Here is a 55,527-nt window from a genome sequence, read left to right as displayed (position 1 = left end):
CCGCTCCATGGGCGCGGAGCTGATCATCAACCGCTCCGAGGAGAACTACAAGTTCTGGAACGAAGAGGGCACCAAGCAGGACCCCAAGGAGTGGAAGCGCCTCGGCTCCAAGATCCGCGAGCTCACCGGCGGCGAAGACATCGACATCGTCTTCGAGCACCCGGGCCGTGAGACCTTCGGCGCCTCGGTCTTCGTCACCCGCAAGGGCGGGGTGATCACCACCTGCGCCTCCACCTCGGGCTACATGCACGAGTACGACAACCGCTACCTGTGGATGAACCTCAAGCGCATCATCTCCAGCCACTTCGCCAACTACCGCGAGTCGTGGGAGGCCAACCGCCTCATCGCCCAGGGCAAGATCCACCCGACACTGTCGAAGACCTACTCCCTCGACGAGGTCGGCCAGGCTTCCCTCGACGTCCACAAGAACGCCCACCAGGGCAAGGTCGGCGTGCTCTGCCTCGCTCCCGAGGAGGGCCAGGGCGTGCGCAACCAGGAGATGCGCGCCGAACACCTCGAAGCGCTCAACCGCTTCCGCGGAGTCTGATCAAGCCTCCTGCGGCACCGTTCCACCTCGCACACCCCGCACCGCCCAACTTCGTGGTCCCAAGTTGGCGATGCGGGGTGTGTTTGTTTTTCCCATCAGTCACACTTGACGAAGAGCCGGAACGATCCCACCGATGAATCCTGAAAGGGTGTCCTCATACATGAGCCGCGACGAGGGCCTGTCCATCTTTGACGCTGAACCGGAGGCTTCCAACGACTCCGTGGAGACCCAGCGGGTGAAGGTCAAACCCTCTTCCGCCGAGTCCGAGAATGCCCCCACCCGAGCCATCCCCACAGTGACCCGAGCCACTCCTGCGGCCAACCCGGTCAAGGTCGCCACGACTCGCCCGGCGGCCGCCGCTGCCCAGCCCGCACGTCCCGTGACGCCGACCCCGGCCACCGGTGCGCCGGCCACGTCAGGTCCCGCTGTCCCGTCGCTTCCGCTCGTACGACGAGGCGGCTACGACAAGGACGCCGTCGACAGGTTCCTGCAGTCCAACAGCGCGGCCATCGCCGACCTGAACGCCCGTGTGCAGCAGGCCCTCGCCAGGACAACTGCGCTCGAGACCGAGCTCGAGCAGACGCGCGCGTCCCTCGACGAGTCCGAGAAGCCGACGTACGCGGGCCTGGGCGGTCGGGCAGCCTCCATGCTCCGGCTGGCCGAGGACGAGGCCGCTGACGTGCGGGCCGCCGCGGTGCGCGAGGCCGAGGAGATCCGGGAGCAGGCGCAGCGCGACGCCCGGGCCATCCGGGCCGAGGCATCCCGCGAGGCCGAGGACATGCGGGTCGTGCAGCTGAAGGAGCTCGAGGACTCCCGCGTACGAGTCCTGGCCGACGCCGAGCAGGAGCGAGCGCTGGCCGTCTCCGAGGCCGAGGACCTGCGCGCATCGGCCAAGCGGGAGGCGGAGCAGCTCCGTCTGGCCGCACAGCAGGAGACCCAGGACCTGCGCACCACCGCCACCCGGGAAGCCGAGCAGTCCCGCGCTGCGGCCGATCGCGAGGTCCAGGAGGCCCGTCGCACCCTGGCCGTGGAGAAGGAGCGTCTGGCTCGCGAGGCCTCGGAGCACCACAGCAACGCCACTGCGGAGACTGCACGTCTGGTCAAGGAGGCCGAGGAGCGCGCCACCGCCGCCGAGACCCGAGCCCGTGAAGCGATGACCCAGGCCGCCGCCAAGCGTCAGCAGGCCCAGACGGAGGCCGAGGCGCTCGTGGTGCGCGCCCGTCGCGAGGCCCAGCAGATCGTGACGTCGGCGAAGACCCAGGCTGAGGCCATCGCCGCCAGCGGTCACGCGGACGCCGAGCGCGAGCTCGCTGCCCTGCGTTCAGAGGTCGATCGCATGGGCAAGCGTCGTGACGCGATCACCGCGCAGTTGGGTGCCCTGCGCGACGTGGTCGCAGGGTTCAGCGAGGACGACGACCAGAGCTGAGGAACTGCTCCAGCACCTGGACGAAGACGTCCGGGCGCTCGGAGTGCACCCAGTGCCCGGCCTCCTTGACGGTGACCCGCCGCACCCTCGGAAAGAGCGCCTCCATCGCCGGCGCGTACTCGTCCTGCACGTAGGCCGAGTTCGCGCCGGCGATCCACCACGTGGGCCCGTCGTACGGCTCACTGTCCTGGGTCCACTCCTCGTGCCAGCCGCCGATGTCGTCGAGGGCAGCACGGAGCACGGGCAGATTCAGTTGCCAGCGCCACCCCTCATCGCTCCGTCGCAGGTTCTGGAGCAGAAAACTGCGCACCATGGGGATCGGCACTGCCTGCCGCAGCCGGGCGTCAGCGTCCGACCTCCGCTCGATCGCGTCCAGGTCGAGAGCGGTCATCGCGTCGATGTACCCCGCGAACTCGTCTTTGCTGTCGTAGGTCACCGGGGAGATGTCCACGATCGCGAGGCGCTCGACCAGGTCCGGATGACGCAAGGCCGTCAACATCGCCACCTTGCCGCCCATGGAGTGCCCCACCAACGCGACCGGGCCCAGTGGCCTGATCAGTTCGGCAAGGCGGTCGGCGTCGTCCACAAGATCCACGGACTCCGTCCACGGTGACTGGCCGTGGTTGGGCAGGTCGACCAGGAGGACCCGGTGATCGTCTGCCAATTCCTTCCCGATCTGGGTCCAGTTGCGTCCCTGACCGAAGAGTCCGTGGCAGAAGACGACCGGTGGACCGGAGTCCCCCAGGCTGACCGTGTGCAGGGGTTCAGTGGATGGGCCGCTCACAGGTCGAAACCGTCGAAGAGGTCTCCGAGACCACCGAAGGCGTCCCCCATGCCCTCACCGATACCGCCGATCGCGTCCCCGATGCCCTCGCCGATGCCACCCACGGCGTCGCCGAAACCGTCCAGGCCACCGCTGAAGAGCACTCCCATGAACATCCACTGCATGGGCCCGAAACCCCCGTAGTATCCGGCGGCGTACGGCTGGTACGCCCGCCCGCCCTGCCAGTAGGGAACCCGTTGCGACCCCACCATGACCTTGCGGATGTCGGGCTCGGCCCCGGCGCGGACCCGTTCGATGTCCAGCGCACAGGCCGGGACGTCGCGGGGCGCGCCGCCCGGCGGGGTCCATGACACGTCAGCGACGGAGAGCCCGTGCCGGGGATCGAAGAAGCAGGGTGGCCTGCGTGACGGGAGCGCATCGCCAACCACTCGCGCCCGTACGCACGCCATGGCGTAGCGACCGTCCTCGAGGATCTCGGTCACGTTCCTGACCTGCTCTGGGGCCGTCAGCTGGGCTGCGGCGACCTTGGCGGCCTCGTACGCGTCCAGGGCTCGTTGGTAGTCGGAGTGGGCGCCGGCATCGAGGCTGTGACCGGCCACGTCGATGTCCAGGTCCTGCAGCTCGACGCCGAGGGCAGTGATGTCCTCCTCGACCAGTCGGCGTACCGGAGCCAACTCCGCCTCTGCCCGCTCGAGGGCTCGGGCCTTGGACTTGTTCGAGGCCCGGACGACGGCCCACAGGGCCCCACCCACGATGAGCGCCACCACCAGGAGTTCAACCATGTCTCCAGCCTAGGTCAGGCACGAAGGGGCCGGCAGTGAGGAGTCGGGGGAACTGGCTGAAATGGCCGATCCCGCCCACGTCGAGCGCGTGGGCGGGATCGCAGAGACATCAGCGGTAGTCGTGGAAGCCGTGCTTGGTCTTGCGACCGAGGCGGCCCTGGGCGACGACCTCCTCCAGCATCGGGGCGGGAGCGAAGCCGTCGTGCTTGAACTCGGTGTGCAACTCCTTCTGGATGGCGAGCGACACGTCGTTGCCGACGACGTCGAGCAGTTCGAAGGGGCCCAGGGGCAGCTTGACCTGCTCCTTCACCTCGGCGTCGATCTGGCTCATCTCCGCGCGGCCCGACTCCAGCATCTTGACGGCGTCGTTGAGGTAGGGGAAAAGCAGGGCGTTGACGATGAAGCCGGCGCGGTCCCCACAGGAGACCGCCACCTTGCCCAGCGTCGAGCACAGTGCCCTGACGGTCTCGTCCACGGCCAGATCGGTCTGCTCGGTGGTGACGACCTCGACCAGCTTCATCACGGGAGCCGGGTTGAAGAAGTGCATCCCGATGACCCATTCGGGGCGTGACGTGGCACGGGCCAGCGTCGTGATCGGGAGCGAGGAGGTCGTCGTGGCCAGGATGGCACCCTGCTTGGTGATCCGGTCGAGGTCGGCGAAGAGCTCGTTCTTGATCTGCAGGTCTTCGGCGATCGCCTCGACCACGAGGTCCACGTCCGCGAGGTCCTCGCGGCTGGTCGCGCCCGTCAGCCGGTCGAGCACCTCGGTCTTGCCGTCCTCGGTGAGCTTGCCGCGAGAGATCGCCTTGTCGAGCGAGCGGGTGATCCCGGAGACCACGCCGTCCAACTTCTCCTGGCTGCGCCCGACGTAGACGACGTCGAATCCACCCTTGGCGAAGACCTCGACAATGCCGGCGGCCATCGTGCCGGTGCCGACCACCCCGACCTTGCGAATCTCGTGGCGCAACTCGGGGGCGGCTGCCTCGTCGCTCGCACCCGGGACCGAGAGTGTCGTGGCACCATCGCTGACCAGCTTCTCCAGCAGGGCGGCGGGCTTGTGCAGCTCGTCACCGGTGACCGCGTACTGGGCAGCGAGCAGGTCGCGGACCTCTGCCAGGCCGATCTGCTCCGTGGCGGTCAGCGGACCGACCGGGTATCCGCAACCAAAACGCATCGCGGCATCGATGTCCGCGTGGGAGGCGTACCCCTCGGCGTACATACGGATGGCATGGTTCAGGTAGGGCATGATCAGGTCGTTGGTGATCTCGGTGCCAGGAGCGCTCTCAGTCATGGGAGGCACTATGCCTTTCTTACCCAGTGGTAACAAGAGGCAATCGCAGAGTCCCCGCGAGATGCACACCACACGCCGGGCGCAGGCACGGTGCACCGCTGCGGCGCCCACCCGGTAGATTGCCTGCCCGTGAGACTTGTCGTTGCCACCTGCCAGGTCGACTACGCCGGCCGACTGACCGCCCACCTCCCCCTGGCCACCCGCGTCCTGATGATCAAGGCCGACGGATCCGTGCTGGTACACAGTGACGGCGGCTCGTACAAGCCGCTCAACTGGATGTCCCCACCGTGCACCGTGCGCGAGGGCCTCGACGAGGACGGACACCCCGAATGGGTCGTCACGTCCAAAGCGGGAGACACACTGCGGATCCTGCTGACGGAGATCCACCACGACTCCCGTCACGAGCTCGGGGTCGACCCCGGACTGCAGAAGGACGGAGTCGAGAAGCATCTACAGGAGTTGCTGGCGGAGCATCCGCAGACGATCAACGACGGTCTGACCCTGGTACGACGTGAGTTCCCCACCGCCATCGGTCCGGTCGACCTGATGTGTCGTGACTCCACCGGGCTCTCAGTCGCCGTCGAGATCAAGCGCCGGGGAGAGATCGACGGTGTCGAGCAGCTGACTCGCTACCTGGAGCTGCTCAACCGCGATCCGCTGTTGACCGCCAAGGGGCCGGTGCGCGGCGTCTTCGCGGCGCAACTGATCAAGCCCCAGGCTCGCGTGCTGGCCGAAGACCGGGGAATCACCTGCGCTGTCATCGACTACGACGCCCTGCGCGGAATGGACGACTCGGAGCACCGCCTCTTCTGACCGTGGCCCCGGGCGGGCGCCGACGAAGGTCAGGCGGCCTTCTTCTTCTTCTTCTTCGAGGCAGCCGGCACTTCGCCGACCTTCATCAACTTGCGCTTGTGAACGGTGTAACCCGCGGGCAGGGTGCCCTCCTTCAGCATGCGCAGGGGGCAGCGTCCGCAGCGAGACTTCGACTCACAGCACTTCTTCTTGGGGAGTTTGGCGACGGCCGACTTCCCCTGCTTTCCCTTGCCCATGGGACGACCCTAGCACGGAGTAAGGCATGCCTTACCTTCAAACCGGACTCCGGAACAGCCCCACAGGGCCTCGTCCACCTGCGTGGACGGGGCCCTGTGGACAGCCAGTTCGTGCTCAGGCCAGGCCGTTGGCCCGACGAATGACGTCGACGATGCCGTCCATGATCTCGGTGAGCCCGAAGTCCTTCGGCGTGTAGACCGCAGCCACACCCTGCGCCTCCAGGGCCCGACCGTCCGACTCCGGGATGATGCCGCCCACGATGACGGGCAGGTCCTCCAACCCGGCCTCACGGAGACCGTCGAGCACGGCAGGGACCAGTTCCATGTGCGACCCGGAGAGGATCGAGAGCCCGACGCAGTGCACGTCCTCGGCCACCGCAGCGGAAACGATCTGCTCCGGGGTGAGGCGAATCCCCTGGTAGATGACCTCGAAACCGGCGTCCCGGGCCCGTACGGCGACCTGCTCGGCCCCGTTGCTGTGCCCGTCGAGGCCCGGCTTGCCCACCAGAAGGCGCAGACGCCCGCCCAGCTCATCACCGGTGGCGGTGACCCGCTGGCGTACGGAGGTCAGGTCCGCACCAGCCTCGGCCACGCCCACCGCACCGGAGACGCCGGTGGGCGCACGGAACTCACCGAACACCTCGCGCAGGGTCCCGGCCCACTCCCCCGTGGTCGCACCGGCACGGGCGGCAGCCAAGGTGGCGTCCATCAGGTTGACGTCGGTCTTGGCATCGGCAGCCAGGCGACTCAAGGCCTCCTGCACGGCTGATTCGTCACGCGCGTCCTTCCAGGCCGCGACGCTGTCCAGGGCGGCCTGCTCGGCCGCCGGGTCGCCCTTCTGGATTGCTCCGTCGAGGTCGGCGGTGAGGGGCGAGGGCTCAGTCGTCTCGAACTTGTTGACGCCGACGATGATCTCGTCACCGTTCTCGATCCGCGAGCGGCGCGCAGCGTGGGCAGAGACCAGCTCGGACTTCATGTAACCCGACTCGACGGCTGCGATCGCACCACCCATGGCCTGGACCTTGTCCATCTCGGCCCGGGCACCGGCGACGAGGTCGGCCACCTTGGCCTCGATGACGTGGCTGCCGTCGAAGATGTCCTCGTACTCGAGGAGGTCGGACTCGAAGGCAAGCACCTGCTGCAGGCGCAGGGACCACTGCTGGTCCCAAGGACGCGGAAGGCCGAGGGCCTCGTTCCAGGCCGGCAGCTGGACCGCGCGGGCCCGCGCGTTCTTGCTCAGCGTGACTCCGAGCATCTCGAGCACGATGCGCTGGACGTTGTTCTCCGGCTGCGCCTCGGTCAGACCCAGGGAGTTGACCTGGACCCCGTAACGGAAGCGGCGCATCTTGGGGTCCTGGACGCCGTAGCGCTCAACGGTGATCTCTTCCCACAACTGCACGAAAGCGCGCATCTTGCAGGTCTCCTCGATGAAACGGACGCCGGCGTTCACGAAGAAGGAGATGCGACCGACGACCTTCTCGAAGTCGGCGTCGGAGACCTGACCGGTCTCCTTGACGCGGTCGAGCACCGCGATGGCCGTGCAGAGCGCGTAGGCGAGCTCCTGGGTGGGGGTGGCTCCGGCCTCCTGCAGGTGGTAACTGCAGATGTTGATCGGGTTCCACTTGGGGATCAGGTTGACCGTGTACGCGATCATGTCGGCGGTGAGGCGCAGCGAGTGCTCCGGACCGAAGACGTACGTGCCGCGGGACAGGTACTCCTTGATGATGTCGTTCTGGGTGGTGCCGGCGAGCTGAGCCGCGACCTCGGTGGGGTCCAGGTCCGGGTTCTGCTCCTCCGCGGCGACCTGGTAGAGCGCCAGCATCCACATCGCCGGGGCGTTGATGGTCATCGAGGTGTTCATCGCAGTGAGCGGGATGTCCTCGAACAAGCGGCGCATCTCGCCCAGGTGGGGCACCGGGACGCCGACCTTTCCGACCTCTCCGCGGCTGAGCGGCGAATCAGGGTCGTATCCGGTCTGGGTGGGCAGGTCGAACGCGACGGACAGACCTGTCTGGCCCTTGGCCAGGTTGGTCCGGTACAGCGCGTTGGACGCGGCAGCCGTCGAGTGGCCGGCGTAGGTGCGCATGACCCACGGGCGGTCCTTGGCGTGCTGGGGCTCAGTCATGCCCGAATGTTAAACCCCACGGACACACGCCGGAACGAGTCTCGCAGTGGGAAATACCACTCAGCGGTCAGCCGACCGCGGCGGCCTCACGCGATTGCGCGTTCGCGTTCGACCTCGACGGCGCGGATCAGCCGAGAGATGTGCAGCATGCGCCGCACCGACGGACCGCATCCGCGCAGGGTCAGGTGGGCGCCGCGGCGGGTCGCATGACGTGTCGCCATGGCGAGGACCCGCAGAGCGGTCACGTCGACCACCTCGACGCCCGAGAGGTCCACGACCACCGAATCACTGCCGGCAAAACTGCTGTAGATGGCGTCTCGCACGACGCCGGTGCTGCGTACGTCGAAATCCCCTACGAGGTACAACGTGGCCCCACTGGTGACAATCTGCATGTCTCCACCCCTTCCGACGCCCGAATCGCCGGCCCCAGGAAGGTCTGTGACATCCCCGGTCGGATCCATCACCTCACCCCGTTGTGCGGCGATCTGGATCTCGTGATCCATTGGTAACCCACAGGACCCTGATGCTCCAAGCACCTCTGCGTCGTGGCGGACGCGAACGTCCGATTATCGACCCCCCGGACCGGTGACCCCCCGGTAGGTGCCGCAAGTGACGTGAAGACACACGTGAGGCTGGAGTGCTGTCGTGGCCAGTCACAAGGGCCGACCAGCCGCGCCGCTACCCTCGATGCATGGTCAACCTCACCCGCATCTACACCCGCACCGGCGATGCCGGCACGACCCGCCTCGGCGACATGAGCGAGACGTCCAAGACCGACCTCCGACTGGCCGCCTACGCCGATGTGGACGAGGCGAACGCCTCCATCGGCGTCGCGCTGGCCACCGGCGGCCTCGAGGCGAACGTCGTCCGGGTCCTCACCCGGATCCAGAACGACCTCTTCGACGTCGGTGCGGACTTCTGCACCCCGGTCGTCGAGAGCCCGGAGTACCCGCCGCTGCGGATCACCCAGGACTACGTCGACCGTCTGGAGGGCTGGTGCGACGAGTTCAACGAGGAGTTGCCCAACCTGCGCTCGTTCATCCTCAATGGCGGCACACCGTCAGCGGCCAGCCTCCACGTGGCCCGCACGGTCACTCGGCGCGCTGAACGCTCCGGCTGGGCAGCCTGGGCCGAGCACGAGGCGACGATGAACCTGCTGGCCATCAAGTACCTCAACCGGCTCTCTGACCTGTTGTTCATCCTCGCGCGCCACGCGAACCGCGAGAACGGTGACGTCCTGTGGGTGCCCGGGGGCGAGAGGGACTGACTGTCCCGAAGGTCGCGGCTCCGGCGACCTGCAAGCGGGCGCGCGGTCAGCGCAGTGGCTTGCTGTCCCAGTTGGTGCCGGGCGGTCCGGACTCGATCCACGCCTGGAAGCCCATGAGCGACGAGCGACTCATGGCCAGCTCCACGGGCCCGGCAGGAGTGCGACAGGCGACCACGACGTGGTCGGCGTACAACGCACCGGCCTCAGTGGGTGCTGGGTCCCGCACCCCTTCGTAGGCGACCTCGGAACGGGAGAAGACGCGCTTGGGACGGGGCGACAACGAGAAGATGCGAAACCACTCCAAGGTCTCTCCGGTGTAACGGCCCAGACCTAGCACCCACCCGCGCCCGGGTTGGGTGTCACGCACGCGGTGGCTGAGTTCGAACGTCGCGCCTGGCTTGGAGATGGCACGGCGACGCACGACCAAGGCAATGCCCAGACACACCACGAGGAGCAGCAGGACGCCGAGCGCGTCCAGCACTCCGAGCCAACCGTCGTGCATGCAACCTCCTCGACACCTGTGAACCGTGACCGGTCCGTGCGGACACCCGCCCGACAAATGCAGCAGGGTGAGCACACGTCAACCGTGTGCTCACCCTACGTGTGCCTGTGTGCCGACCGTCAGGAAGCCCGCTCGACAGCGCGCACGCGTGCCTCGGCACGACGTACGGCTTCGTTGGCTTCGTCGTCGTTCTCGCCTGCGGCCCGGAGACGCTCAAGGTCCTTGCGGGCCTTCTCCAGGTCGATCTCGTGCGACATCTCAGCCCGCTCGGAGAGGATCGAGACTCGGTCGTTGGAGACCGACAGGAAGCCAGCGTCAACCGCTGCGACCCACGTCTCGCCCTGCGGCGTCTGGATGTCGACGACACCCTCGATGATCACCGACAGCACCGGAGCGTGACCGGGCAGGACGCCCATGTCACCCTCGGTGGTGCGCGCGATGACCATCTTCGCCTCGCCCGACCACACGAGGCGGTCGGCCGAGACGAGTTCCACCTGCAGCAGTGAGCCAGCCATCAGGTGTTCTTCTGGATCTCGGCCCACTTGGCCTCGACGTCGTCGAGTCCACCGCACATGAAGAAGGCCTGCTCGGCGACGTGGTCGTACTCGCCCTCAGCGATCTTGTTGAACGCCTCGATGGTGTCCTCGATGGAGACCGTCGAGCCCTCGATGCCGGTGAACTGCTTGGCGACGTAGGTGTTCTGCGACAGGAAGCGCTGGATCCGACGTGCACGGTGTACGACGATCTTGTCCTCTTCGGACAGTTCGTCGACACCGAGGATGGCGATGATGTCCTGCAGCTCCTTGTTCTTCTGCAGGATCTGCTTCACGCGGATGGCGCAGTCGTAGTGCGCCTGGCCGATGTACTGCGGGTCCAGGATGCGCGACGTCGAGGTGAGCGGGTCCACGGCCGGGTAGATGCCCAGCGAGGCGATGTCACGCGAGAGCTCCGTGGTGGCGTCCAGGTGGGCGAACGTCGTGGCGGGAGCCGGGTCGGTGTAGTCGTCGGCGGGGACGTAGATCGCCTGCATCGACGTGATCGAGTGACCACGCGTCGAGGTGATCCGCTCCTGCAGCTGACCCATCTCGTCGGCCAGGTTGGGCTGGTAACCCACGGCGGACGGCATGCGGCCGAGCAGCGTGGAGACCTCTGAACCTGCCTGGGTGAAGCGGAAGATGTTGTCGATGAAGAGCAGCACGTCCTGCTTCTGCACGTCGCGGAAGTACTCCGCCATCGTCAGGGCCGACAGGGCGACGCGAAGACGCGTGCCCGGCGGCTCGTCCATCTGACCGAAGACCAGGGCGACCTTGTCGAAGACGCCGGCCTCCTGCATCTCCTCGATCAGGTCGTTGCCCTCACGGGTGCGCTCACCGACACCGGCGAACACGGACACGCCGGCGTGGTTCTTGGCCACACGGGCGATCATCTCCTGGATCAGCACGGTCTTGCCGACACCGGCACCACCGAACAGACCGATCTTTCCACCCGTGACGTACGGGGTCAGGAGGTCGATGACCTTGATCCCGGTCTCGAACATCTGAGTCTTGGACTCGAGCTGGTCGAAGGCCGGAGCCTTGCGGTGGATGCCCCACCGCTCCTTGACGTCGAGCGTCTCACCCTCTTCGAGGTTGAGGCACTCACCGGTCGTGTTGAACACGCGACCGAGGGTCACGTCACCGACGGGAACCGAGATCGGCTCGCCGGTGTCCCGCACGGTCGTACCGCGGACCAGTCCGTCGGTCGAGCGCATCGAGATGGCACGGACCATGCCGTGACCGATGTGCTGGGCGACCTCGAGGGTGATGGTCTCGGTGACGCCGTCGAGGGTCAGGTCGACCTTCAGGGCGTTGTAGATCGACGGCATTGCGTCGGTCGGGAACTCGATGTCCACGACCGCGCCGATCACGCGCGAAATGCGGCCGACGCCACCAGCAGCGCTAGCGGCCTGGGTCTCTTCGACAGTGGCAGTCATATTTCTCACTCATTCCCGGCGTTCGAGTCGGCAAGCGCATTGACGCCTCCGACGATCTCGCTGATTTCCTGGGTAATGCCAGCCTGGCGGGCCTGGTTGGCAATTCGCTTGTACTTCTTGATGAGTTCGTCGGCGTTGTCCGTCGCGGACTTCATTGCCTTCTGGCGGGCAGCGAGCTCGGAGGCTGCGGCCTGCAGGAGAGCGAAGAAGATCCGGCTCTGGACGTACTTCGGGAGCAACGCGTCAAGGACCTCGCTTGCGGAGGGCTCGAACTCGTAGAGCGGGAGCAACTCGCCCTGCTCAGGCGCCTCGGTGCCCTCCACGACCTCCAGAGGGAGCAGACGGATGGCCGTCGGCTCCTGGACCATCATCGACTTGAAGCGCGTGTAGACCACGTGCACCTCGTCGACACCGGTCTCGTCATCAGCCAGGAAGGCGTCGATGAGGGTGCCGCCGATCTCAGCTGCCACGTCGTACGTGGGCTGGTCGGAGAAGCCGATCCAGGACTGGACCACGGCACGCTCACGGAACTTGAAGTAGGCCTGGCCCTTGCGGCCGGTCGTGTAGAGGTCTACTTCCTTGCCCTCTCCCTTCAACTTCTCAATCAGGCGCTCGGCCTCCTTGAGAACGTTCGAGGAGTAGGCCCCTGCCAGACCGCGGTCACTGGTGACGACCAGGACCAGGGCCCGGCGGGAGTCCGCCGGCTCGGTGGTGAGGGGGTGGTCCACGTTCGAGAACGTGGCCACCGCCGACACCGCACGCGTCAGTTCGCGGGCGTACGGCGCTGCCGCCTTGGCCCGTCCCTGCGCCTTGATGATGCGAGACGCAGCGATGAGCTCCATGGCGCGCGTGATCTTCTTCATCGACTCGGTCGACTTGATCCGCGCGCGGTACTCACGCAGCGATACGGCCATCGTCAGCCCCGCTTCTGCTTGACGATCTGCTCCTGCTCGACGTCCTCGTCATCCAGGGCGACGTGCTCTTCCTTGCCGACCTTGATCGAGTGACCGTCAGAGGTCTCGAACTGGTCGAGGAACGCGTCGTACGCCTTGGTCAACTCGACCTCGGTGGAGTCTTCGAACTTGGCGGTCTCGCGGATCGCGGACAGGATCCCGGAGTGCGAGCGGCGCAGGAAGTCGAGGAACTCGCCCTCGAAGCGCAGCACGTCCTCGGCCGGCACCTTGTCCAGGCGACCGGAGGTACCGGTCCACAGCGACGCCGTCATCTCCTCGACCGGGTACGGCGAGTACTGCGGCTGCTTGAGCAGCGCCATCAGGCGCTGACCGCGGTCCAGCTGCTGACGCGACGCGGCGTCGAGGTCGGAGGCGAACATGGCGAACGCCTCCATGGCACGGAACTGCGCCAGGTCGACCTTGAGCGAACCGGTGACGGCCTTCATGGCCTTCGTCATCGCGGCACCACCGACTCGCGAGACCGAGACACCCACGTCGATGGCGGGGCGCTGGTTGGCCGCGAACAGGTCGGACTGGAGGAAGATCTGTCCGTCGGTGATCGAGATGACGTTGGTCGGGATGAACGCCGAGACGTCGTTGGCCTTGGTCTCGATGATCGGCAGGCCGGTCATCGAGCCCTTGCCCATGTCGTCGGAGAGCTTCGCGCAACGCTCCAGCAGACGGGAGTGCAGGTAGAAGACGTCACCCGGGTAGGCCTCACGGCCCGGCGGACGACGCAGCAGCAGCGACACGGAGCGGTAAGCCTCGGCCTGCTTGGTCAGGTCGTCGAAGACGATCAGGACGTGCTTGCCGTCGTACATCCAGTGCTGGCCGATGGCCGAGCCGGTGTACGGGGCGAGGTACTTGAAGCCGGCCGAGTCGGACGCCGGGGAGGCCACGATGGTGGTGTACTCCAGCGCGCCGGCCTCGGCGAGGGCGCCACGCACGGAGGCGATGGTCGAACCCTTCTGGCCGATGGCGACGTAGATGCAGCGGACCTGCTTGTCCGGGTCCCCGGACTCCCAGTTCTGCTTCTGGTTGATGATCGTGTCGATCGCGATGGTGGTCTTGCCCGTGGCGCGGTCACCGATGATCAGCTGGCGCTGTCCACGACCGATCGGGGTCAGGGCGTCGATCGCCTTGATACCGGTCGAGAGGGGCTCGTGCACCGACTTGCGCTGCATCACGTCAGGCGCCTGGAGCTCCAGCGCGCGGCGACCGGTCGTCGCGACCTCACCGAGGCCGTCGATCGGGGTGCCGAGCGGGTCCACCACGCGACCCAGGTAGCCGTCGCCGACGGGGACCGAGAGGATCTCGCCGGTACGACGAACGTCCTGGCCCTCTTCGATCTTGTCGAAGTCACCAAGGACAACGACGCCGATCTCGCGAGTGTCGAGGTTCAGGGCGATGCCCAGCGTGCCGTCCTCGAACTCGAGCAGCTCGTTGGCCATGACGGACGGGAGTCCGGTGACCCGGGCGATGCCGTCCGCAGCCTCGGAAACCGTGCCGACCTCTTCGCGGCTCGCAGTTTCGGGCTTGTAGTCCGCCACGAAGCGCTGCAGCGCGTCCCGGATCTCGTCCGGACGGATCGAAAGCTCCGTCATTTGCTCATCCTTACTTTCGTGTGCTCGAAGTTCTGGTGGAGTTGACCCTGCTGAGCCGAGGCTCAGACGGCCAGCTTGCGGCGGGCGTCGTCCAGGCGGTTGACGACGGTGCCGTCGATGACGTCGTCACCGATCTCGACACGGACGCCACCGATGACGTTCGGGTCAACTACGACGTTGAGTTGGATCTCGCGGTCGTACTGGCGCTGCAGGGCCGCCGCGAGGCGGGCCTGGTCGGTCGCGTTCAGTTCCTGGGCCACCGTGACGGTGGCGACCTTCTGACCGTGTGCCTGGGCAGCGAGCTGCTGGTAGGCGGAGATCGCGTCAGACATGGTCCGGTGACTACCGGCCAGGGCCTGGTCGGCCAGGGTGATGGTGGAGGTCAGGACCTTGCCCTCGAGCAGGCCCCTGATCAGGGCCCGCTTGTCCTGCACCGAGCGAGCGGGGTCGGACAGTGCCGAGCGCAGGTCGGGGTTGGTATCGAGGAGCTGGTCCAGGTCGTGGAGCTCGGAGGCCAACTGCTCCGACTCCGACCCGGCGGACTCGACCGTCGCGACCACGCTGAGCTCTTCGAGCGCCAGCGCCAGGTCCCGAGGTTGGGTCCACCGCTGGGCCACGGCCTCAGCCAGCAACTCGCCGGCGGTCGGAGACAGCTTGCCGGCGAAGAGTCCGTTGACGAGGCCGACCTTCGCCGTCGCGTCGACCGACACGTCGGTCGCGACACGGCGAAGCGTCGGCTGCCCACGGAGCACTTCGGCCACCGAGAACAGGTCGGTGCCGACCTGTGCGGCGTCGGCGCCACCGCTCAGGGCTCCCTTGAGGGAGCCGGTCAGAGCGGCGTACGCGTCGGCCGAAGCACCACGGAAAGACATCAGTTGGCGCCTTCCAGCTCGGCGAGGAAACGCTCGACGACGCGGCTCGAACGAGCCTCGTCATCCAGGCTCTCGCCGACGATGCGTCCTGCCAGGCCGGTGGCCAGGCTGCCGACCTCGGCACGCAACGAGATGACCGCCTGCTGGCGCTCCGCCTCGATCTGTGCCTTGCCGGCGTCGACGATGCGGGTTGCCTCGGCCTGAGCCTGCTCACGCAACTCCGCAATGATCGTGGCTCCCTGCTCGCGCGCCTCCTCACGGATGCGCGCAGCTTCGTGCCGCGCCTCGGAGAGCTGCTGGTCGAGCGCAGCCAGCTTGGCGTCGGCCTCGGCCTGCTTCGTCTCGGCGGCCGCCAGTCCACCTTCGATGGCGGCGGTGCGCTCGGCGTACGCCTGCTCGAAGGCAGGCACGACGAACTTCTTCATCAGCACGACGAGTGTGACGAAGAAGATCACTGCGAGGACGAACTCGACGGGGTGGGGGAAGAGGAAGTTGGGCTCCCCACCCGCTGCCCGGATGACCTCAGTCTGCATGTGCAGGTCCTTCTGTTGGATTCAGACGACAGGTATCAGCCGAAGTCTTCGTCAGATGACGAAGGCGAGGGCGATACCGATGATGGCGAGCGCCTCAGCCAGGGCGAAGCCCAGGATGGCGATCGGCTGGAGACGACCCTGCGACTCGGGCTGGCGAGCCACCCCGTTGATGTATGCGGCGAAGATCAGACCCACGGCGAGGCCGGGGCCGATCGTCGCGATGCCGTACCCGAGCATGTTGAGAGAGCCTTCCACGGCTTCTTCCTTTCGTAGTCCCCAGATTTTGGGAGTGTGTGGTGTTCGGTGATTCAGGAGAGTCCGACGGTGTCGGGCTCAGGGATGGAGATCAGTGCTCGTCCGCGAGCGCGCCGCCGATGTACATGGCGGTGAGGAGGACGAAGACGTAGGCCTGGAGGAACATGACCAGCATCTCGAGGACGCAGATGAGCATGAACATCACGAAGGACATCAGGCCGGCGCCGATGTAGGCCCCACCCATCGTCAGGAGGTGTTCACCACCCAGAGCGAAGAGCATCAGCAGGATGTGGCCGGCGAACATGTTGGCCAGGAGTCGCAGTGCCAGGGTGACCGGGCGCACCACGATGTTGGAGAAGAACTCCAACGGGATGAGCAGCAGCAGGACGGGGCCCTTGATGCCGCTCGGAAGAGTCTGGTGCTTGAGGTATCCGAAGAAGCCGTGCTTCTGCACGCCCACCGAGTTGTAGACCAGCCAGGCGATGAGTGCCAGGGCGTAGGCCACACCGGCCCGCGATGCGGTCGGGAACTGGATGCCCGGGAACAGGCCGAAGTAGTTGTTCACCAGGATGAAGAAGAACAACGACACCAGGAACGGCACGAAGCGCATGAAGTGCTCGCTGCCGACGTTGTCCCGGACGATGCTGTTGCGCACCATGCCGTAGCCGGCCTCGCCGATGTACTGCAGCTTGCCGGGCACCAGCGCTCGCTTGCGCGAGGCGTAGTAGAAGAAGACGAAGACCAGGATGGCCGAGAGGGCCAGCTGCAGCATCGGCTTCGTGACCCCGGCGAAGAAGGCGTACCCCATGAAATCGAACGTGGGAGCGGTGTCCTTGGTGTGCCCCAACGGGGGGAGGTTGAAGTCGGCCGGGCCCGGCGGGATGAATCCCTCTGCCCGAATCGCGCTCATCGCGATCACACTCACAATGTCTCCTGTGTCTGCCGCACTACTGATTCAAGAACTTGTCGTTGTCCGTGGGATCCGGTGGCGTGAACGCCTTCCAGGTCAGGTAGATGCCCAGAGCGGCTCCCACGACGATGCCGATGGCCACCATGAAGTCGGTGCCCCACCACTGGTCGAGACCCCACCCGGCGAATCCGTAGACCGCTACACCGGAGACAACGTAGGCAAAAGCCCGCCAAGGATCCTGGCTCGGTGTCTCCACATGCGGTTCCGCGGCGTGACCGTTGGATGGGTTCTCTTGAGTCATCGCGGTGGCGACGATAGCAGTCGAAGATGTCCATCACGCACCCGGCTCCTGCGTCTGGGACGCTCCGGAGACCGGAAGGTCATACATCGGGACGCGTGCCCGTGCACTCAACCAGATCTGGCTCGCGCTCCAGGTCAGGCTCGCCACGACGACACCCACGACGAGCCACGTGCCGTCGATCGTCGTGCCCAGCGCGCCTGACCTCTGCAGGGCCAGGAAGAAGGCCCCGGTCATGACGATCTGCAGGGCGTAGGTCATCAACGCGATGAGGAGCGAGAGGCTCGGCATCGCCGCTGCCACGGAGTGCACGACGAAGGTGCCGAACGACATCACGACGGCCAACGAGAAGGATCCGGCTGCCGCTCCCCCGACCGCTCCCTCACCGCCCGCAGCCCACGCCACGAGGGTGACCAGAGCGGCCATCGCGAAGGCCCCAACGGTCGTCAGGCCGAGGACTCGCAGGCCCGGGTCACCGGGGCGGCGGTTCATCTCGGTCGTCATGACGGCGGCCGTTCTGTGGGGAACAAGAGTCTCGCACCGCGGTGCTCTGCGGGCTAGTGAAAGTTATCACAAGGTCCTGGACGGGCGGAAAACGCCCCGTCCGAATCACTCGTGGACGGAGTGCTCCGCCGGCTTCAGTTGGGGGGTGGGCATCCGCGGCAACAGGAACGTCAAGGTGATCACGGCTACCCCCGCGGCCAACAGCGCCCAGGTCAGCGCGGGCCCGCTGTAGAGGCTGATCAGGACGGCACCGAAACTGATCAGCGCGGCCCACAACCACATGATGAAGACGGCCCGGCGCTGCGAGTGGCCGATCTCCAGCAGTCGGTGGTGGAGGTGCTCCTTGTCCGGCGCGAAGGGTGAGCGGCCCTGACGCGTCCGGCGTACGACGGCCAGCACCATGTCGGCCATCGGCACGACGAGCAGCGAGACGGGGAGGAGCAACGGCAGCAGGACCGCCCATCCCGGGTTGGCCCCCTCCCGACCGAACGCGATCTCCGAACCGTCGAACTGTCCGGTCAGGGTCAACGCGCTCGCCGAGAGGACCAGACCGATCAACATCGAACCCGAGTCCCCCATGAAGAGTCTGGCGGGGTGGAAGTTGTGCGGCAGGAAGCCCGCGCAGGCGCCGGCCAGCGCAGCGCTCAGGAGCGCGCCCGTGGTGGCCAGGGTGACTCCGTTGATGTCGGAGAGCTGGTAGCAGAACAGGAAACAGGCGGCGGCACCGATGCCCACGACGCCGGAGGCCAGTCCGTCGAGCCCGTCGACCATGTTGACCGCATTGACCGTCGACACGACGAGGAGCACGGTCAACAGCGCTCCCTCCGAGCTGGAGAGCGCGAACTGTTCCCCCTGACCATTGGGGAAGAAGTAGAACTTCACCCCGAACGCGACCAGGAGCCCGGCGGCCAACACCTGCCCACCGAACTTCGTCAGGGCATCGATGTCGAAGACGTCGTCCAGCACGCCGACCGCACAGATCAGCGACCCTGCGATCAACACTGCGGCGGCGTCGCGGAAGACGAAGGGGTCACTGCCCGAGAGGAAGGGCAACTCCCGGGCCACGAACCAGGCCGCCCACAGCCCTCCCAGCATCGCCAGGCCCCCGAGGTAGGGGATCGGCTCCGCGTGGACGTCACGGTCGCGGACCTGGGCGACGGCGCCCGTACGGATCGCGATGTCGCGCGCGATGACCGTGAGGAGGTACGTCGAGGCTGCTGCGACGGTGAAGACCAGGAGGAACTCGCGCATCAGGCCTTCTCGGTGTCCTCTTGAGCAGGCGCGACCTCGGCATCGGGATCGTCCGCGGACTCGGGGTCCGTCTGGGCGGCGTACGGGGCCTCGGCCGGGGTCTCGGGCACCACGCCCTCACCGACGAGCATGACGGCGAGCGGATCGAGGACCTCGCGCAGGGCAGCCACTCCCACCGCGCCCACGCGCAGCACGCGACAGCTCTTGCCGGTGACGTCAACGATGGTGGAGGGGTCCGCGCCCGGCGTACGACCTGCGTCGACGACCACCGCAACGGATTCGCCCAGCATGGCGGTCGCCTCGTCGGCGTCGCGGGCCGCAGGCTCTCCGCTCAGGTTGGCAGAGCTGACTGCCAGGGGGCCGGTCCGCTCCAGGATGCCGAGCGCAATCTCGTGATCGGGCATGCGTACCGCGACCGTGCCGCGGGTCTCCCCCAGGTCCCACTTCAACGACGCCTGTTGGCGGCAGACCAGCGTGAGCGGGCCCGGCCAGAACGCCGAGACCAGGGCGCGCGCGTACTCCGGCACCTCGGTCGCGAGGGCGTCCAGGGTGGTGGCGCTGCTGACCAGCACCGGAGGCGGCATGTCGCGTCCGCGCCCCTTCGCCGCGAGCAGCGCCGTGACCGCGCTCGCGTCGAACGCATCGGCACCAATGCCGTAGACGGTGTCGGTGGGGATCACGACCAGTTCGCCCCGACGGACTGCCTGGGTCGCAGCCTCCATGGCCTCGTCGCGTTCGGTCTCGGTTCCGGTGCTCAGTTGCATGGTGCTCATCGTGCCAGTCGGGCCGTGAGGAAGCGCGCACGACCGGCAAGATCTCGATGGTCGTGCACCTCGCTCCACCTTCCGGCGGTCACGAAGATGCCGGGGGCACTCGCCCCCTGGACATCGGCGTGCTCAGCTCCCACCACTCCCCCGGGCCGGAGCAGCAGAGCGGCCCGACGCTCCAGGACCCGCAGCGCGTCCAGGCCGTCCTGGCCCGAGAAGAGAGCCAGGTGCGGGTCGTGGTCACGGGCTTCGCTCGCCACCGACTCCCAGGCCTCGAGGGGGATGTAGGGCGGATTGCAGACCACGACGTCGACCGTCCCGTCCAGCTCGGGAAAGGCATCCGCCATGTCTCCTTGGCGCAGGTCGACGCCGGTGCTGCGGAGATTGCGCTCCGCCCACCCGTACGCAGGCTCGTCCAGTTCGACGGCGTGCACGCGTGCGCTCGGCACCTCGTGGGCCACCGCCTTGGCGATCGCCCCCGAGCCGGTGCAGAGGTCGACGACCACCGGGGCCTCGAGGCCCTGGCAGGCCTCGATTGCCCAGCCGGCAAGGAGCTCGGTCTCGGGTCGCGGCACGAAGACTCCCGGCCCCACCTCGAGCTCGACGTGTCGGAAGTAGGCGCGCCCCGTGAGGTGCTGGAGTGGGATTCGGGTGGCACGCCGATGGACGAGCTCGTCCATCTGCACGACCTGGCCTGCAGTGAGCTCATCGAGCAGTGTCAGGTTTCCCAGGCTGCGCCCGGTCACGTGGGAGAGCAACAGGTTGACGTCGAACTCTGGGGACTCGACTCCGCCTGCGGCGAGGAGGTCAGCCCATGCACGTCGCTGGGCAGCGAGGGCTGCGCGCCGAGGCGACATCGCTGTCAGTCCTCGAGCGCCGCGAGGCGGGTCGTCAGGTCGGCCTTCACGCACGACTCGATGACGGGCTCGAGCGCGCCGTCGAGCACCTGGTCCAGGTTGTAGGACTTGTAGCCGGTGCGGTGGTCCGAGATCCGGTTCTCCGGGTAGTTGTAGGTGCGGATCCGCTCCGACCTGTCCACCGTACGCACCTGGGAGCGCCGCGCATCCGAGGCCTCCGCGTCAGCCGCGTCCTGGGCAACCTGCATCATCCGGGCCCGCAGGATGCGCATGGCCTGCTCCTTGTTCTGGAGCTGGCTCTTCTCGTTCTGGCAACTGGCCACGATGCCGGTCGGGACGTGGGTGATCCGGACCGCCGAGTCGGTCGTGTTGACACTCTGGCCGCCGGGGCCCGAGCTGCGGTAGACGTCGATGCGCAGGTCGTTCTCGTCGATCGAGAACTCGACCTGCTCGGTCTCCGGCATCACCAGAACGCCGGCCGCCGAGGTGTGGACACGACCTTGGGACTCGGTCACCGGCACTCGCTGGACGCGATGCACTCCGCCCTCGAACTTGAGCAGGGCGTAGGGGGCACGACCGGGCTCGGAGACTCCCCGGGCCTTGACCGCCACGGTGACCGACTTGTAGCCACCAAGGTCGGAGTGGGCCGCGTCGATGATCTCGACGCCCCACCCACAGGTCTCCGCATAGCGGGTGTACATGCGCAGCAGGTCACCGGCGAAGAGCGCCGACTCCTCACCCCCCTCCCCCGACTTGATCTCGAGCAGCGCGTCCTTGGAGTCGGTGGGGTCCCGCGGCACCAACAGGTGGCGGAGTCGTTCCTCGGCAACCGGCAGACGAGCGGTGAGCGACTCTGCTTCCAGGGCGAAGTCGGCGTCGTCACCAGCGAGCTCGGTGGCAGCCGCAAGGTCGTCGATGATGCCGTTCATCTCGCGCCAGGCGGCGATCACGGCGGAGAGCTCGGCATAGCGCTGGTTCAACTGCTTGGCCAGGCGTTGGTCGGCGTGGGTCTCCGGCGCCCCGAGGCGCTGCTCGATGTCAGCGTGCTCAGCGAGCAGACCGTCGATGGCCTCGAACACTGGTTCTCCTTGGCACGGTGGTGCGGACTCCCGACCGGACCGTCAGGAGAAATGAACGGACGCCGGCCCCCACCTCAGTGGGAACCGGCGTCCGGACAGAACTACTTCTTGCCGTAGCGGGCCTCGAAGCGGGCCACGCGGCCGCCGGTGTCGAGGATCTTCTGCTTACCGGTGTAGAACGGGTGGCACTGCGAGCAGACGTCGGCGCGGAGCGTGCCGGAAGTCGCGGTGCTGCGGGTGGTGAAGGTCGCGCCGCAGGTGCAGGTGACCTCGGTCGTGACGTACTCCGGGTGGATGTCCTTCTTCATGTCATTCCTCTCGAGGTCGCCGGGTCGTGCCGCCTGATGCAGCACGTGAACCGGTACCGAGGGTCAATTCTGCCACTGGGTGCCACACCCGACCCAATCCGGGGCCGGGCACGCCGCTCAGCGGTTGAGAAGAGCCTCGACCCGGGCCGCCAACTCCCTCGGACTGAAGGGCTTGGTGATGTAGTCGTCGGCGCCTGAGTCGAACCCCGTCTCGCGGTCGGACTCCTGGGCGCGAGCAGTCAGCAGGATCACCGGAAGGTCCGCCAGAGCAGGGTCGTTGCGGATCACCCGGACGGCCTCAAGACCGGACATGCCGGGCATCATCACGTCGAGGACGGCCAGGTCCGGACGGCGACGCTGTACCTCTTCCACCGCGGAAGCGCCGTCAGCCACAGCGACGACTTCGTGACCCATGGTCGACAGCTTGAACTCGACCAACTCCCGGATGTCCACGTCGTCATCTGCAACGAGGATGTGTGCCATGTTCAGTTCGACCCTTCGCAAATGATGGTGAGAGCAGCCTAAGAGGGATCGGCCCTGTGCGGGGCAATATCCGGGAGCGAGAGCGATCACCTCCCTCCGCTTACCGGATATTCGGTATGCGAAGGGAGGTGGCGGCTCACTGGTTCAGCGCTTGGCCAGTTCCGAGACGTCGGCCTGCTGGACCTTGGACAGGAATTCGACGTTGTTCCTGGTGCGCGACATCCGCCCCAGCACCGACTCCAGAGCAGGCAGCGCGTCGACGTCCATCAAGGCCGTACGCAACTTGAGCAGGATGGCCTGTTCCTCCTCGCCGAGGAGGTGCTCCTCGCGCCGGGTCGACGAACCGACCACGTCGACGGGCGGGAAGAGCCGACGCGCGGCAAGCTCTCCGCGCAGCACCAGCTCCATGTTGGCCGTGCCGGCGAACTCCTCGAAGATGGCGTCGTCCGCGGAGGACCCCGTCTCGACGATCGCGGTGGCGAGGATGGTCAGTGAGCCACCGTCCTCCACGTTGCGCGCCGCACCGAAGAGCTGTTTGGCGGGATGCAGTGCGGCGGAGTCGACACCGCCGTGCAGCACCTTTCCGGTCGCCGGGACCACGGTGCTGTAGGCCCGACCCAGACTCGTCAGGGAGTCCATCAGGACGACGACGTCGTGGCCCAGCTCGACCAGCCGCTTCGCCCGCTCCACGGCGAGCTCGGCGATCAGGATGTGGTCACTGGCCGGGCGGTCGAACGTCGAGGCGATGACTTCGCCGCGGATCGAGCGCTGGTAGTCGGTGACCTCCTCAGGGCGCTCGTCGATCAGCACCACCATCAGGTGGCACTCCGGGTTGTTGGCACTGATCGAACTGGCGATCGCCCCCATGACCTCGGTCTTGCCCGAGCGTGGCGGCGCCACGACAAGTCCGCGTTGTCCCTTGCCGATCGGGGCCGCGATGTCGATCACCCGACCGAGGGTGTTGGAGCTGTCGGTCTCCAGACGAAGCCGCTCAGCGGGGTGGATCGGCGTGAAGTCGGCAAACTCGGGGCGCTCCTGGGCAGCGTCCGGCTCGACGCCGTTGACCGTGTCGATACGGACCATCGGGTTGAACTTCTCCCGACGCTCCCCCTCACGCGGATGACGCACCTGCCCGACGAGCGCGTCCCCGCGGCGCAGGCCGTACTTGCGGACCATCGACAGCGAGAGGTAGACGTCGTCGGCTCCCGGCAGGTAGCCACTGGTGCGGACGAAGGCGTAGTTGTCGAGGACGTCGAGGATCCCTGCAGCGGGCACGAGGACGTCGTCCTCGAGGATGGTGGTGTCGGGCTCGTTGCGGGCGCCCGTTCGACCGCCAGTACGTTCGCGACCGCGGCGGCGGCGATTGCGGCGACTGCCACCCTCGTCGTCGAAGTCATCGTCGTCCTGCTGGCGTGCCTGGTCCTGACGCCCCTGGTCCTGCTGGCGGTTCTGGTCCTGGCGGTTCTGGTCCTGTCGGTTCTGGTCCTGTCGGTTCTGCTTGCCCTGCTGATCCTGCTTGCCCTGGCCGGACTGCTCCTGCTGATCCTGCTTGCCCTGACCGGACTGCTCCTGCTTGGCCTGCTTGTTGCCCTGGCCGGACTGCTCCTGCTTGGCCTGCTTGTTGCCCTGACCCTGCTTGTTGCCCTGACCCTGCTTGCCCTGGCCGGACTGCTCCTGCTTGCCCTGGCCGGACGACTCCTGCTTGTCCTGTCGAGCGGACCTGGCGGACTTGGCGCCCTGCTCCTGACCGGATGACCCTGCGCCGTCTGAACGCTCCGCTGCCTGGGCCTCGCCTTCCTGTGGTGCGCGCACCGGACGCTGACGGGTGCGTTGCGTCGTACGGACCCGGGGCTTGTCCCCGGCGCTCGAGTCGCCGCCACCGTCGGCGGCGGCGGACTCCTGCGCCCCGTCAGCGGGAGCAGTCTTCTCCCCCTCGGATGTCGGGGCCTTCCTGGCCTGCTCCACCTTCGCTGCCGCACGCTGGGGCGCGCCGGCGGCATGGCTGTCCTGATGGGCCTTGATGGCCTCGATCAGCTGTGCCTTCTTCATGGACCCGGCCCCGGCGATGCCGATACCGCCAGCCACCGCCTTGAGATCGGCGAGGAGCATGCTGTTGATGCTTGCGGCCCGCTTCTTGGCGGGCGGCGGGGTGGTGGATCCGGTGGTGGTTTCGCTCACGAGAGCCCTTCCCACGTTCAGTGCCGACGGTGGAGGTCGGCTCACGTCAAGTCTCTGCTCCGGAACCGCTCACCACGGGTGGTGCCCGCGTGCGGCGGAAGGAAAGAGGTCACCCGCGATGAGGACATCAGAATCGGGTGGGTACGCCGAGTGGCGCGCGCTCACGCTACCACCGCTCACGCCCAGGGCGCTGGGCCGTCCCGGGCATGTCATCGCCGGGTCATTCCACCCGGGCGCCGTCCTGGTCGATCAACAGGTGACGCGTCGCCCATCCCGCAGGACTGCGTTGGATCAACTCGTCCACCGACCCCAGGTCGGTCAACGCCAACACCGTCGGTCCGGCGCCCGAGACGACGGCCGGGAACCCGTCGGCACGCAACTGCCGGATGAGCGCCAGGGACTCCGGCATCGCCGGCTCGCGGTAATCCTGGTGCAGCTTGTCCTCGGTCGCGGTGAGCAGCCAGTCCGGCCGACTCGAGAGCGCGGCCACCAGCAGAGCCGCACGTCCAGCGTTGGCCGCGGCCGCCGCGTGGGGAACACTGCTCGGGAGCAACCCGCGAGCCACCTTCGTCGCCACCGGCTCGGTGGGCACGAAGGTCACGGTGGTGACGCGCGGGTCGACCGGCATCTTCAGCGCGAACCATCGCCCGTTGTCGTCACCCGCGATCGTGAATCCGCCGTACATCGCCGGGGCGACGTTGTCGGGGTGTCCCTCCAGGCCTGCCGCAAGCCGGAAGATGGCGTCGTCGTCGAGGAGCAGCTGGCCACCAGCGACCATGGCGCGGGCCAGCACCAGACCGCCCACGATCGCGGCGGAGGAGGAGCCCATGCCACGGGTGTGCGGGATGACGTTCTTGCACTCGAGGGTGAAACCCTGGGGCTCCGTGCCCATCGCACGGAAGCCCATCCGCATGGCGCGTACGACGAGGTGGGACTCGTCGCGCGGCACGTCCTCGGCGCCGCACCCGCGTACGTCGACCTCGATGCCCCCTGCGGTCACCTCGGCGGTGAGCTCGTCACGCGAGGAGAGGGCGAGGCCGAGCGCGTCGAACCCCGGTCCGAGGTTGGCGGAGGTGGCCGGCACGCTGACGGTGACCGGCCCCTCGACGAACGGCGCCACGCCTCAGGCCAGTCCGGCCGCAGCAGCTGCCGCGTCGACGTCGGCGTCGACGACCACGTCGACCAGAGGACCGAAGCCCTCCAGCGCGGTGGCGGTGTCCTTGAGCCCGTTGCCGGTCACGGTGATCACGATGCGCTTGCCGGAGAAGTCCTCGCCGGCAGCGACAGCCTTGAGCAGGCCCGCCACACCGATGGCCGATGCCGGCTCGACGAAGACACCGTCGTGGGCGGCGAGGTCGCGCTGGGCAGCCAGGATGTCGTCGTCGCTGATCGCCGCGAAGCTTCCTCCCGACTCCTCCTTGGCGGTGACCGCAAGGTCCCACGAAGCCGGGTTGCCGATGCGGATCGCCGTCGCCTTGGTCTCGGGGTCGGCGACCGGCGCACCGTGGACGAGAGGGGCAGCACCTTCGGCCTGGAAACCGCGCATCACCGGCCGGCGGGTGGACCTGCCGGCCTTCTCGTACTCGCTGTAGCCCATCCAGTACGCGGCGATGTTGCCGGCATTGCCCACCGGGAGGAAGTGCAGGTCCGGGGCGTCGCCCAGGAAGTCGATGATCTCGAAGGCGGCGGTCTTCTGCCCCTGGAGGCGGGCCGGGTTGACCGAGTTGACCAGCGCCACCGGGTACTTCTCGCTCAACTCCCGCGCCATCGTGAGGCAGTCGTCGAAGTTGCCGCGGACCATGATGATCTGACCACCGTGCACGATCGCCTGGGCCATCTTGCCGGCCGCGATCTTGCCCTCGGGCACGAGGACCAGCGGCTTGAGGCCAGCCTTGGCTGCGTACGCGGCCATCGAGGCCGATGTGTTGCCCGTGGAGGCGCAGACGACGGCCTTGGCCCCCTCGTGGACCGCCACCGAGATCGCGGTGGTCATGCCGCGGTCCTTGAAGGACCCGGTCGGGTTGTTGCCCTCGACCTTGAGCCAGACCTCGGCGCCGGTGAGCTCGGAGAGCCAGCCGGAGTCGACGATCGGGGTGCCGCCCTCACGCAGGGTGATGGCCTTCATGCCTGCGGGGATGTCCAGGAGGTCCCGGTACTCCTCGATGACGCCCAACCACTGGTGCACTGTCATTCCGACTCTCCTTCGACGCGCATCACCGAGGTGACCTCGCGAACGATCTCCATGCCCCGCAACTGTTCGACGGTGGCACTCAACTGGGCGTCCGTGGCCTGGTGGGAGACCACGACGAGCTGTGCTTCGTCACCGCGGCCCTCCTGTCGGACGATCTGGATCGAGACGTCGTTGTCTGCGAAGGCCTGGGCAACCGCGGCGAGCACGCCCGCGCGGTCCTGCACGTCGATGGCGACGTGGTAGCGCGTGACGGTCTGACCCATCGGGAGGATCTCGCGCTCGGCGTAGGCCGACTCGCCCACGCCGGTGGTGTCGTGGAGCCGGTTGCGTGCCACCGTGACGAGGTCTCCCAGCACGGCTGAAGCGGTGGGAGAACCACCCGCACCCGGGCCGTAGAACATCAACTGGCCGGCAGCCTCGGACTCGACGAAGACTGCGTTGTACGCCTCACGGACGCTCGCCAGTGGGTGCGAGCGCGGGATCATCGCCGGGTGCACGCGCACGGCCACCTGGTCGTCGCGCAGCTCGGCGATGGCCAGCAGCTTGACCACGGCGTCCATGTCGCGGGCCGAGGCGATGTCCGCAGCCGTGACCTCCGAGATGCCTTCGCGGTGCACGTCGCCGACGGTGACCCGCGTGTGGAAGGCCAGGCTCGCCAGGATGGCGGCCTTGGCAGCCGCGTCGAACCCCTCGACGTCGGCGGTGGGATCAGCCTCCGCGAAGCCCAGCTCCTGGGCCTCCTCGAGGGCATCGGTGAACCCCGCGCCCGAGGTGTCCATCTTGTCGAGGATGAAGTTGGTGGTGCCGTTGACGATCCCCAGGACACGGGTGACCCGGTCACCGGCCAGCGACTCGCGCAACGGACGCAGGATCGGAATGGCACCCGCCACCGCGGCCTCGTAGTAGAGGTCCCGCTCGGCCTTGGCGGCAGCCTCGAAGAGCGTCGGACCGTCCTCGGCCAGGAGCGCCTTGTTGGCGGTGACCACGGACGCCCCGTTGGCCAGGGCCGCGAGGATCAGGGTGCGGGCGGGCTCGATGCCGCCGATGACCTCGACCACGACGTCCACGTCGGCGCGGGAGACCAGGGCCTCGGCATCGGTGGTGAGCAGCTCTGGCGCCACCTCCACCTCGCGCGGCGCGTCGAGTCGGCGTACGGCCACGCCGACCAACTCCACCGGGGCACCCACCCGCGCCTCGAGGTCGCCGGCCTGCTCCGTCAGGAGCCGAACCACCTGGGACCCCACCGAGCCACAGCCCAGCAACGCCACCTTCAACGACTTCTTGCTCATGCTCCACCCACGTCGGTTGCCAACAGATCTTCCTCAGTCTCACGGCGCACGACCACGCGTGTCGCCCCGTCCCGCACGGCGATCACAGGGGGTCGCAGCGCATGGTTGTAGTTGGATGCCATCGAACGGCAGTAGGCACCGGTCGCCGGGACCGCCACCAGGTCGCCCGCGGTCACGTCGCCGGGCAGGAACTCGTCCTTGACCACGATGTCACCTGCCTCGCAGTGCTTGCCGACCACCCGTGTCAGGCGTGGCTCGGCGTCGGAGGCGCGGTTGGCCACGGTGCAGGAGTAGTCCGCGTCGTACAACGCGGTCCGGATGTTGTCACTCATCCCGCCGTCGACGCTGACGTAGAGGCGGCTTGCTCCCCCGTCGAGCGCGACGTCCTTGACCGTGCCGACGGTGTAGACGGTGCACATCGACGGACCCACGATGGCGCGGCCGGGCTCGATCGAGAGTCGCGGCGCCTCGATGCCCAGCCCGCGACACTCGTGGGCGACGATCTCGCTCATCTCACCGGCCAGGTTCTCCGGGGTCGAGGGGTCGTCCTGCGTCGTGTAGGCGATGCCGAAGCCACCGCCCAGGTCCATCTCGGGCATGACGACGCCCAGATCGTTGACCACGCGGGCGTGCAGTGCGAGGACCCGACGAGCGGCGACCTCGAACCCGGACGAGTCGAAGATCTGACTGCCGATGTGCGAGTGCAGGCCGAGCAGGTGCACCCCCGGTGCGGCGCTCAGGCGGCTGACCCCTTCGAAGGCGTCGCCCGAGGTGATCGAGAAACCGAACTTCTGGTCCTCGTGGGCAGTGGCGATGTACTCGTGGGTGTGCGCCTCGACGCCAGCAGTGACCCGCACCATGACCCGTACAGGGCTGGCCTGTTGCTCCTCGACCGGGCGGGCGGTCGCAAGGGCCACGACGCGCTCGATCTCGTCGAAGGAGTCGACGATGATGCGGCCGACACCGAGCTCGACGGCACGGGCCAACTCGGCGACCGTCTTGTTGTTGCCGTGGTAGCCGACGCGGGCCATGTCGAAGCCTGCCCGCTGGGCCACGAGGAGCTCGCCGGCGCTGCAGACGTCGAGGCAGAGGCCTTCCTCGGCGATCCACCGAGCGGTGGTCGTGCTCAGGAAGGCCTTGCCTGCGTAGTAGACGTCGTAGTCGGCGAAGGCGTCGCGGAAGGCCGCAGCGCGGCCTCGGAAGTCGACCTCGTCGAGGACGTACGCCGGAGAGCCGTGCTCGGCAACCAGGTCGGTCAGCGCGACGCCACCGATCTCCAGGACACCGTCGACCTTGCGTGCCGTGCTGGACCACAGCGGAGTGACGAGGGCATTGGGGTCGGCGGGCTCGCGCAGCCAGGAAGGTCCGCGCAGCGCCCCGGACGCGTGGGCCCACCCGGCCTCGTGGGTGGCGCTCACATCCGCTCCGGGGCGGAGACGCCGAGGAGGTCGAGACCGTTGGCCAGGACCGTACGGGTGGCAGCCACCAGCAGCAGGCGGGCTCGGTGCAGGTCGCCCGGCTCCTCGTCGCCCATCGGCAGTACGCGACACGAGTCGTAGAACCGGTGGTAGGTGCCGGCGAGGTCCTCGAGGTAACGCGCGACCCGGTGCGGTTCGCGCAGCTCGGCCGCGCTCGCGATGACCCGCGGGAATTCGGCGAGGGCGCGGATCAGCTCGCCCTCCTTCTCGTGGGAGAGCAGCGTGGGGTCGAAGTCGTCCCCGGCCGGCGCCAGACCCAGGTCCGCGCCGTTGCGCAGCAGCGAAGCCACTCGGGCGTGCGCGTACTGGACGTAGTAGACGGGGTTGTCGTTGCCGGCCTTGGCCCACAGGTCCAGGTCCAGGTCGATGTTGGAGTCCGAGCTGTAGCGGGCCAGGGCGTAACGGGCCGCGTCGACCCCGATGGCGCTCACCAGGTCGTCGATCGTGACCACGGTGCCGGCCCTCTTGGACATCCGCATCGGCTGGCCGTCGCGAAGCAGGTTGACCATCTGGCCGATCAGGATCTCCAGGTTGGTGCCAGGAGTGTCACCGAACGCGGCGCACATCGCCATCATCCGACCCACGTAGCCGTGGTGGTCGGCGCCCAACATGATGAAGCAACGGTCGAAGCCGCGTTCACGCTTGTCGAGGTAGTAGGCCAGGTCCCCGGAGAGGTAGGCGCCTTGACCGTCGGACTTGATGATCACGCGGTCCTTGTCGTCACCGAACTTCTCGGTGGCCAGCCAGATCGCGCCGTCCTTCTCGTAGGTGTTGCCGAGCTCGCCGAGCTTGGCGACCGCACGGTCGACGGCGCCGGACCTGTGCAGCGTGTCCTCGTGGAAGTAGACGTCGAAGTCGACGCCGAAGTCGTGAAGGCTCTGACGGATCTCGGCGAACATCATCTCGACGCCCACGGCTCGGAAGATCTCCTGCGCGGTCTCGGAGTCCTGCTCCAGCGCGTCGGGGCGCTGGGCCAGGACTGCTCCCGCGATGTCGTGGATGTACTGCCCGCCGTAGCCGTCCTCCGGGGTCGGCTCACCCTTGGCAGCGGCGAGCAGTGACCCGCTGAAGCGGTCGATCTGCCCGCCGTGATCGTTGAAGTAGTACTCGCGGGTGACCTCGGCGCCGGTCTTGGTGAAGATCCGGCCGAGCGCGTCACCGACCGCCGCCCAACGGACGCCTCCGATGTGGATCGGCCCGGTCGGGTTGGCGGAGACGAACTCCAGGTTGATCTTCTCGCCCGCGAAGGTGTCGGAGCTGCCGTACGCCGCACCGGCGGCCACGATGTCTGCCGCGACCTGGCCCTGCGCGCCGGCATCGACGGAGATGTTCAGGAAGCCCGGACCTGCGATCTCGACGCCGGAAATGCCGGCATCGGCCTCGAGCCCGGCCTTCACCAACTCGGCGAGGGCCCGGGGGTTGGTGCCGGCCTTCTTCGCCAGTTGCAGCGCGACGTTGGTCGCGTAGTCGCCGTGCCCCTTCTGCCGGGGTCGCTCCACCGTCACGTCGGTCGGCACACCGTCGGGCAAAGTGAGCGCGCCGTCGGTGGCGAGTCCGTTGAGGACGTCGACGATCAGGGAGGAGAGATGCTCGGGGGTCACCGCACCAGCCTATCCGCGCGGAGCCTGTGGCCTGACATCGGTTTCACCCCTCGTGACCTGACCCCGCCACCGGTGGCGCCCCACGCCCGGCAAGCGGGGCAGTTTCGCTCGCTCGACCGATGCCCGGTAGTCTTCTGGGCGCTACGGGCCCCCGTAGCTCAGGGGATAGAGCGCCGCCCTCCGGAGGCGGAAGCGCAGGTTCGAATCCTGCCGGGGGTACCCAACGCCGAGAGCCGGACCAGAGATGGTCCGGCTCTCGTCATTTCATTGTGCCAACAGGTTCAGCAGCGCTTGATCGTCGCGTCATTGCGGGCGTCGTTGCCGTAGCGCCGTGCCGCTGCGGTGTCGGGGAAGACCACGCTGGCCGCCCCGGCCTGACCGATGCCGCCCTGGATCACGCAGGTGGAGATCTTGCGTGACTTCACCGTCCCGATCGCCTGCGCGATCCGGAACATCTCGGCCGGCGAGGCGTCCGTGGACGTGTGCTTGAGCACCGCCGCGACGCCTCCCTCGATGAAGCCCGGCCTGGCCTGCTTCTCCACGATCTTGGCGTGGATGCCGCGCATCACCCGCTGCTGGTTGGCGGACCGGCCGAAGTCGCCATCCCTGAGACCCTTGCGGATCCGCGAGAACGCCATCGCGTCGTACCAGCCGAGACTGATCCTCCCGCCCCTGAACCCTTCACGCTTCAGGTTGGGGTCGGAGAACGGATACGGGTTGTTGACGGTGATGTTCCCGATCTCGCGGACCATGCCCTCGAGACCTTCGAACCGCGTCACCATCACATAGTCGGGCTCGATGCCGATCAGTTGCTCCACCGCGCGCGCCTGGAGTTGCGGACCCCCGCGCACCATGGCCGCGTTGATCCTGTCCCGGCCGTACCCAGGGATGTTGACGTAGGAGTCACGAGCCATGCCGATCGCGGTGGCGGCTCCGGTGTCGGCGTGGATGCCGACCAGCTGCAGTGCGTCGGCCCGAGTTCTGGTCATGTTCTCCCCCGGCCTGGCATCCGAACCGATCGCCAGGATCCAGATGACGTCAGGACTCAGGTCCACCTGGTGGGCCCGTTCCACCTTGACGAGGTTGACGCGGGTGGGCGCCACCTCGGGCTCCGGGACAGCGATCACCACGAGCGCCAGGACCAGCGCGAGCAGTGGCGTACGTACGAGGGCGCGGGTCCGGAGGTGTCCCCGCATCGTGGCCGACCGGACTCTCATCGTTCCTCCTGGGTGAGGTCGTAGCCGAAGATCTTCCAACCACCCTTGGCGGGGGACAACATGACGCGCCCCCGGACCAGGAAGGTGCTCTCCACCTCTCCGGTGGTCTCGTACCTCAGCAACACCCGGGCGGTGACTCCCTGGGCTCGACCCTTGTGGGCAAGCACGTCGTTGCGGACCACACGGCGATCGGCAGCGATGCTCTCCACCTGCTCGCTCACCGCAGCCGCCGAGGTGAGTTTCTTGTCCTTGCGCGCCTTCTTGGCTGCGTCGGGAGTGAAGCCACCCCAGGCCTCCTCCCCCACGGTCCGCGGGAACTCCCCGCCCACGAAGGCGTCGTCGAACCACGCATCGACGACTGCTGTCACCTGCTCACCCACCGCGTCGCGGCGCGCCTTCGGCAAGCGGCCCGCGACGTTCACCACCTTGGTCGAGGTGGCCAGCGGCGCAGGTGTCGCGACCTCGGCCGGCGGATCCTCCCGTGGCCCGGGTGCGGGATCGTCGCCGGAGCAGCCACTGAGGCTACCGATCAGTAGTGCCAGGCCCGCCACAGCGGCGCCAGGTCGAGTCCAACGAGGCCTCACAGGTCTCCCTTCCGCCTCTCGGCGCGTGTGTCTCGCCACAGCCTGCCGGAAAGTCGGACCTGCCCCCAGCATTTGTGGGTGGGTGGGTCTAGCCTTGACGTCGACTCACCACACTTTCAGCGCGCGTACCCCGGAAGAGGCGAACCAAGCCGTGCCGCAGTCCCCCAGCTCTGACCAGCCCTCAACGACGACCCCCGGCGCCGACTTCGGTGCCAACGAGTGGCTGGTCGAGGAGATGTTCGAGCAGTACCAGAAGGACCCCAAGAGCGTGGCTCCCGAGTGGGCCACCTACTTCGCGGGGCGCAAGTCCCCGGACAACAGTGCTCCGGCGGCGAAGAGCCCCGCGGCCTCGTCGAAGCCCGCCGCACCCGCTGCTGCCGCGGCCCCTGCTGCGGCCAAGAGCGACGACAAGCCGGCGCCCGCGCCCAAGAGCGCCTCCCCGACCACCGGTCCCGTCCCGGTCGCCAAGCCTCGTCCGACCGCGGCCGCCGCCGAGCCCGCCAAGGGCACCGCCAGCCCGGTCGCGAAGGACCCTGCCCCGGCCTCGAAGACCGAGACCAAGGACGAGCCCCGCTACACCACCCTGCGTGGGATCCCGGGCGCCACCGCCAAAAACATGGACATCTCCCTGTCCGTGCCCACCGCCACCTCGGTGCGCAACATCCCGGTCAAGTTGTTGTGGGACAACCGCATCGTCATCAACAACCACCTCACCCGCGCGCGTGGCGGCAAGGTCTCCTTCACCCACCTCATCGGTTACGCCATCGTCCGCGCCATGCGCGAGATGCCGGAGATGAACAGCACCTACACCGAGGTCGACGGCAAGCCGACGCTCGTCAGTCCGGCCCACGTGAACCTGGGTCTGGCCATCGACCAGCGCAAGAAGGACGGCACCCGCCAGCTCGTGGCTCCCTCCATCAAGGGCTGCGAGACCATGGACTTCGCAGCGTTCTGGACTGCCTACGAAGAGATGGTCGGCAAGGCTCGCGACAACAAGCTGGGCATGGACGACTACGCCGGCACCACCATCTCGCTGACCAACGTCGGCGGTCTGGGCACCAGCCACTCCGTGCCGCGTCTGATGGCCGGTCAGGCCGCCATCTTCGGTGTGGGATCCATGGAGTACCCGCCGGAGTTCCAGGGCGCCTCCCAGGAGACCCTGACCCGCAACGCGGTCAGCAAGATCATGACGATGACCTCGACGTACGACCACCGGGTCATCCAGGGAGCCCAGTCGGGAGAGTTCCTCCGTCTCGTCCACCAGTTCCTGCTGGGCGACGGTGGCTTCTACGACGAGATCTTCGCCTCCCTGCGCATCCCCTACGAGCCGATCCGCTGGGGTGCGGACATCTCCACCTCGCACGACGAGGACATCAGCAAGCAGGCCCGCATCCTCGAGCTGATCCACGCCTACCGCGTCCGCGGCCACCTGATGGCCGACACGGACCCGTTGGAGTACCGCCAGCGGACCCACCCGGACCTCGAGATCGAGAGTCACGGCCTGACCCTGTGGGACCTGGACCGTCAGTTCGCGACGGGGTCCTTCGGTGGTGAGGGCAAGCGCTTCATGAAGTTGCGCGACATCCTCGGCATCCTGCGCGACTCGTACTGCCGCACCACCGGTGTCGAGTACATGCACATCATGGACCCGGAGCAGCGCCGCTGGATCCAGGAGCGCATCGAGGTCCCGCACGAGAAGACCCCGCGCGACGAGCAGCTCCGCATCCTGCTGAAGCTCAACCAGGCAGAGGCGTTCGAGACCTTCCTGCAGACGAAGTTCGTCGGCCAGAAGCGCTTCTCCCTCGAGGGCGGCGAGACCACCATCCCGCTGGTCGACGAGATCTGCGAAGCAGCTGCCGAGGCTGACCTCGACGAGGTCGCGATCGGCATGGCCCACCGGGGCCGGCTCAACATGCTCGCCAACATCGTGGGCAAGTCGTACTCGCAGATCTTCCGGGAGTTCGAGGGCAACATCGACCCCCGCACCGTCCAGGGCTCCGGTGACGTCAAGTACCACCTCGGCGCCGAGGGCGAGTTCGAAGCCGGCACCGGCGACACCGTCAAGGTGTCGGTCGCGGCCAACCCCTCGCACCTCGAGGCCGTCGACCCGGTCCTCGAGGGCATCGCACGCGCGAAGCAGGACGTACTGGACCGGGGCAGCGAGTTCTTCCCCGTCCTCCCGCTCCTCGTGCACGGCGACGCCGCGTTCGCAGGACAGGGAGTCGTCGCTGAGACGCTCAACCTGTCGCAGCTGCGCGGTTACCGCACCGGTGGCACGATCCACGTGGTCGTCAACAACCAGGTCGGTTTCACCACGTCGCCCGGCTCGTCGCGCTCCTCGCTCTACTGCACGGACGTGGCCCGCATGGTCCAGGCGCCGATCTTCCACGTCAACGGTGACGACCCGGAGGCCTGCATCCGCGTCGCCCGCCTGGCCTTCGAGTACCGCCAGGCGTTCAACAAGGACGTCGTGATCGACCTGGTCTGCTACCGCCGTCGCGGTCACAACGAGGGTGATGACCCGAGCTACACGCAGCCGCTCATGTACGACCTCATCGAGCAGAAGCGCTCGGTGCGCAAGCTCTACACCGAGTCGCTCATCGGCCGTGGTGACATCACCATCGAAGAAGCCGAGCAGGTGTTGCGCGACTACCAGCAGCAGTTGGAGCGCGTCTTCACCGAGGTCCGCGAGGCCACCTCGCAGCCGTCCGAGTGGACCACCGTGCCGGACTACCCGGAGAAGTCGGCCGGGGACGCAACCACAGCCGTCTCTCCCGAGGTCATGAAGCGCATCTCGGACGCCTACCTCACCCCGCCGGAGGGCTTCACGGTCCACCCGAAGGTGATGCCCCAGCTGCAGCGTCGCGCGGCGGCGATCATCGACGGCCCCATCGACTGGGGCACCGGAGAGATCCTCGCGTTCGGTTCGCTGCTCATGGAGGGCCGCCCGGTCCGTCTAGCCGGTCAGGACTCTCGTCGAGGCACCTTCGTGTCGCGTTTCGCGACCATCATCGACCGCAAGAACGCAGACGAGTGGACCCCGCTCACCACCCTGAGCGAAGACCAGGCGAAGTTCTACATCTACGACTCACTGCTCAGCGAGTACGCGGCACTGGGCTTCGAGTACGGCTACTCCGTGGCTCGTCCCGATGCCCTGGTGTTGTGGGAGGCGCAGTTCGGTGACTTCGTCAACGGCGCGCAGACCGTCATCGACGAGTTCATCTCGTCGGGCGAGACCAAGTGGCGCCAGCAGTCCGGCGTCGTCCTTCTCCTGCCGCACGGCTACGAAGGACAGGGCCCGGACCACTCGTCGGCCCGCATCGAGCGCTTCCTGACGATGTGTGCCGAGGACGCGATGGTCGTGGCCCAGCCCTCGACCCCGGCGTCGTACTTCCACCTGCTGCGCACGCACTCGCTCGGCGAAGAACACCGTCCGCTGGTGGTCTTCACCCCCAAGTCGATGCTGAAGCGCAAGGAGGCTGCCTCGCAGCCGTCCGACTTCACCGAGGGGTCCTACCGCCCCTTCATCGGGGACGACGGGGCCGACGCCTCCAAGGTGGAGACTCTCCTCCTCTGCTCGGGTCGTGTCACCTGGGACCTGGTCGTGGAGCGTTCGAAGCGCGAGAACGGCGAAACCTTCGCCATCGGCCGAGTCGAGCAGTTGTACCCCGAGCCCCTCGAGGACATCAAGGCCGAACTCGCCAAGTACCCGAACCTGAAGACGGTCCGTTGGGTCCAGGACGAGCCGGAGAACAACGGCCCCTGGCCGCACTACGCCCTGAACGTCTGGAAGCACCTCTCGCACGAGGTGGCTCCGGTCACACGCAAGGCGTCGGCGTCGCCGTCAGTGGGCACGCAGAAGCGTCACGTGGAGGAGCAGAAGGACCTGCTCGCCCGCGCGTTCGCCGAGCACCAGGGCTGAGCAGGACTGCAGGTCGCGCTGATGTACTTCACCGATCGAGGCATCGAGGAGCTCGAGAAGCGCCGGGGTGACGAAGAAGTCACCCTGGCGTGGCTGGCCGACCGCCTCCAGGAGTTCACCGACCTGCACCCGGAGTTCGAGGTCGCCGTCGAGCGCCTGGCCACGTGGCTGGCACGCGAGGACGACCCGGAGGACTGACTCCGAGGCCATCACCCGGGCCGTCTCCACCCTGAGAACACGTCCCTGCCACCGCAGGTCGCGCAGTACTTCACCACTTCCAAGAACATCACCCAGTCGCAGATTCAGCACCCTTCTCCTCCGTGGCCGGGTGCGGGACCTGCAGGGATTGGGTCCAGAAGCCGCCCAGGGCTAGCGTTCGGGCCCTCAGAGAGGAAGCAACACATGGCAACCGACTACGACGCATCACGCAAGACCGAGGATGAGCAGAAGGAACAGAGCCTCGAGGCCCGACGGCTGACGTCGGGCGAGCTGGACAAGACCTCAGGCAAGGTTGACGAGGACGAGACCGAGGCCGCCGAGGCGTACGAACTGCCCGGGGCGGACCTGTCACACGAGACCCTCGACATCGAGGTCACCCCCAAGCAGGCCGACGAGTTCACCTGCACCGGGTGCTTCCTGGTCCAGCACAAGTCCCGACGTGCGTCCCCCACCGCCGACCTCTGCATCGACTGCGCCTAGCCGCTGACACGTCGAGAGGCAGCCGAAGGCGCCGTTCCCCCCGGGGAGCGGCGCCTTCGGGCTTGGGAGACGGCCTCGGGCACGGCCGACCCGCTGGACGTGTGCCGCCTCCCCGGGGCCAACTCCGTGCCAAGATCGGAGCATGGCTATCGACCCGAGCAGCACCGACGTCAGGCGCTACCTCACCGAAGACCCCGGCGGACCGGTGGTGATGCTGAACCTGCTGCGGTTCGCCGAGGGCGGCCGTGCCCTGTACGACCAGTACGCGCGAGCGATGGGGAAGACCTTCCTCCCCCGCTACGGAGCCGAGGTCCTCTACTCCGGTGACGGGTCGACACCGTTGGTCGCCGAGACCGGACAGAGCTGGGACGCCGTGGCGCTCGTGCGCTACCCCTCGCGAGAGGCCTTCACGCAGATGATCGCGGACCCGGAGTACCAGGAGGTCAGCGAGCTTCGCGGCCGCGCCCTGAGCGAGGCGGTCCTCCAGGCGACGACTCCCTGGTCATGAGCGGTCGATGGCCGAGGTGCGTGCCTCGGTCGTCAACGGAGCAAGGCGCCGTCCCGACCGGGAGAGCGCCTTGCTCCGAGCTGCTGGCGTCCAGCCGAAGACAGGGTGGGACTCAGATGACGCCCATCGCCAGCATGGCGTCGGCAACCTGCGTGAAGCCAGCGATGTTGGCACCGGCCACGTAGTCGCCGGGGATGTCGTACGCGTCGGAGGTCGAGAGGCACAACTCGTGGATGCCGACCATGATGTCAGCCAGGCGCTCCTCGGTGTGGTCGAACGTCCACCGGTCACGCGAGGCGTTCTGCTGCATCTCCAGGGCACTGGTGGCCACGCCTCCGGCGTTGGCGGCCTTGCCCGGGGCGAAGAGCACGCCGGCCGCCTGGAAGGCAGCGACGGCGGTCGGGGTCGTCGGCATGTTGGCTCCCTCACCGACGACCTGGACGCCGTTGGTGATCAACGCCTTCGCACCCTCGACGGGGAGCTCGTTCTGGGTCGCGCAGGGCAGCGCCACGTCACAGGGCACGTCCCAGACCGACCCTCCCTCGATGAAGGTGGCACGCCCGCCGACCTTCGCGACGTAGGAGTCGATGCGTCCGCGCTCGACCTCCTTCACCTCGCGCAGGGCCTCGAGGTCAATGCCGTGCTCGTCCACGACGTAACCCGACGAGTCGGAGACGGCGACGACGGTGCCGCCGAGCTGGTGGACCTTCTGGACCGCGAAGGTGGCGACGTTGCCGGAGCCGGACACGACGACCCGCTTGCCGTCGAGGCTCTGACCGCGGGTCTTGAGCATTTCGTTGACGAAGAAGACGGTGCCGTAGCCGGTGGCCTCGGTACGCGCCTGCGAACCGCCCCAGCTGAGGCCCTTGCCGGTCAGCACACCCGACTCGTAGCGGTTGGTGATGCGCTTGTACTGGCCGAACAGGTAACCGATCTCGCGTCCCCCGACGCCGATGTCGCCAGCCGGGACGTCGGTGTACTCACCGATGTGGCGGTACAGCTCGGTCATGAACGACTGGCAGAAGCGCATGATCTCGCCCTCGGACCGCCCCTTCGGGTCGAAGTCCGAGCCACCTTTGCCGCCGCCGATGGGCATGGAGGTCAAGGCATTCTTGAAGACCTGCTCGAAGCCCAGGAACTTCACGATCCCCAGGTAGACGCTGGGGTGGAAACGGAGTCCGCCCTTGAACGGACCGAGGGCGGAGTTGAACTCGACGCGGAAACCTCGGTTGATCTGCACCACGTTCTTGTCGTCGACCCACGGCACACGGAAGATGATCTGGCGCTCGGGCTCGCAGATGCGCTCGATGATCGAGGCCTCCACGAACTCAGGCCGCTTCTGGACGACCGGACTGAGGCTCTCCAGGACCTCGTAGACGGCCTGGTGGAATTCGATCTCGCCCTGGTTGCGACGTAGAACGTCGTCATACACAGGCATGAGGGCTGGGTGCAAGGATTTCAAGGGATTCTCTGTTCGTTCCAGTGGGCCGCGAAATCAGTCCGCGACGTGCTTGTCCGAAGGGATCAGGACGGCGACGGTGACGTCCTGATGGTGAGTTCTGTGATGGTGGCGTCGACGGGCAGGTCGAGCACGTGCAGGAGACTGGCAGCCACCGATTCGGGGCGCATCCACACCTCTGCATGGTAGTCGCGCTCCTCCTGGGCGTGAACCTTGGCCTGCATCTCCGTCGCCGTCCGACTGGGGAACACCGACGTGACTCGCACCCCGTGGCGTGCCTCCTCGGCGCGCAGGGAGTCGGCCAGTCCCCGCAACCCGTGCTTCGAGGCGGCGTACGCACCCCACGTCGGGTTGGCGACGAGACCCGAGGTCGAGTTCACGAAGACGACGCTCCCCCGGGCCCGGCGCAGGAAGGGGAGCAGCGCGCCGGTGAGAGCCGCGGGTGCAGTGAGGTTGACCTGAATCTGCGCGCCCCACGTGGCCTGGTCGAAGTCGGCGACGTCGGCGAGGTCGACGACCCCGGCGCTGTGCACCAGCGAGTCGACGCTCCACCCGGCTGACGTCAGGGAATCGACCAGAGCAGCAAGGCCGCTGGCGCAGGCGTCGGGGTCAGCCAGGTCGAGCACGACCACCAGATGCTCCGGCCCGAACTCGGCCTGCACCTGCGCTGCCCGCTCAGCGCTGCGTACGGGCAGCACCAAACGATCCCCACGGTCGGCGAGGCGAGCGGCGAGAGCGCGGCCGATGCCCGATCCCGCGCCGGTGACGACGTGGGTGCGGGTCATCGAGTGAAGACGATCTTCCCGAAGACGTCGCCCTGAGCCATGGCCTCGAATCCTTGTCGCGCCTCGGTCATCTCGATGGTCCGGTCGACCAGCGGCTTGGTCCCCGTCGCATCCAGGAGTCGCACGAGGGAGGCGAGTTCGTCGCGGGTACCCATGGTGGAGCCGATGACCTGCAGCTGCAGGAAGAAGATCCTGGTGAGTTCGGCGTCGTCGAGCTGGGGGCCACTCGTGGTGCCGCTGATGACGATCTTGCCGCCGGGTCGCAGCGAACGGATCGAGTGCGACCAGGTGGCCCGGCCCACGGTCTCCATCACCGCGTCCACCTTGAGCGGCAACCGGGCACCTGACTCGAACACCTCGTGGGCCCCGATCTCGAGCGCGCGGGCACGCTTGGCCTCGTCACGCGAGGTGGCCAGCACGGTCAGGCCGCCGGCTCGCGCCAAGGTGATCAGCGCGGTGGCGACACCGCCGCCCGCACCCTGGACGAGCACCGTGTCACCGGGCTTCAGGTTGCCCTGGGTGAAGAGCATCCGGTACGCGGTGAGCCAGGCGGTCGGCAGGCACGCAGCCTCCGCGAAACTCATCGACGCCGGCTTTGCCACGACGTTGCGCTTCGGGACGATCACCTTGTCGGCAAAGGTGCCCTGATGACGCTCGGACAGCAGCGAACGCTTCGGATCGAGCGTCTCGTCGCCGCTCCAGGCGGGATCGCTGATCACGGCGTGGACGACGACCTCGTTGCCGTCCTCGTCCAGACCGGCGGCGTCGCAGCCGAGGATCATCGGCAACGCCTCTGCACGCAGACCGACTCCGGCCAAGGACCACAGGTCGTGGTGATTCAGCGAAGCAGCCTTGACGGTGACCGTGGTCCAGCCGTCGGGAGCGACCGGGTCCGGCCGCTCCCCCAGTACCAGTCCCGCCAGGGGATCGGCGGCATCACGAGGTGCGAAGGACGAGGCGTAGACGGCAAACATGGGGTCCAGCCTACTTGCGTGCGACACCGTCGACACGGGCTGCCCGGGCCACGGCCTGGGAGACGGCGGGGCCCACGCGCGGATCGAACGGCGACGGGATGATCATCTCTTCGCTCAGCGCATCACCCACGAGGTCGGCCAGCGCGTCCGCGGCAGCGAGCTTCATGCCCTCGGTGATGGCGGTGGCGTGGACGTCGAAGGCGCCGCGGAAGATGCCGGGGAAGCAGAGCACGTTGTTGATCTGGTTGGGGAAGTCCGAGCGACCGGTCGCCACGACCCGGGCGTACTTGCGCGCTACGTCGGGATGAACCTCGGGCATGGGGTTGGCGAGGCCGAAGATGATCGAGTCGGGCGCCATCGTGGCGACGATCTCCTCGGGAACGGTGCCACCTGAGACGCCGATGTAGACGTCGGCGCCGTCCATCGCGTCGGCCAGGGTGCCGGTCCGGCCGAAGTTGTCCGCAGTGTCGCGCGCCAGCGCCTCCTTGACCTCGGTGAGGTCGCTGCGCTCGGAGTTCAGCACTCCCTTGCGGTCGAGGACCGCGATGTCTCGGATGCCGGCACCCAGCAGGATCCGCGCCACCGCGACGCCCGCAGCACCCGCACCCGAGACGACGACCCGCGTGCCTTCAGGCGTACGACCCGTGAGCTTGAGCGCGTTCTTCAGGGCGGCCAGCGCAACGACGGCGGTGCCGTGCTGGTCGTCGTGGAAGACCGGGATGTCGAGCCGCTCCTTGAGCCGTGCCTCGATCTCGAAACAGCGCGGGGCCGAGATGTCCTCGAGGTTGATGCCCCCGAAGCTCGGCGCCAGGCGGACGACCGTCTCGATGATCTCCTCGGTGTCGGTGGTGTCAAGGCAGATGGGCACCGCGTCGACGCCGCCGAACTGCTTGAAGAGAACGGCTTTGCCCTCCATCACGGGCATCGCAGCAGCCGGTCCGATGTCGCCCAGCCCGAGCACGGCCGTGCCGTCGGAGACGACTGCCACGACGTTCGGGACCCAGGTGTAGGACTGCGTCATCGACGGGTCTGCTGCGATCGCTTCGCAGACCAGTGCCACCCCGGGCGTGTAGGCCAGGGCCAACTCGTCAGGACCGGCGAGCGCCACCCGCGAGACCGTCTCCAGTTTGCCGCCCACGTGAAGGTCGAAGACCGGGTCGCCGTAGTAAGGGTGCGGAGCGGAATCGGGGACGTCAGACATGAACGCGATTGTGACACGCCACAGGGGTGTGACCGCGCGCCGTCCGGCGCGGCGACGCGCGCCAGTGACGCAGATTACCCCCTATATTCTCTACGCCTCGTGTAGCAGGCGCCGGCTCCGGCAAGGCGACGGCCAGAGCCTCGCCCGCACCACCGCCACCACGTCCTCGTCCGCGATGGCACCGCGATGCCTGGAGTCGATCCCCTCTCCAGGGTTGTCACTGAGCAACCACCAGCCCCGCGAGCCCGTACGCGTTGCCCGGGACTCCGCGACGCGCTTCACCACGAGCGTGCCGTCGGGGAAACGCGCGAGCACCAGCAGCCCCGGCCGCACCGCTGCGCCGTGGCGCACCAGGAGCAGGTCTCCCCCGGCGAGCGTCGGTTCCATGGAGCGTCCCCGCACCCGCGCCAGGCCGACGGGCGTGGCTGCCTTGGAACGAGGTCGGCGCATGCGAGTAGTGTCGCAGTCATCAAGTCAGGCTCAACGCACGACCGAGAGGAACACTGATGTTCTCCCGATTCATCACCCCGACCGTCACCGCCTCCGCCCACTGCGACCTCCCCTGCGGCGTCTACGACCCGGCCCAGGCCCGCATCGAGGCCGAGTCGATCAAGGCCCTCATCGGCAAGGTTGCCGACAATGACGACGCCGACTTCCGCACCCGCGCCGTGCTGATCAAGGAAGAGCGCTCCGAGCTCGTCAAGCACCACCTCTGGGTCCTGTGGACCGACTACTTCAAGGCACCTCACTTCGAGAAGTACCCGCAGCTGCACACCCTCTTCAACGAGGCCACCAAGCTCGCCGGTGCCGGTGGCACCAAGGGCACGCTCGACGCGGCAGCCGCAGATGAGTTGCTCGCCAAGATCGATGAGATCGCCGAGATCTTCTGGGAGACCAAGAAGGCCTGACGCAGGCTCTCAGGACGGAGGCGGTCCCGCAGGGGATCGCCTCCGTCTGCTCTCGACACGCAACCACAGCACCCACGACCTCCAAGCACACCCCTTGGCAGCAGGACGGATGACACCATGATCAACCACGTCGCAGGCAGCGGAGCCGACGTCGAACTGCGCGTCCCGGCGGACGGCGCCTACGTGTACGTGTTGCGCACCACCGCCGCCAGCATCGCGGGTCGTCTCGACTTCACCGTCGATGACATCGAGGACATCCGCATCGCGATCGGTGAAGCGGCCTCCCTGTTGCTCGACCTGGGCGGAACGGGCACGGACCTGCTCTGCCACTTCGCGCTGACCTCTGAGCAGATCACGGCCACCATCTCCCTGCCCAGCGAGTCCCCGCTGCCCATCGTCTCCGACTCCTTCGCATGGCAGGTCCTCAGCACCTTGGCGACCGAGTGCGACGCCGGCCACGCTGACGGTCGCGCCCACATCCGTCTCGCCCTCCGCTCCACCCTCGCCGCGATGGACGTCGCGCCGGGCCAGGCCGCGCACTGAGATGAACCAGTTGCGTGAGGACGAGGACGTCCGCGACAGAGCCGAGACTCCACTCGAGGCGATCCGGCGCAAGAGCCGCGACCTGTTCACCGAGTTGGGCAGTCTCCCTGAGGACTCCCCCGGCGCGCTCAATGCGCGTGAGGCACTGGTCCACCTTCATCTCCCCCTGGTCGACCACTGCGCCCGGCGCTTCCGCAACCGCGGAGAACCGCTGGAGGACCTCGTCCAGGTGGGCACGATCGGTCTCTTGAAGTCGATCGACCGGTTCGACCTCGAACGCGGTGTCGAGTTCACGACATACGCCACCCCGACCATCATCGGCGAGATCAAGCGACACTTCCGGGACAAGGGTTGGGCCATCCGTGTGCCGCGACGCCTGCAGGAGTTGCGGATGCAGATCATGTCCGCCACCGCAGAGCTCTCCCAACAGTTGGGGCGCTCCCCCACTCCGCGTGAGCTCTCCGTGCACATCGGCTGCTCACTCGACGAAGTCATCGAGGGCATGGCATCCGCCAACGCCTACTCGACGCTGTCCCTCGACGCCGGCAGCGACAGCGGCGACGACCAGACACCGCGTCTGGTCGACTCCTTGGGCGTGGACGACCTCGAGCTCGACCAGGTCGAGATCCGGGAGTCACTCAAGCCGCTGCTCGAGGGACTGGACCCGCGGGAGAAGCGGATCCTGCTGCTGCGCTTCTTCAAGAACATGACGCAGTCGCAGATCGCGGCCGAGGTGGGCATCTCCCAGATGCACGTCTCCAGGCTGTTGACCCGCACCTTGGAGCGACTGCGCAACTCGCTCGAACCTGAGTGAGCTGCAGCCCCAGCGCCGTTCAGGGGCGACCGATCACTCCTCGTCGTCCCCCAGCACCCTGAGGCTCGTGGGGTGGAAGATCGCGAACAGCACCACGGTGGCGGTAACGGCGAGGGCCAGAGCCAGGACGGGAGTGGCGGAGCGATAGCTCCAGGCCACCCCGAGTTGGATGAGTTGCCCCATCACGATGATGCTGCGCCCCCACGCCTCGCGTCGCCACAGGCCTCGGGCGCAGAAGAACAGCAATGCTCCGTAGCCCAGGAAGAAGGCGGCGGTGCTCAACCCCATGGCCAGGCGAACCGAGGAGAGGGAGACCAGCTCGGCTGTGCCGAGACCGATCAGGACGGTCGCTTCGAGCAGCACGGCAGCGATCCCCAGCCACAGCGCCCAGCCCAGGCCCCAGGGGGGACGCCCAGGCCCGGACCGGTCGGCGGAGGACTGGGATTCAGGGGTTGGCACAGAACTGGCGGTCACGTCCCCACTTTAGTTGTGACGGATGTGACGTCCCAAGGGGGTTGTGCAAAATCCAATAACTTGGGAGATTGAGGGTCGCTGTGCGGCCCACGATCTCGGAGGCGCCGCAGCACAATTTTCACCACTGAAGAATTGGTCCACAGACCGATTTTCCGGACTCCCTCCCACACTCCCCGGAATGAGGAACCCTCAGCCATGGATTGGCGCCACCGTTCTGCATGTCTCGACGAAGACCCTGAGCTCTTCTTTCCCATCGGCAACACCGGTCCCGCGATCCTCCAGATCGAGGAGGCCAAGCAGGTCTGTCGCCGTTGTGACGTCCGGGAGCTCTGCCTGGCCTGGGCGCTTGAGGCTGGTCAGGACCACGGCGTGTGGGGCGGCCTCAGCGAGGACGAGCGACGCGCACTGAAGCGTCGCAACGCCCGCGCCCGCGTACGTACTGCCTGACGGACGCCGTCGTCGACCGCGGCTGAGGGGGAGTCAGTCGAGCGGAACGTCGATGGCCACCCGGGTGCCCACTCCGCCGGGGCCGTCGCCCATCGAGAACCGTCCGTCCAGTTCGGACTCGACCAGGGTGCGCACGATGGAGAGCCCGAGGTTGGTGGACCCGTCAAGGCTGAAGTCAGGCGGCAGGCCCGCACCGTCGTCGACCACGTCGACGTGGAGTCGCCCCGGTGGCCGGGCGATCGACACCACGATGACACCCGGAGCGACTCCGCGCACCTCGGAGGCGTCCACTGAGTCCGAGACGGGCGGGTACCCGTGCTCGACCGCGTTCTGCAGGACCTCGGTGATCACCATCGCCAACGCCGTCGCCACCTCGGACGGCAGGTCGGAGAAGGAGCCCTCGCGACGGATCTCCACCCGGTCGCCGGTGGCACTCACGTCGCTGACCATGCGGGCCAACCGATCAGCGATGTCGTCGAACTCCACGTGTTCCTCGACCGCCTGACTCAAGGTCTCGTGCACGATGGCGATCGAGCCCACCCGACGCACGGCCTCGTCGAGGGCCGCCTTGGCCTCCGGGACGTCGATGCGACGCGCCTGGAGTCGGAGCAGCGCAGCGACTGTCTGAAGGTTGTTCTTGACCCGGTGGTGGATCTCGCGGATCGTCGCGTCCTTCGTGATCAACTCACGCTCACGACGCCGCAGGGCCGTGACGTCTCGCAGCAGGATCAGGGCACCGATCACCTCGCCCCTGGGGCGCAACGGAATGGCTCGTACGATCACTGACGCCTCGTCGGTGGAGATCTCGGCGTCCCTGGGCGCTCGCCCACCGAGCACCGCACTCAGCGTCTCCTCGTCGGCGCGGCGACGTGGCGGGACCAGTTGGCGGGTCAGGTCACCCAGCACCAGTCCGGGCAGGTCGCCCTGGAAGCCGAGCCTGCGGTAGACCGAGAGCGCGTTGGGACTGGCGTAGGTGACCCGTCCGACTGCATCGATCCGCATGAAACCGTCGCCCACCCGGGGCGCATCGGCATCGTCGCTGCGCTGGCCCTCGGGGGGGAAGTAGCCCTGCGCGATCATCTGCGCCAGATCTGTGGCGGTCTGCACGTAGGCAAGTTCGAGGCGACTCGGGGTGCGCACCCCGAGCAGGTTCGTGTTGCGGGCGATGAGTGCGATCACCCGGTCCCCGCGACGCACCGGAATCACCTCGACGCGCACCGGGACGTCGTTGTTCCAGTCGGGATCACCTTCCCGGATGAGCCGCTTCTGCTCCCAGGCCATGTCGAGCATCCGACGTCGCCCCGCGGGCACAAACGTGCCCACCACGTCGTCCACCAGCGCCGTGGGTCCGGTGGTGGGACGCATCTGTCCGGCGGCCCAGAAGCCACGGTCGTCCTGGTCCCGCAGCCAGAGAACGAGGTCGGCGAAGGAGAGGTCCGCGATGATCTGCCAGTCGGCCATCAGTCGCAGGAGCCAGTCGACGTCTTCGGTGTCGAGTTCGGTGTGGGCACGCACCAGTTCAGTCAACGAGGGCACTTCGACAGCCTAGGCCCTCCCCCGGGTGCAGCACGTGAACGCTCCGGACGAGACCTGTGCAGGTACCGGCCCCAATGGGGGGCCATGACTGGCAGAATGACGGCCATGGGTGCGGGTTACTGGCGCGGAGTGGTGCGGGACGGTGTGCAGGTCCCACCCGACCGCTCGCTCGGGGACCTGACCGCCGAACTGACCTCCATGCTGGGCTCTCCCGACCCTGAGTTGCGCGACGGCCTCGCCCTGCAGGTGCTGACGGTGTGGATCGGGCGCGGCGTCTACGACGACCTGCTCGTCGGACTCGGGGACGGGATGGTCGCCGGGTTGCGTGTCGGGATCGGCGAGAGCGAAGGCACCTCCGTCTTCCGACGCAGCTGGTCGGCCCGGGTGATCGCCCAGGTCCTGCGCCGCGACAACGACGCCGAACTGCTCTCCGGGTCCGACGTGTTGCGTTGGGGCGATCTGATCGCCGTGTGGATGCTGCGGGAGGAGGACGTACGCGGGTGGATCCCTGGCCAGGGCACTGCTCGCGCGGTGGCTCACGGAGCCGACGCCATCGCTGCCCTGGCCTCGTCACGTCACCTCGAGCGTCTCGGCCTGACGGTGTTGCTCGACGTCCTGGCCGACCGGGTGCTGGACACCAACCCCCTGCTCAGTGGCGAGATCGACCACCTCGCTGCTGCTGCCGTCCAGGTGGTGGTGCGCGACCTGGTGGGTCTGGAGGTCCTGGAGCAGTGGATCGCACGGATCGCGTCCGAGGCCGACCCTGAGTTCGTCGTGCTCGGCGCCGACCCCCACCTGAGCACGCACAATGCCCAGACCTTCCTCCGCACGCTGCATCTCCTGCTGCTGCTCGGGCCGCACCGACCCAAGACCCGAGCGGATCTGTTGCTCGTCATCTCCGAGGCCCTCCAGTTCTCCAACCCTCAGCATCTCCCCAGATGGGTGACCGGCAAGTAACCTGCGTCACATGACTGATGAGACCACCCAGGGCCATGCAGGCGAACTGGCCGTCGCGGCGGCGCGCTCCCACGGCGTCGAGACCATGTTCACGCTGTCGGGCGCACACGTCTTCCCGATGTACGACGGCGCCGTCAAGGCCGATCCACCGATGCGACTCCTCGACGTACGACACGAACAGACGGCCGCCTTCGCCGCCGAGGCCACCGGCAAACTGACCCGTACGCCCGGGCTCGCGGTCCTGACCGCGGGCCCCGGAGTCACCAACGGCATCAGTGCGATCGCGCAGGCGCAGTTCGCCGGCTCACCGATGGTGGTCGTGGGTGGACGTGCCCCGCAGAACCGTTGGGGCACCGGCAGCCTGCAGGAGTTGGACCAGCCACCGATCATCGCCTCGATCGCCAAGGACGCGCGCACGCTGCACACCGCGGGTGACGTGCTGGGCGGCATGGACGATGCCTTCCGCACCGCACGGAGCTCCCACCGGGGTCCAGTCTTCGTCGACGTCCCGATGGATGAGTTCTTCAACTCGGCCGAGGGCCCGAGTCCGACCGGCGCCGGTGCCGACCGAATCTCCCCCGACACCGACGCCCTGGCCCGGATCGCAGGCCTGCTGGCGCGCTCTGAGCGCCCCGTGCTCGTACTCGGAACCGATGTCTGGGCCGACGGCGCCGAGGAGGCTGCGCTGCGCTTCACCGAGGCTCTGGGCATCCCGACGCTGACCAACGGCATGGGTCGTGGCGTGATCCCCGGAGGTCATCCCCTGCTGGTGACCAAGGCGCGTGGACAGGCGCTGGGCCACGCCGACCTGGTCGTGGTGGTCGGCACCCCGCTCGACTTCCGTCTGGGTTACGGCAACTTCGGAGGCAAGGACGGCACTCCCCTAGCCCAGGTCGTGCATGTCGCCGACTCCCCGGGCCAGGTCTCGACCCACGCCTCACTGGCCGTCTCGGCGTCGGGTGACCTCACTGCGGCCCTGGACGGAATCGCGAGCTCCTTCGACCACGCGGGGCCGCCGCCCGTCTGGTCGACGTGGGTGAGCGGTCTCCAGGAGACGGTCGCGGCAGCCACCGCACGCGATCACCTGCTCCTCACCGCCGAGGCGGACCCGATCCACCCGGCCCGCATCTACGGCGAGCTCGTTCCTCGGCTCGCGGACGACTCGGTGGTCATCGGGGACGGCGGCGACTTCGTCAGTTTCGCCGGCAAGTTCGTCGAGCCCCAGCGCCCCGGCGGCTGGCTGGATCCCGGCCCGTACGGCTGCCTCGGTGCCGGTCTCGGATCGGCCATCGCCGCTCGGATCGCCCGACCCTCGGCCCAGGTCACGCTGCTGCTGGGCGACGGGGCAGCAGGCTTCTCGTTGATGGACGTCGACACATTGGTGCGACACGACCTGCCGGTCGTCATGGTGATGGGCAACAACTCCGCGTGGGGGCTGGAGAAGGGACCCATGCAGATGCTCTACGGCTACGACGTGGTCGCCGACCTGGGCGCCCGCACGGCCTACGACGGAGTGGTCAAGGCCTTGGGCGGGGCCGGTGAGACCGTCACCGACCCGAAGCAGATCGGGCCGGCGCTCGACCGGGCGTACGCCTCCGGTGTGCCCTACCTCGTGAACGTCATCACTGACGTCGAGGCGGCCTATCCCCGCAACACATTTGGCATCTGAGGGATGATCTCGGACATGGACACCTCGCCGTACCTGACCCGTCGTTTCACCGTTGCAGCCGATGACACGGCGCTGGCCGTGGGCAGTGGCACGCTGCCCGTCCTCGGGACGCCACGACTCATCGCCTGGATGGAGGCGGTGACCTGCGAGGCGATCGGCCCCTCCCTGCCCTCCGGCGGGACCAGCGTCGGGACCCGCATCGACGTCGAGCACCTGGCTCCGAGCGCGGTGGGCGCCGAGGTGGAGGTCCAGGTCTCTCTCGCCTACGTCGACGGGCGGCTGCATCGCTTCACGGTCTCCGCGCGCAACGTCGTCAACGACAAGCCTGTCCAGGTGGTGGGGTCCGGCGAGATCACCCGGGTCGTGGTCGACACCGAGAAGTTCATGTCCCGGCTGAGCTGACGACCCAACACAGCAAAGGACCCCCGGCGCCGGATGGCTCGGGGGTCCTGGTGCTTGTCAGCGCTCAGGCGTTGGGGCGCTTGCCGTGGTTCGCGCCCTTCTTGCGACGAGCGCGGCGCTTGCGTCCGGTCTTACCCATGGTGATCCTCCTGGATGTCAGTGCCGACATCCTCTCAAACGTAGTGGTCACGGCGCCAATCAGGGCCTCCGGGACCTGCGCAGCGGCCTTGCTCAGCCCTCGGAGATGCGGAGCTGGACCTCTCGGATCTCGACCAGCACCCGCTCGCGGAGGCTCTGCGGCGCCGATTCGCTGCAGGAACGGGCCACGATCGTCTTCACCGTCTTCTGCAGGTCGTACTTGTTCAGGCACGGACCGCATTCGTCCAGGTGCTGCTGGACGACACTGCAGTCCGCCTCGTCCAACTCGTTGTCGAGGAAGTAGACGATGCGCTCGAGGTAGTCGGCGCACCCCTGGTCGTCGTGGCTCACTTGCCCTCACCCTTCTGCGACGTGCCCACCGGGATCAGGTCGTTCTCCCGTACGTAGTCACTCAGCATGTCCCGCAACTGGCGCCGCCCCCGGTGCAGTCGCGACATCACGGTGCCGATCGGCGTCTCCATGATCTCTGCGATCTCCTTGTAGGCGAACCCCTCGACGTCAGCGAGATAGACGGCCAGACGGAACTCCTCGGGGAGACGCTGCAGCGCGTCCTTCACCTCGGAGTCGGGCAGTCCTTCGAGCGCCTCGGTCTCGGCCGACTTCAGGCCACCTGAGGTGTGTGACTCGGCACGCGCGAGCTGCCAGTCCTCCACGTTGTCGGCCATCGACTGCTGCGGCTGACGCTGCTTCTTGCGGTAGATGTTGATGAAGGTGTTGGTGAGGATCCGGTACAGCCAGGCCTTGAGGTTGGTCCCCGGCTTGAACTGGTGGAAGGCGGAGAAGGCCTTCGCATAGGTCTCCTGGACGAGGTCCTCGGCGTCCGTGGGGTTGCGGGTCATCCGCATGGCCGCCGAGTAGAGCTGGTCGAGGTACTGCAGAGCATCGCGCTCGAAGCGCTCGGAGCGCTGCGCGTCGGTCTCTTCGGTCAGGGAGTCAGTCATCGAGTCCCACACTACCGTCGTCTCGGGGTTGGTCAGCGTCTCCAGCACGACAGGCACAACACGACGTCATCGCGGATCATTCCCCACTGCGGCCCCTGCCGCTTCGTTCCCCACTGCGGCCCCTGCCGCTTCGTTCCCCACTGCGGCCCCTGCCGCTTCGTTCCCCACTGCGGCCCCTGCCGCTTCGTTCCCCACTGCGGCCCCTGCCGCTTCGCGCACGATCCACTCGAGCGTCGCCTCGATGACGATCGCCCAGGCCTCGTCCTGACCGATGGGCGCGCGCTTCGGCACCTTCAACGAGTGGTCCGCGAACGGGATCACGCACACGTCGACGTCATCGGGGAACTCCGCCGGGCTGCCGAAGGTGTCCCGCTCGCCCTGCACCACCAACGTGGTGACCTCGGCTCCGTGCAGCTCCGCGACCCGGGACTTGTCCGGCCTGCCCGGAGGGTGCAGGGGGAAGGAGAGCGCCAGGCAACCGCTGGCCCCGATCTGCAGCGCCGTACGAGCCGCAGAGCGGGCCCCGGCCGAACGCCCCCCGACGATCAACGGAAGCCCGGTCCGGGGCAGTGCCGCTGCCGCTGCCAGAAAGGCTTCGTCGAGCGTGGGCGGGGGCGTGGCGACCTTCCGGCCGGCGCGACGCCAGGGCTGCTCGAAGAGGACGACGCTCACGCCCTGCCGGGGCAGCGCCTCGGCCAGCGCCATCAGGTCCGGGGCGTCCACCCCGCCGCCCGCACCGTGGCTGAGCAGCAGCACCGCGGCCGGCTTGTCAGCCGCGTACGTCAGGAGCCGCCCTTCCCCTCGCGGTGTGTCGATGAGTTCCTCAATCGGTTCCACGTCTCACTCCTCGCTCAACGACAACGGTTCGACCAGGTGTGGTCCGTTGTTGCGTACGTTGCCCACGACCGCCGACACCGGGTAGGCGCGGAGCCGGCCGGGGGCTGCCGGCACGAGCAGGGACCGGGCCTCCTCCACCCCGTCCAGGGTGGGGTCCAACCAAGGGCTCCAGGCATCGCGCTCCACCATCAGCGGCATCCTGTCGTGGATGCGCCCGAGGTCGTCGGTGGCCGCGGTGGTCAGCACTGTGCAGGTCCATCGGAACCGGTCAGGATCGTCGTCGGATCGTTCGGGGTCACGCCAGATCTCGAAGAGCCCGGCCATCGCCAGTACTCCCCCGTCGGCTGGAGAGATGAAGTACGGCTGCTTGGTCGGTTGACCGGTGGCTGTCGTCGCCTCGGTCACGTACCACTCGTAGTAGCCGTCGGCGGGCAGGAGGCAGCGCCGAGCCCGCATCGCCTTGCGGAACGCCGGCTTCTCCGCAGCGGTCTCCATCCGTGCGTTGATCATCCGACTGCCGATCCCCGGGTCCTTGGCCCAGGACGGCACCAACCCCCAGGTCAGGGTCCGCAACTGACGCTGCGTCGGGTGCTCGACCCCGTCGGCGTCCGTGCGGCTGGGGCGTTCCAGGACGGCATACACCTCTTTGGTGGGCGCGACGTTCCAATCGGGCTCGAGGGGCGTGGGCACGCGATTGTCGACGACCTCGAACTCCTCGACGAGGTCCTCGGGCCGTTGACTCGATGCGTACCGTCCGCACATGGCCACACCCTAGTCGGACCCCTGTGCCTCAGCGGCGCGCGAGCTCGTCGAGCAAGTGGCGCGAGGCCGTTTCAGAGGCGGGCAGGCCTTCGATCCAGATACGAGGCCCATAACCGTCCAGTTCCATGCCCTCGATGAGGCGCCGCAGCAGCCGGACCCGGACCCCGAGCCGGGACTCACGCAGGGCGAGCACAACGATGCGCTGGGGAGTGAGTCTCGCAATCACCTCGGCCCGACCGAAGACCGCCTGCGCCGACTCCCCCAGGGACATGAGGCGCAGCGCGCCCCCGAACGGGTCCCGCGGAGGGCGGGCACCCGGGAGCGCGAGAAGGTCGACAACGACCAGGGCATGGGAGTCGCGGGGGTGTGCGCCTCCGCGCATCTCGGCCCGGTACAGGCCGGCAACGATCGTACGCACGTGTGGCAGCGAGGCGAGCCCGGTCAAGGGGTCTTCACAGCTGAGCTGGTTGACGTGGGAGAGCGTCTCCTCGCCCCACGCGCGTGCCAGGGCAACGGTCGCCTCGAAGTCGGGATCCTGCCCCCGGACGAGTTGCCAGGTCGCGCGCAGCCCGAACAGCGCCTCGTCCACCGAGGCGCCGTCCGCGGCCATCACCCGACCGGTCGCCTCGCAGGAGGCGAGTGGGCACTCCTCGACCACCAAGGCCTCACCCACGGCTTCGAACTCCACCGGAAACCCCATGTCCCCGGGTGTGTCCATGGGTGTGGCCGGGGAGCGGACGGCGTCTGCGGACCGCTGCTTGCTGCGCGCGGTGAACATCCCCATCGCCCTCTCACCTCCCCTGCTGCCCGACTGCCCCTGCGAGGCGACTCAGGAAGGTGACGTGGGTGGTGGACTCCCATGACGCACCTACAAGTAAAGAAATCTCGGCCCAGTAGGAGCGCAGAGGGGTGAATTCTGGCTACTCTGAAAGAACTGCGGCAGCGACACGTCCCCGACCCGAGGTGGTGCTGTGACTTCTGCACCACTGAAAATCGACGGACCCGGCGACGCCGAGCTCATCTCTGCCGTACGCGGCGGGGACCTCGAGGCGTACGGGATCCTGTATGCCCGCCACGTCGAATCAGCTCGCCGTCTCTCGCGTCAACTGGCCACCGGCCCTGACGCCGATGACCTGGTCTCCGACGCCTTCGCGAAGGTGCTCGGCATCCTGCAGCGCGGTGGGGGCCCCGACGTCTCCTTCCGCGCCTACCTCCTCACGGCCCTGCGCAGCGTCAGCGTCGACCGGCACCGGGCCGGCCACAAGGTGCGCCCGACCGACGACCTGGAGTCCTTCGCTCCCGGGGTGCCGTTCCACGACACCGCTGTAGAAGGCTTCGAGAACGCTGCCGCTGCCCGTGCGTTCGCGTCGCTGCCGGAGCGCTGGCAGTTGGTGCTGTGGCACACCGAGGTCGAGGGGGCCAAGCCCGCCGACGTCGCACCACTCCTGGGGATGAGCCCGAACTCCGTCTCGGCGTTGGCCTACCGGGCCCGAGAAGGTTTGCGCCAGGCCTTCCTCACCGAGCACGCCCAGGCGATCGAGGGAGACGAGTGCCGCTGGGCGCACCGGACGATGGGGGCGCATATCCGCGACGGCACGTCACGCCGCGACTCCAAGAAGTTGGAGTCTCACATCAAGGAGTGTCGTCCCTGCGCCGCGATCTACCTGGAGCTGACCGAGGTCAACTCCAACCTTGCCGGAGTTCTTGCTCCCCTGCTGCTCGGTGGGCTGGCAACGGGATACCTGGCCTCAGCAGGGGGCGGCACAGTGTCCGCGGGCGCGCTCAGTGCCCTGGTGGGACGGATCCGCGACGTGGTGGTCGGCAATGCGGGTGTCTCGGCTGCGGCCGGAGTGGCGGGGGTCGTCGTCACCGGCGCTGCGGTGGCGGCCATCGTCACGGCCATGCCGAACAACGCGCCGCCCATCGGCGGACAGCCGCCTGCAGGGAACGTGCTGGCGGCTTCACCCTCGGCCGAAGGTCCGAGTTCGGTCGCCGGCGATGAGGACGACCTCGACGAGACCGAGGACGACGCGGCCAGCACTATCCCCCTTCCGCTGTTGGCGTCCCTCCTGCCACAGATCCCGTCTCCCGGGGTGCCGCTCGAGGTGCTTCCGGAAGCACCGGTCGCCTCCGACGCACCGGGCAACGGGCCCGGAGACGGATCCTCCGACGGGGGCGGAGACGCCGACACACCGCCCCTCCCTGCGCCGGAGCCAGCTCCTACGCCTGCTCCTCCCCTGCTCCCGAGCCCCGCGCCGCAGCCCTCGCGTACGCCTTCGCCCCAGCCGCCGACTGATCCCACCGTCGAGCCCACTCCCACCGCGGAGCCGACTCCCACCGCGGAGCCGACCCCCACCGTCGACCCGACCCCCACCGCGGAGCCGACCCCCACCGTCGAGCCCACCCCCACCGCGGAGCCGACACCCACCGTCGAGCCCACCCCCACCGTCGACCCGACCCCCACGGTTGACCCCACCCCCACCGTCGACCCGACCCCCACCGCGGAGCCGACACCCACCGTCGAGCCCACCCCCACCGTCGACCCGACCCCCACGGTTGACCCCACCCCCACC

Annotated in this window: 60 protein-coding genes and 1 tRNA gene (1 of these 61 only partly in view); 17 read left to right on the top strand and 44 right to left on the bottom strand. The window is 67.8% G+C overall.

The features are described from left to right. Together ccrA and DNK52_RS15530 are read left to right on the top strand one after the other, a co-directional pair. On the top strand, window positions 1-547 hold the final stretch of the coding sequence (gene ccrA / locus DNK52_RS15535; RefSeq protein WP_110241955.1) for a crotonyl-CoA carboxylase/reductase. Its footprint begins 794 nt before the window's first position; only the last 547 of its 1,341 coding nucleotides appear in the window; its start codon lies off the left edge, out of view; its stop codon occupies window positions 545-547. A 160-nt stretch (window positions 548-707) separates the two neighbouring features. Beyond that, window positions 708-1,973 carry a coiled-coil domain-containing protein gene (locus DNK52_RS15530; protein ID WP_110241954.1) on the top strand — a complete coding sequence of 422 codons (1,266 nt, stop codon included), beginning with the start codon at window positions 708-710 and terminating at the stop codon, window positions 1,971-1,973. Here DNK52_RS15530 and DNK52_RS15525 read toward each other — a convergent pair. The 3 genes from DNK52_RS15525 to DNK52_RS15515 form a co-directional block, all read right to left on the bottom strand. Beyond that, window positions 1,948-2,757: an alpha/beta fold hydrolase gene (locus tag DNK52_RS15525; protein ID WP_110241953.1), complete on the bottom strand. Its 810-nt coding sequence runs from the start codon at window positions 2,755-2,757 to the stop codon at window positions 1,948-1,950. The two genes, DNK52_RS15530 and DNK52_RS15525, sit on opposite strands and share 26 nt — an antisense overlap. Further along, on the bottom strand, window positions 2,754-3,539 hold the full coding sequence (locus DNK52_RS15520) for a hypothetical protein (protein ID WP_110241952.1): 786 nt from the start codon (window positions 3,537-3,539) through the stop codon (window positions 2,754-2,756). The genes DNK52_RS15525 and DNK52_RS15520 overlap by 4 nt, the downstream gene beginning before the upstream one ends. Window positions 3,540-3,648: 109 nt before the next feature. Then, window positions 3,649-4,830 (bottom strand): 3-hydroxyacyl-CoA dehydrogenase family protein, encoded by a 1,182-nt coding sequence (locus DNK52_RS15515; protein WP_110241951.1) that lies wholly within the window; start codon window positions 4,828-4,830, stop codon window positions 3,649-3,651. 129 nt (window positions 4,831-4,959) lie between these two features. Here DNK52_RS15515 and nucS point away from each other — a divergent pair, with 129 nt between their 5' ends. After that, on the top strand, window positions 4,960-5,643 hold the full coding sequence (nucS, locus tag DNK52_RS15510) for an endonuclease NucS (RefSeq protein WP_110241950.1): 684 nt from the start codon (window positions 4,960-4,962) through the stop codon (window positions 5,641-5,643). A gap of 29 nt (window positions 5,644-5,672) precedes the next feature. On the opposite strand, the gene DNK52_RS15505 is transcribed toward nucS, so the two are convergent. The 3 genes from DNK52_RS15505 to DNK52_RS15495 form a co-directional block, all read right to left on the bottom strand. Then, window positions 5,673-5,879: a hypothetical protein gene (locus DNK52_RS15505; protein ID WP_110241949.1), complete on the bottom strand. Its 207-nt coding sequence runs from the start codon at window positions 5,877-5,879 to the stop codon at window positions 5,673-5,675. Between the two features lie 115 nt (window positions 5,880-5,994). Next, window positions 5,995-8,004 carry a protein meaA gene (locus tag DNK52_RS15500; RefSeq protein ID WP_110241948.1) on the bottom strand — a complete coding sequence of 670 codons (2,010 nt, stop codon included), beginning with the start codon at window positions 8,002-8,004 and terminating at the stop codon, window positions 5,995-5,997. Between the two features lie 86 nt (window positions 8,005-8,090). Then, window positions 8,091-8,396: an STAS domain-containing protein gene (locus DNK52_RS15495; protein WP_110242027.1), complete on the bottom strand. Its 306-nt coding sequence runs from the start codon at window positions 8,394-8,396 to the stop codon at window positions 8,091-8,093. Between the two features lie 299 nt (window positions 8,397-8,695). Between DNK52_RS15495 and DNK52_RS15490 the strand changes: the two genes are divergently transcribed. Further along, window positions 8,696-9,271 carry a cob(I)yrinic acid a,c-diamide adenosyltransferase gene (locus DNK52_RS15490; protein ID WP_110241947.1) on the top strand — a complete coding sequence of 192 codons (576 nt, stop codon included), beginning with the start codon at window positions 8,696-8,698 and terminating at the stop codon, window positions 9,269-9,271. A 46-nt stretch (window positions 9,272-9,317) separates the two neighbouring features. Here DNK52_RS15490 and DNK52_RS15485 read toward each other — a convergent pair whose 3' ends face one another. From DNK52_RS15485 to argS, 23 genes are all read right to left on the bottom strand, one after another. Next, window positions 9,318-9,773 carry a DUF2550 domain-containing protein gene (locus DNK52_RS15485; protein ID WP_110241946.1) on the bottom strand — a complete coding sequence of 152 codons (456 nt, stop codon included), beginning with the start codon at window positions 9,771-9,773 and terminating at the stop codon, window positions 9,318-9,320. Between the two features lie 119 nt (window positions 9,774-9,892). Then, on the bottom strand, window positions 9,893-10,288 hold the full coding sequence (locus DNK52_RS15480) for a F0F1 ATP synthase subunit epsilon (protein ID WP_110241945.1): 396 nt from the start codon (window positions 10,286-10,288) through the stop codon (window positions 9,893-9,895). Then, complete coding sequence (gene atpD, locus DNK52_RS15475) at window positions 10,288-11,745, bottom strand: F0F1 ATP synthase subunit beta (RefSeq protein WP_110241944.1); 1,458 nt, start codon at window positions 11,743-11,745, stop codon at window positions 10,288-10,290. Before atpD ends, DNK52_RS15480 begins: the two co-directional genes overlap by 1 nt. 5 nt (window positions 11,746-11,750) lie before the next feature. Beyond that, window positions 11,751-12,659, bottom strand: coding sequence for a F0F1 ATP synthase subunit gamma (locus DNK52_RS15470; protein WP_110241943.1), 909 nt, complete (start codon window positions 12,657-12,659; stop codon window positions 11,751-11,753). A gap of 2 nt (window positions 12,660-12,661) precedes the next feature. Next, window positions 12,662-14,302 carry a F0F1 ATP synthase subunit alpha gene (gene atpA, locus DNK52_RS15465; protein WP_110241942.1) on the bottom strand — a complete coding sequence of 547 codons (1,641 nt, stop codon included), beginning with the start codon at window positions 14,300-14,302 and terminating at the stop codon, window positions 12,662-12,664. 62 nt (window positions 14,303-14,364) lie between these two features. After that, complete coding sequence (locus DNK52_RS15460) at window positions 14,365-15,174, bottom strand: F0F1 ATP synthase subunit delta (protein WP_110241941.1); 810 nt, start codon at window positions 15,172-15,174, stop codon at window positions 14,365-14,367. Beyond that, window positions 15,174-15,707 (bottom strand): F0F1 ATP synthase subunit B, encoded by a 534-nt coding sequence (locus DNK52_RS15455; RefSeq protein WP_110241940.1) that lies wholly within the window; start codon window positions 15,705-15,707, stop codon window positions 15,174-15,176. Before DNK52_RS15455 ends, DNK52_RS15460 begins: the two co-directional genes overlap by 1 nt. A 51-nt stretch (window positions 15,708-15,758) precedes the next feature. Further along, the gene (locus DNK52_RS15450; protein ID WP_275426162.1) at window positions 15,759-15,962 is read right to left on the bottom strand and encodes an ATP synthase subunit c family protein; all 204 of its coding nucleotides are present in this window, start codon (window positions 15,960-15,962) and stop codon (window positions 15,759-15,761) included. Window positions 15,963-16,053: 91 nt separating this feature from the next. After that, the gene (gene atpB, locus DNK52_RS15445) at window positions 16,054-16,872 is read right to left on the bottom strand and encodes a F0F1 ATP synthase subunit A (protein ID WP_110242025.1); all 819 of its coding nucleotides are present in this window, start codon (window positions 16,870-16,872) and stop codon (window positions 16,054-16,056) included. 37 nt (window positions 16,873-16,909) lie between these two features. Then, window positions 16,910-17,128: an AtpZ/AtpI family protein gene (locus DNK52_RS15440; RefSeq protein WP_110241939.1), complete on the bottom strand. Its 219-nt coding sequence runs from the start codon at window positions 17,126-17,128 to the stop codon at window positions 16,910-16,912. A gap of 78 nt (window positions 17,129-17,206) precedes the next feature. Further along, entirely contained in the window at window positions 17,207-17,674 is a 468-nt protein-coding gene (locus tag DNK52_RS15435) for a hypothetical protein (RefSeq protein WP_162598807.1), read from the bottom strand. 105 nt (window positions 17,675-17,779) lie between these two features. Then, window positions 17,780-18,925, bottom strand: a complete 1,146-nt coding sequence (locus tag DNK52_RS15430) for an MraY family glycosyltransferase (RefSeq protein WP_110241937.1) — start codon at window positions 18,923-18,925, stop codon at window positions 17,780-17,782. Then, window positions 18,925-19,698 carry an L-threonylcarbamoyladenylate synthase gene (locus tag DNK52_RS15425; protein WP_110241936.1) on the bottom strand — a complete coding sequence of 258 codons (774 nt, stop codon included), beginning with the start codon at window positions 19,696-19,698 and terminating at the stop codon, window positions 18,925-18,927. The genes DNK52_RS15430 and DNK52_RS15425 overlap by 1 nt, the downstream gene beginning before the upstream one ends. Beyond that, entirely contained in the window at window positions 19,695-20,549 is an 855-nt protein-coding gene (prmC, locus tag DNK52_RS15420; protein WP_110241935.1) for a peptide chain release factor N(5)-glutamine methyltransferase, read from the bottom strand. Before prmC ends, DNK52_RS15425 begins: the two co-directional genes overlap by 4 nt. A gap of 5 nt (window positions 20,550-20,554) precedes the next feature. Next, a complete protein-coding gene (prfA, locus tag DNK52_RS15415; protein WP_110241934.1) occupies window positions 20,555-21,628 on the bottom strand; it encodes a peptide chain release factor 1 in 1,074 nt (357 codons plus the stop codon). A gap of 101 nt (window positions 21,629-21,729) precedes the next feature. Next, window positions 21,730-21,936: a 50S ribosomal protein L31 gene (gene rpmE, locus DNK52_RS15410; RefSeq protein WP_110241933.1), complete on the bottom strand. Its 207-nt coding sequence runs from the start codon at window positions 21,934-21,936 to the stop codon at window positions 21,730-21,732. A 117-nt stretch (window positions 21,937-22,053) separates the two neighbouring features. Next, complete coding sequence (locus DNK52_RS15405; RefSeq protein WP_110241932.1) at window positions 22,054-22,419, bottom strand: response regulator transcription factor; 366 nt, start codon at window positions 22,417-22,419, stop codon at window positions 22,054-22,056. A 144-nt stretch (window positions 22,420-22,563) separates the two neighbouring features. Next, complete coding sequence (gene rho / locus DNK52_RS15400) at window positions 22,564-24,597, bottom strand: transcription termination factor Rho (RefSeq protein WP_110241931.1); 2,034 nt, start codon at window positions 24,595-24,597, stop codon at window positions 22,564-22,566. A gap of 220 nt (window positions 24,598-24,817) precedes the next feature. Further along, window positions 24,818-25,717 (bottom strand): homoserine kinase, encoded by a 900-nt coding sequence (gene thrB, locus DNK52_RS15395; protein WP_110241930.1) that lies wholly within the window; start codon window positions 25,715-25,717, stop codon window positions 24,818-24,820. 3 nt (window positions 25,718-25,720) lie between these two features. Continuing rightward, a complete protein-coding gene (thrC, locus tag DNK52_RS15390) occupies window positions 25,721-26,788 on the bottom strand; it encodes a threonine synthase (RefSeq protein ID WP_110241929.1) in 1,068 nt (355 codons plus the stop codon). Then, window positions 26,785-28,077 (bottom strand): homoserine dehydrogenase, encoded by a 1,293-nt coding sequence (locus DNK52_RS15385; RefSeq protein WP_110241928.1) that lies wholly within the window; start codon window positions 28,075-28,077, stop codon window positions 26,785-26,787. Before DNK52_RS15385 ends, thrC begins: the two co-directional genes overlap by 4 nt. Beyond that, window positions 28,074-29,495, bottom strand: coding sequence for a diaminopimelate decarboxylase (gene lysA / locus DNK52_RS15380; RefSeq protein WP_110241927.1), 1,422 nt, complete (start codon window positions 29,493-29,495; stop codon window positions 28,074-28,076). Before lysA ends, DNK52_RS15385 begins: the two co-directional genes overlap by 4 nt. Continuing rightward, window positions 29,492-31,156, bottom strand: a complete 1,665-nt coding sequence (argS, locus tag DNK52_RS15375) for an arginine--tRNA ligase (RefSeq protein WP_110241926.1) — start codon at window positions 31,154-31,156, stop codon at window positions 29,492-29,494. The genes lysA and argS overlap by 4 nt, the downstream gene beginning before the upstream one ends. A 147-nt stretch (window positions 31,157-31,303) precedes the next feature. Between argS and DNK52_RS15370 the strand changes: the two genes are divergently transcribed. Then, window positions 31,304-31,375 (top strand) — tRNA-Arg (locus tag DNK52_RS15370). 62 nt (window positions 31,376-31,437) lie between these two features. Here DNK52_RS15370 and DNK52_RS15365 read toward each other — a convergent pair. Together DNK52_RS15365 and DNK52_RS15360 are read right to left on the bottom strand one after the other, a co-directional pair. Further along, window positions 31,438-32,373, bottom strand: a complete 936-nt coding sequence (locus tag DNK52_RS15365) for an LCP family protein (protein ID WP_239455729.1) — start codon at window positions 32,371-32,373, stop codon at window positions 31,438-31,440. Further along, window positions 32,370-32,924 (bottom strand): hypothetical protein, encoded by a 555-nt coding sequence (locus DNK52_RS15360; protein ID WP_110241925.1) that lies wholly within the window; start codon window positions 32,922-32,924, stop codon window positions 32,370-32,372. The genes DNK52_RS15365 and DNK52_RS15360 overlap by 4 nt, the downstream gene beginning before the upstream one ends. A 184-nt stretch (window positions 32,925-33,108) precedes the next feature. Here DNK52_RS15360 and DNK52_RS15355 point away from each other — a divergent pair, with 184 nt between their 5' ends. The 4 genes from DNK52_RS15355 (at window position 33,109) to DNK52_RS15345 (ending at window position 38,086) form a co-directional block, all read left to right on the top strand. Continuing rightward, window positions 33,109-36,879: a multifunctional oxoglutarate decarboxylase/oxoglutarate dehydrogenase thiamine pyrophosphate-binding subunit/dihydrolipoyllysine-residue succinyltransferase subunit gene (locus DNK52_RS15355; protein ID WP_110241924.1), complete on the top strand. Its 3,771-nt coding sequence runs from the start codon at window positions 33,109-33,111 to the stop codon at window positions 36,877-36,879. Between the two features lie 21 nt (window positions 36,880-36,900). Beyond that, window positions 36,901-37,077, top strand: a complete 177-nt coding sequence (locus DNK52_RS16210; protein WP_204163581.1) for a DUF6104 family protein — start codon at window positions 36,901-36,903, stop codon at window positions 37,075-37,077. 204 nt (window positions 37,078-37,281) lie between these two features. Then, window positions 37,282-37,578: a DUF4193 domain-containing protein gene (locus DNK52_RS15350; protein ID WP_110241923.1), complete on the top strand. Its 297-nt coding sequence runs from the start codon at window positions 37,282-37,284 to the stop codon at window positions 37,576-37,578. Window positions 37,579-37,720: 142 nt separating this feature from the next. Then, a complete protein-coding gene (locus DNK52_RS15345) occupies window positions 37,721-38,086 on the top strand; it encodes a DUF1330 domain-containing protein (RefSeq protein WP_110241922.1) in 366 nt (121 codons plus the stop codon). Window positions 38,087-38,198: 112 nt separating this feature from the next. Here the strand turns inward: DNK52_RS15345 and gdhA are convergent, their stop codons facing one another. The 5 genes from gdhA to DNK52_RS15320 form a co-directional block, all read right to left on the bottom strand. Further along, entirely contained in the window at window positions 38,199-39,524 is a 1,326-nt protein-coding gene (gene gdhA, locus DNK52_RS15340) for an NADP-specific glutamate dehydrogenase (RefSeq protein ID WP_204163580.1), read from the bottom strand. Between the two features lie 86 nt (window positions 39,525-39,610). Then, a complete protein-coding gene (locus DNK52_RS15335) occupies window positions 39,611-40,330 on the bottom strand; it encodes an SDR family oxidoreductase (RefSeq protein ID WP_110241920.1) in 720 nt (239 codons plus the stop codon). After that, entirely contained in the window at window positions 40,327-41,304 is a 978-nt protein-coding gene (locus tag DNK52_RS15330) for a zinc-binding dehydrogenase (protein WP_110241919.1), read from the bottom strand. Before DNK52_RS15330 ends, DNK52_RS15335 begins: the two co-directional genes overlap by 4 nt. 10 nt (window positions 41,305-41,314) lie before the next feature. Further along, complete coding sequence (locus tag DNK52_RS15325; RefSeq protein WP_110241918.1) at window positions 41,315-42,505, bottom strand: NAD(P)-dependent malic enzyme; 1,191 nt, start codon at window positions 42,503-42,505, stop codon at window positions 41,315-41,317. 90 nt (window positions 42,506-42,595) lie between these two features. Next, on the bottom strand, window positions 42,596-42,955 hold the full coding sequence (locus DNK52_RS15320) for a S24/S26 family peptidase (protein ID WP_110241917.1): 360 nt from the start codon (window positions 42,953-42,955) through the stop codon (window positions 42,596-42,598). A gap of 56 nt (window positions 42,956-43,011) precedes the next feature. On the opposite strand from DNK52_RS15320, the gene sodN reads away from it, so the two are divergent. The 3 genes from sodN to DNK52_RS15305 all read left to right on the top strand — a co-directional run bounded on the left by sodN (window position 43,012) and on the right by DNK52_RS15305 (window position 44,770). Continuing rightward, window positions 43,012-43,413, top strand: coding sequence for a superoxide dismutase, Ni (gene sodN / locus DNK52_RS15315; protein WP_204163579.1), 402 nt, complete (start codon window positions 43,012-43,014; stop codon window positions 43,411-43,413). 117 nt (window positions 43,414-43,530) lie between these two features. Then, a complete protein-coding gene (locus DNK52_RS15310; RefSeq protein ID WP_110241915.1) occupies window positions 43,531-43,956 on the top strand; it encodes an ATP-binding protein in 426 nt (141 codons plus the stop codon). A gap of 1 nt (window position 43,957) precedes the next feature. Beyond that, complete coding sequence (locus DNK52_RS15305) at window positions 43,958-44,770, top strand: RNA polymerase sigma factor SigF (RefSeq protein WP_110241914.1); 813 nt, start codon at window positions 43,958-43,960, stop codon at window positions 44,768-44,770. A 33-nt stretch (window positions 44,771-44,803) separates the two neighbouring features. On the opposite strand, the gene DNK52_RS15300 is transcribed toward DNK52_RS15305, so the two are convergent. Then, a complete protein-coding gene (locus DNK52_RS15300; RefSeq protein ID WP_162598806.1) occupies window positions 44,804-45,244 on the bottom strand; it encodes a hypothetical protein in 441 nt (146 codons plus the stop codon). A gap of 195 nt (window positions 45,245-45,439) precedes the next feature. Between DNK52_RS15300 and DNK52_RS15295 the strand changes: the two genes are divergently transcribed. Continuing rightward, complete coding sequence (locus DNK52_RS15295) at window positions 45,440-45,691, top strand: WhiB family transcriptional regulator (protein WP_110241912.1); 252 nt, start codon at window positions 45,440-45,442, stop codon at window positions 45,689-45,691. A gap of 33 nt (window positions 45,692-45,724) precedes the next feature. On the opposite strand, the gene DNK52_RS15290 is transcribed toward DNK52_RS15295, so the two are convergent. Continuing rightward, window positions 45,725-47,227: a sensor histidine kinase gene (locus DNK52_RS15290; RefSeq protein WP_110241911.1), complete on the bottom strand. Its 1,503-nt coding sequence runs from the start codon at window positions 47,225-47,227 to the stop codon at window positions 45,725-45,727. Window positions 47,228-47,311: 84 nt separating this feature from the next. Between DNK52_RS15290 and DNK52_RS15285 the strand changes: the two genes are divergently transcribed. The 3 genes from DNK52_RS15285 to DNK52_RS15275 are packed head-to-tail and all read left to right on the top strand — an operon-like array spanning window position 47,312 to window position 50,255. Further along, a complete protein-coding gene (locus tag DNK52_RS15285; protein ID WP_239455727.1) occupies window positions 47,312-48,184 on the top strand; it encodes a DUF2785 domain-containing protein in 873 nt (290 codons plus the stop codon). Window positions 48,185-48,194: 10 nt separating this feature from the next. Continuing rightward, window positions 48,195-49,853, top strand: coding sequence for an acetolactate synthase (locus DNK52_RS15280; RefSeq protein ID WP_110241910.1), 1,659 nt, complete (start codon window positions 48,195-48,197; stop codon window positions 49,851-49,853). Between the two features lie 15 nt (window positions 49,854-49,868). Further along, complete coding sequence (locus tag DNK52_RS15275; RefSeq protein WP_110241909.1) at window positions 49,869-50,255, top strand: thioesterase family protein; 387 nt, start codon at window positions 49,869-49,871, stop codon at window positions 50,253-50,255. Between the two features lie 64 nt (window positions 50,256-50,319). Here the strand turns inward: DNK52_RS15275 and DNK52_RS16505 are convergent, their stop codons facing one another. The 6 genes from DNK52_RS16505 to DNK52_RS15250 form a co-directional block, all read right to left on the bottom strand. After that, window positions 50,320-50,394, bottom strand: a complete 75-nt coding sequence (locus tag DNK52_RS16505) for a 50S ribosomal protein bL37 (RefSeq protein ID WP_369797015.1) — start codon at window positions 50,392-50,394, stop codon at window positions 50,320-50,322. Between the two features lie 92 nt (window positions 50,395-50,486). Further along, a complete protein-coding gene (gene rsrA, locus DNK52_RS15270) occupies window positions 50,487-50,744 on the bottom strand; it encodes a mycothiol system anti-sigma-R factor (RefSeq protein ID WP_110241908.1) in 258 nt (85 codons plus the stop codon). Continuing rightward, window positions 50,741-51,355: a sigma-70 family RNA polymerase sigma factor gene (locus DNK52_RS15265; protein ID WP_110242022.1), complete on the bottom strand. Its 615-nt coding sequence runs from the start codon at window positions 51,353-51,355 to the stop codon at window positions 50,741-50,743. Before DNK52_RS15265 ends, rsrA begins: the two co-directional genes overlap by 4 nt. A gap of 66 nt (window positions 51,356-51,421) precedes the next feature. Beyond that, on the bottom strand, window positions 51,422-52,192 hold the full coding sequence (locus DNK52_RS15260; protein ID WP_239455725.1) for an alpha/beta hydrolase family protein: 771 nt from the start codon (window positions 52,190-52,192) through the stop codon (window positions 51,422-51,424). 3 nt (window positions 52,193-52,195) lie between these two features. After that, the gene (locus DNK52_RS15255; protein ID WP_110241907.1) at window positions 52,196-52,954 is read right to left on the bottom strand and encodes an SOS response-associated peptidase; all 759 of its coding nucleotides are present in this window, start codon (window positions 52,952-52,954) and stop codon (window positions 52,196-52,198) included. A gap of 28 nt (window positions 52,955-52,982) precedes the next feature. Beyond that, on the bottom strand, window positions 52,983-53,738 hold the full coding sequence (locus DNK52_RS15250; protein ID WP_110241906.1) for a hypothetical protein: 756 nt from the start codon (window positions 53,736-53,738) through the stop codon (window positions 52,983-52,985). A 187-nt stretch (window positions 53,739-53,925) separates the two neighbouring features. On the opposite strand from DNK52_RS15250, the gene DNK52_RS16470 reads away from it, so the two are divergent. Beyond that, on the top strand, window positions 53,926-55,527 hold a 1,602-nt coding region (locus DNK52_RS16470), incomplete at its 3' end, for a sigma-70 family RNA polymerase sigma factor (protein ID WP_162598805.1).

Source organism: Nocardioides gilvus (assembly GCF_003194605.1).
Classification (GTDB): Bacteria; Actinomycetota; Actinomycetes; order Propionibacteriales; family Nocardioidaceae; genus Nocardioides; species Nocardioides gilvus.
The sequence above is the reverse complement of the archived record's forward strand: the minus strand, read 5'-3'. Positions and strand labels throughout refer to the sequence as shown.

Bases quoted from the DNA above. Each gene is read 5' to 3' on its own strand.
- DNK52_RS15295 (WP_110241912.1), top strand. From the start codon at position 45,440: ATGGATTGGCGCCACCGTTCTGCATGTCTCGACGAAGACCCTGAGCTC.
- DNK52_RS15335 (WP_110241920.1), bottom strand. From the start codon at position 40,330: ATGACCCGCACCCACGTCGTCACCGGCGCGGGATCGGGCATCGGCCGC.
- DNK52_RS15505 (WP_110241949.1), bottom strand. From the start codon at position 5,879: ATGGGCAAGGGAAAGCAGGGGAAGTCGGCCGTCGCCAAACTCCCCAAG.
- DNK52_RS15265 (WP_110242022.1), bottom strand. From the start codon at position 51,355: ATGACTGACTCCCTGACCGAAGAGACCGACGCGCAGCGCTCCGAGCGC.
- DNK52_RS15460 (WP_110241941.1), bottom strand. From the start codon at position 15,174: ATGTCTTTCCGTGGTGCTTCGGCCGACGCGTACGCCGCTCTGACCGGC.
- DNK52_RS15365 (WP_239455729.1), bottom strand. From the start codon at position 32,373: ATGAGAGTCCGGTCGGCCACGATGCGGGGACACCTCCGGACCCGCGCC.
- DNK52_RS15405 (WP_110241932.1), bottom strand. From the start codon at position 22,419: ATGGCACACATCCTCGTTGCAGATGACGACGTGGACATCCGGGAGTTG.
- DNK52_RS15280 (WP_110241910.1), top strand. From the start codon at position 48,195: ATGACTGATGAGACCACCCAGGGCCATGCAGGCGAACTGGCCGTCGCG.
- DNK52_RS15500 (WP_110241948.1), bottom strand. From the start codon at position 8,004: ATGACTGAGCCCCAGCACGCCAAGGACCGCCCGTGGGTCATGCGCACC.
- gdhA (WP_204163580.1), bottom strand. From the start codon at position 39,524: ATGCCTGTGTATGACGACGTTCTACGTCGCAACCAGGGCGAGATCGAA.
- DNK52_RS15455 (WP_110241940.1), bottom strand. From the start codon at position 15,707: ATGCAGACTGAGGTCATCCGGGCAGCGGGTGGGGAGCCCAACTTCCTC.
- DNK52_RS15515 (WP_110241951.1), bottom strand. From the start codon at position 4,830: ATGACTGAGAGCGCTCCTGGCACCGAGATCACCAACGACCTGATCATG.
- DNK52_RS15255 (WP_110241907.1), bottom strand. From the start codon at position 52,954: ATGTGCGGACGGTACGCATCGAGTCAACGGCCCGAGGACCTCGTCGAG.
- DNK52_RS16210 (WP_204163581.1), top strand. From the start codon at position 36,901: ATGTACTTCACCGATCGAGGCATCGAGGAGCTCGAGAAGCGCCGGGGT.
- DNK52_RS15275 (WP_110241909.1), top strand. From the start codon at position 49,869: ATGGACACCTCGCCGTACCTGACCCGTCGTTTCACCGTTGCAGCCGAT.
- DNK52_RS15490 (WP_110241947.1), top strand. From the start codon at position 8,696: ATGGTCAACCTCACCCGCATCTACACCCGCACCGGCGATGCCGGCACG.
- rpmE (WP_110241933.1), bottom strand. From the start codon at position 21,936: ATGAAGAAGGACATCCACCCGGAGTACGTCACGACCGAGGTCACCTGC.
- DNK52_RS15520 (WP_110241952.1), bottom strand. From the start codon at position 3,539: ATGGTTGAACTCCTGGTGGTGGCGCTCATCGTGGGTGGGGCCCTGTGG.
- DNK52_RS15430 (WP_110241937.1), bottom strand. From the start codon at position 18,925: ATGCGCGAGTTCCTCCTGGTCTTCACCGTCGCAGCAGCCTCGACGTAC.
- DNK52_RS15495 (WP_110242027.1), bottom strand. From the start codon at position 8,396: ATGCAGATTGTCACCAGTGGGGCCACGTTGTACCTCGTAGGGGATTTC.
- atpB (WP_110242025.1), bottom strand. From the start codon at position 16,872: ATGAGCGCGATTCGGGCAGAGGGATTCATCCCGCCGGGCCCGGCCGAC.
- DNK52_RS15345 (WP_110241922.1), top strand. From the start codon at position 37,721: ATGGCTATCGACCCGAGCAGCACCGACGTCAGGCGCTACCTCACCGAA.
- DNK52_RS15435 (WP_162598807.1), bottom strand. From the start codon at position 17,674: ATGACGACCGAGATGAACCGCCGCCCCGGTGACCCGGGCCTGCGAGTC.
- DNK52_RS15305 (WP_110241914.1), top strand. From the start codon at position 43,958: ATGAACCAGTTGCGTGAGGACGAGGACGTCCGCGACAGAGCCGAGACT.
- DNK52_RS15425 (WP_110241936.1), bottom strand. From the start codon at position 19,698: ATGAGCACCATGCAACTGAGCACCGGAACCGAGACCGAACGCGACGAG.
- atpA (WP_110241942.1), bottom strand. From the start codon at position 14,302: ATGACGGAGCTTTCGATCCGTCCGGACGAGATCCGGGACGCGCTGCAG.
- DNK52_RS15480 (WP_110241945.1), bottom strand. From the start codon at position 10,288: ATGGCTGGCTCACTGCTGCAGGTGGAACTCGTCTCGGCCGACCGCCTC.
- sodN (WP_204163579.1), top strand. From the start codon at position 43,012: ATGTTCTCCCGATTCATCACCCCGACCGTCACCGCCTCCGCCCACTGC.
- DNK52_RS15285 (WP_239455727.1), top strand. From the start codon at position 47,312: ATGACTGGCAGAATGACGGCCATGGGTGCGGGTTACTGGCGCGGAGTG.
- DNK52_RS15530 (WP_110241954.1), top strand. From the start codon at position 708: ATGAGCCGCGACGAGGGCCTGTCCATCTTTGACGCTGAACCGGAGGCT.
- atpD (WP_110241944.1), bottom strand. From the start codon at position 11,745: ATGACTGCCACTGTCGAAGAGACCCAGGCCGCTAGCGCTGCTGGTGGC.
- DNK52_RS15325 (WP_110241918.1), bottom strand. From the start codon at position 42,505: ATGTCTGACGTCCCCGATTCCGCTCCGCACCCTTACTACGGCGACCCG.
- DNK52_RS15470 (WP_110241943.1), bottom strand. From the start codon at position 12,659: ATGGCCGTATCGCTGCGTGAGTACCGCGCGCGGATCAAGTCGACCGAG.
- prmC (WP_110241935.1), bottom strand. From the start codon at position 20,549: ATGTCGCCTCGGCGCGCAGCCCTCGCTGCCCAGCGACGTGCATGGGCT.
- thrC (WP_110241929.1), bottom strand. From the start codon at position 26,788: ATGACAGTGCACCAGTGGTTGGGCGTCATCGAGGAGTACCGGGACCTC.
- DNK52_RS15350 (WP_110241923.1), top strand. From the start codon at position 37,282: ATGGCAACCGACTACGACGCATCACGCAAGACCGAGGATGAGCAGAAG.
- DNK52_RS15320 (WP_110241917.1), bottom strand. From the start codon at position 42,955: ATGCGCCGACCTCGTTCCAAGGCAGCCACGCCCGTCGGCCTGGCGCGG.
- DNK52_RS15385 (WP_110241928.1), bottom strand. From the start codon at position 28,077: ATGAGCAAGAAGTCGTTGAAGGTGGCGTTGCTGGGCTGTGGCTCGGTG.
- DNK52_RS15310 (WP_110241915.1), top strand. From the start codon at position 43,531: ATGATCAACCACGTCGCAGGCAGCGGAGCCGACGTCGAACTGCGCGTC.
- DNK52_RS15485 (WP_110241946.1), bottom strand. From the start codon at position 9,773: ATGCACGACGGTTGGCTCGGAGTGCTGGACGCGCTCGGCGTCCTGCTG.
- DNK52_RS15250 (WP_110241906.1), bottom strand. From the start codon at position 53,738: ATGGGGATGTTCACCGCGCGCAGCAAGCAGCGGTCCGCAGACGCCGTC.
- DNK52_RS15330 (WP_110241919.1), bottom strand. From the start codon at position 41,304: ATGTTTGCCGTCTACGCCTCGTCCTTCGCACCTCGTGATGCCGCCGAT.